A 53,989-nucleotide genomic window follows, 5' to 3' on the forward strand; every position below is an offset into this window, starting at 1 on the left:
CGGCTCGGCGATCGCCGCCGGGGTGATGCTCAAGTACGTGCTGGCGATGTAGGCCAGCCAGTTCCCGCGGCTGGCATACCGGCCGCGGAGATTTCTCATAAGGAGACGGTGATGAATGAAGCCATAGCATGCTATCCGGAAAACCGGACATCAACACGGGAGGCGGTGGTTGACGCCATGCTGGCGTCAGGCGATGAACTTGCACAACTGCAGCCGGCGCTGAACCTGCTTTCGCCCCCGCTGAACGCCACGCCTGGTGAAGCGCTGCTGGCCAGCTGTTATGAGGCCGGCGCTGACCACAACGCTGACAAGGCGACACGGGCGGTGACTGCCTTACCGGCGGCGGTCGTGCGCTCTGCGACGCCCTCGCTGCAGCGCAGCGGTCTGCTGTGCATGGCGGCCGGGGCGCTCAGCGCCCGGCAACTTCCGCTGACGCACAACCGGCTGTGCGACGTGGCGGGGCAGTTCGCCCGCGCAATCCCTGAAGGCGATGAAGAGGCGGGCAGTGGATTTTATACCGTGCGCAGCGTGTCCCTGCCCGTCTACCGGCGGCTGCGGCGGGATAACCATTCTCACAGCGTCTGTCTGCAGCAGGCGCTGCTGCATTTGCTGGCCTGGAAGAGTGAGTCGCCCTGGGCGCGGCAGCAGGCGCAGCGCCTGCTCTGGCAGGGTGGCGTGCTGGGTGAGAAGGGGGAATTTGCGCTACTGACGCTGGATGATGAGCTTCGCGAGCGACAGATAGTCTGGCCCGCGCTGAGATCGCTGCTGGCGGTGACCGGGTTTCTGGTCAGATACCCGGCCGGTCCGGTATTTAGCGATTAACGAGACTCCCCAAACGGGGAGCCGTTTAGTTGGTGGCCGGGTATTCCTGGACGGCGATATGGAGCGTAATTTTCTTATCATCACGCATGATGACTACCGGAATTTCCGATCCCGGGCGGATCTCGGCCACCTGATCCATCGTCTCCAGTGCAGAGACCGCAGGTTTGTCATTCACGGAGATGATCACGTCGTTGGCGCGGATCCCGGCTTGTGCTGCGGGGCCATCAGGCGCCACATCGTTAACCACGATCCCCTGGATCTGATCGATCCCGCCACCCTGCGCGTGCAGCGGGGCGATCTCCCGGCCGCTAATGCCGATATAGCCGCGGATCACCCGGCCATCCCGGATCAGCTTATCCATAATTTTGGTCGCTAACTGGAACGGGATCGCAAAGCCAATGCCTTCCGGTGTTTCGCCGTCATTGCTTTTGTCAAAGGAGAGGGTGTTAATCCCCATCAGCTCGCCGAGAGAGTTCACCAGCGCCCCACCCGAGTTACCGTGGTTAATCGAGGCGTCAGTCTGCAGGAAGTTCTGGCGGCCGGTGGGGTTGAGGCCAATGCGCCCTGTGGCGCTGATGATCCCCTGAGTGATGGTCTGCCCCAGGTTATAGGGGTTGCCAATCGCCAGGACGACATCGCCAATATGCGGCGTGCGTTTCGGGTTGATCGGGATCACCGGCAGCCCGCCGGTGGCGTTGATCTTCAGCACGGCGAGGTCAGTCAGGGTGTCGGAGCCGACCAGCAGCGCTTCGAAGACGCGGCCGTCCTGAAGCGCGACAATGATCTGATCGGCATCGTTGATAACGTGCTTGTTGGTCAGGATATAGCCGCGCTGGTCCATGATCACCCCGGAGCCAAGCGTCAGCTGATTATGGCTGGTGCTGTTCAGAGCGCGGTTATAGACGTTCACCACGGCGGGCGCCGCGCGGCGTACGGCGGCGTTATAGCTCACAGGGGAGTCGTCTGCCGTATCGTTCTGGGTGGTCGGCGTCAGCTGCCACTGGCGCAGCGATGGCATCAGGGCCAGCAGCAGGCCCCCGACAATCAAACCGATGAGTATCGAACGTAATAACTTTCCAGGCATGATGCAAATATCGTTAATGAATGGTCAGACGCAGCATAGCATGAGTTGTCCGGACATCGCACATGGCGGCGATGTCCGGGAAGACAATCAGCGCAGCAGCAGATAAATGCTTTCGTTGCCGCGGATCACGTTCAGGGCGATGACCGGCGGTTTGCCTTCAAGCACTTTGCGCAGTTCGGCAATCGAGTGAATACGTTCCCGGTTAAGGCCAATGATAATGTCGTCCTTATGCAGGCCGACCTGGGCAGCGGCGCTGCCTTTATCGACATTGTCGATTACCACCCCTTTGGTTCCGTCCTTCATCTGACCATCGCTGAGCGAGGCTCCCTGCAGGGCAGGGATAATCAGCTCGGCGCTGGCGGTGGAGGAAGTGCTCTTATCCAGCGTCACTTCGACATCGACCGGTTTTCCGTCGCGCAGCAGGCCAAGTTTGACCTTGGTGCCCGGTTCGGTGGTGGCGATACGCGAGCGCAGTTCGGCAAAACTGTTCAGCGGCTTGCCGTTCAGACTGACGATGACGTCGCCGGATTTGATCCCCGCTTTGGCGGAACCGGAGTTTGGCAGCACTTCACTGACGAAGGCGCCGCGCTGAACGTCGAGATTCATCGCCTTGGCGATATCGGCGCTCATTTCCATGCCTTTAATGCCCAGCAGGCCGCGTTTGATTTCGCCAAACTGAATGAGCTGGTCGGCGAGGGTTTTCGCCATGTTGCTTGGAATGGCAAAGCCGATGCCGATGCTGCCGCCGCCCGGCGCCAGGATCGCGGTGTTGATCCCGATAAGCTCGCCATTGAGGTTCAGCAGCGCGCCGCCGGAGTTGCCGCGGTTAATCGAGGCATCGGTCTGGATGAAATTCTCCAGCCCTTCAAGATTCAGGCCGCTGCGGCCAAGGGCAGAGATAATGCCGGAGGTGGCAGTCTGGCCAAGGCCGAACGGGTTGCCGACGGCGACGGCGAAGTCGCCGACGCGGAGTTTATCGGAGTCAGCAATGGCGATTTGCGTCAGGTTCGCCGGCTTAACCAGCTGCAGCAGCGCAATGTCGCTCTGTTCATCGCTGCCGACCAGTTTGGCATCAAACTCACGGCCATCGTTCAGCTGGACGCTGATCTTCTGCGCCTGATTGATGACGTGGCTATTGGTCAAGACGTAGCCCTTCGCCGCGTCGATGATGACGCCGGAGCCGAGCCCTTCAAACGGCTGCGCCTGCTCTTGCGGGGCGTTATCGCCAAAATATTTTTTCAGCTCTTCCGGCATATTTTGCGTCGGCGAAGCGGTACCTTCCACCTGCACGCTAACCACCGCTGGCAGGACCTTTTCCAGCATCGGCGCCAGGCTTGGTAACGCGCCCTGGCCGGGCACCTGAGTCGGTAAGGATGCTGCTGCCGGAGGCAGGGCCGACAACGATAACCCAATGCTTAACGCTAACGCACTCAACAGCAAAGTCTGTTTCTTCATTAGATGCTGGCTCTCGTAACCTGAGGTGAATGGAAGAACGTCCTGAATAACCTGATGTTATTGAATTTTTGCACAGGTAACAATGTGGGTACTGGTTTAAATTGTAGCCGGGAAGTGGGGGAAGGAGCGGGCGCGGTGGGTGCGCCCGGAGATATTTTATCAGACGCGATCAATTAATCGCGTTTTGCGCCACCGCGCAGTAAACCGGATGCGCCTTCAGAGTAGTCGCGCGGCATCTGGACAGGGGCCTGATCGTTGCTGGCTTCTGACTCTTCCAGGCGGTTGCGGAACGGGTTGGCGTCTGCCATAGAGTCCGGCAGCAGGTTGTTAGAGCTTTTCGCCATATGCTGATACAGCTGACGATAGTCGTGCGCCATGTTATCCAGCAGTTCGGCGCTGCGCGCGAAGTGGCTGACCAGCTCTTCACGGTATTCTTCAAGCTCGGCTTTATTTTTTTCCAGTTCGAACTGCAGCGCCTGCTGCTGGCGCAGTTTGCGGTTGCCGAAACGCATGGCGACGGCACCAATAATGATACCGACGACTAACCCAATTAGCGCGTATTCCCAGGTCATGAACATCTCCCGTTGTTTTGTGGTTCCGTAGGGTGGCTGTTAGGCTCTCCGCCTGCGCCCGATAGTGCCACTATAACCGCTAATTCCACAGAAGTGGAATCCTGGCGTATCATCGCGTAGTGTAGAACGGCCTTTTTTTCGTCAATCGTGAGCTTCGGCATTACGGTTTTCAAGGAATAACAATTAGATCATGCAAAGCCTGTCTCCAACATCGCGTTACCTTTTAGCCCTGAAAGAGGGCAGCCATCAACCCGACGACGTCCAGCAAGAAGCGGTGAGCCGCCTTGATACCATTTACCAGGAACTGCAGACTCAGCCCGCGCCCGTCGTGTCAGGCGGCGGTTTGCGCGCGAAATTCGGCAAACTGCTGGGTAAGCGCGAACCGGCTGCCGAGGCGGCACCTGTCCGCGGCCTGTATATGTGGGGCGGCGTGGGGCGGGGGAAAACCTGGCTGATGGACCTGTTTTACCAGAGTCTGCCGGGCGAGCGTAAGCAGCGCCTGCATTTTCATCGCTTTATGCTGCGCGTGCACGAAGAGCTGACCACCCTGCAGGGACATAGCGACCCGCTGGAGATTGTCGCCGACCGTTTCAAGGCGGAAACGGATGTGCTCTGTTTCGACGAGTTTTTCGTCTCCGATATTACCGATGCCATGCTGTTGGGCGGGTTGATGAAAGCCCTGTTTGCCCGCGGCATCACCCTGGTCGCCACCTCCAATATTCCGCCGGATGAGCTCTATCGCAATGGCCTGCAGCGCGCTCGTTTTCTGCCTGCTATCGACGCCATCAAGCAGCATTGCGATATTATGAACGTCGATGCCGGCATCGATTATCGTCTGCGTACGCTGACGCAGGCGCACCTGTGGCTGTCGCCGCTGAACAGTGAAACTCGCGAACAGATGGATAAACTGTGGCTGGCGCTAGCCGGGGCGCCGCGCGCGGCTGTCGGCCCGACGCTGGAGATTAACCACCGCGAGCTGCCCACGCTTGGCGTCGAAAACCAGACGCTGGCGGCGTCGTTCGCCACGCTGTGTGTGGATGCCCGTAGCCAGCATGACTATATTGCTCTCTCCCGTCTGTTCCACACCGTGATGCTGCTCGACGTGCCGGTGATGACCGCGCAGCTGGAGAGCGAAGCGCGGCGCTTTATCGCTCTGGTGGATGAGTTCTATGAGCGCCACGTGAAGCTGGTGGTCAGCGCCGCGGTGCCGCTGTACGACATTTATCAGGGTGAGCGGCTGAAGTTTGAGTTTCAACGCTGTCTGTCGCGTCTGCAGGAAATGCAGAGCGAAGAGTACCTCAAGCGCCCGCACATGCCCTGACAGGGCACTTTTTCCCGGCAGATTCAGGGCCGGAAGGCTGCCCCGGGACCTGCCTGAAAAATCTCATAAAGGGGTCGATCTTTGACCCCGACTTCTCTATAATCTTGCGACCCCACGTTACGAGAAGGTTTTTTTCCCGAAACTTTCTATGTGCCGGCATAGGCTATTCGAAGGGGTAGGTTTGCTGGACAATGTCGTGTGAACCTCAACTGACTAAACGTTTGGGTGTTCACCAACGTGTAACTTATTATTTGGGTAAGCTTTTAATGAAAACTTTTACAGCTAAACCAGAAACCGTAAAACGCGACTGGTATGTTGTTGACGCGACCGGTAAAACTCTGGGCCGTCTGGCTACTGAACTGGCTCGTCGCCTGCGCGGTAAGCATAAAGCGGAATACACTCCGCACGTTGATACCGGTGATTACATCATCGTTCTGAACGCAGAAAAAGTTGCTGTAACCGGCAACAAGCGCGAAGACAAAATGTACTACCACCACACCGGCCACATCGGTGGTATCAAAGAAGCGACCTTTGAAGAGATGATTGCCCGCCGTCCTGAGCGTGTGATTGAAATCGCGGTTAAAGGCATGCTGCCAAAAGGCCCGCTGGGTCGTGCTATGTACCGTAAACTGAAAGTTTACGCGGGTAACGAGCACAACCACGCGGCACAGCAACCGCAAGTTCTTGACATCTAATCGGGATTATAGGCAATGGCTGAAAATCAATACTACGGCACTGGTCGCCGCAAAAGTTCCGCAGCTCGCGTTTTCATCAAACCGGGCAACGGCAAAATCGTTATCAACCAGCGTTCTCTGGAACAGTACTTCGGTCGCGAAACTGCCCGCATGGTAGTTCGCCAGCCGCTGGAACTGGTCGACATGGTTGAGAAACTGGATCTGTACATCACTGTTAAAGGTGGTGGTATCTCTGGTCAGGCTGGTGCGATCCGTCACGGTATCACCCGCGCTCTGATGGAGTACGATGAGTCTCTGCGTGGCGAACTGCGTAAAGCAGGCTTCGTTACTCGTGATGCTCGTCAGGTTGAACGTAAGAAAGTCGGCCTGCGTAAAGCACGTCGTCGTCCGCAGTTCTCCAAACGTTAATTGTTTTCTGCTCACGCAGAACAATTTGCGAAAAAACCCGCTCCGGCGGGTTTTTTTATGGATAAAACGGCTGTTATCCACAATCATGCCGCCGCTTTTCGCCACTTTTTCAGCATTTCCAGAATCCCCTCACCACAACGTCTTCAAAATCTGGTAAACTATCATCCAATTTTCTGCCCAAATGCTGGTGATTGTTCATTTTTTGTTTTATTCGTGAACGAAGGTGACATCGCGCTACTGGGGTTTTTACATCTGGCCGGTCATGAGTGACTGGCAGCAGTACAAAATTCTGAATATACCTGGAGGTTTTCATGGCTGTCGCTGCCAACAAACGTTCGGTAATGACGCTGTTTTCTGGTCCTACTGACATCTATAGCCATCAGGTCCGCATTGTGCTGGCTGAGAAGGGTGTCAGTTTTGAGATAGAGCACGTGGAGAAGGACAACCCACCTCAGGATCTGATTGACCTCAACCCGAATCAAAGCGTACCGACGCTGGTGGATCGTGAGCTCACTCTGTGGGAATCTCGCATCATTATGGAGTATCTGGATGAGCGTTTCCCGCATCCGCCGTTAATGCCGGTTTATCCGGTGGCGCGTGGAGAAAGCCGCCTGTATATGCAACGTATCGAGAAGGACTGGTATTCGCTGATGAATACCATCCAGAGCGGTACCGCAGCACAAGCCGATGCTGCGCGTAAGCAGCTGCGTGAAGAACTGCTGGCCATCGCGCCGGTCTTCACCCAGAAACCTTACTTCCTGAGCGACGAGTTCAGCCTGGTAGATTGCTACCTGGCGCCGCTGCTGTGGCGTCTGCCGGTTCTCGGTGTGGAACTGGTTGGCGCAGGCGCGAAAGAGCTCAAAGGCTACATGACTCGCGTATTTGAGCGTGATTCCTTCCTCGCTTCTTTAACTGAAGCCGAGCGTGAAATGCGCCTCGGTCGGGGCTAAATAATGGATGTATCACAGCTGACGCCGCGTCGTCCGTATTTATTGCGGGCGTTTTATGAGTGGCTGCTGGATAACCAGCTGACGCCGCACCTGGTAGTGGATGTCACTCTGCCGGGCGTGCTCGTACCGATGGAGTATGCGCGCGACGGTCAAATCGTTCTCAATATTGCCCCGCGTGCGGTCGGCAATCTGGAGCTGGCGAATGACGAGGTGCGTTTTAACGCGCGCTTTGGCGGCGTTCCGCGCAACGTTTCCGTCCCGCTGGCTGCGGTACTCGCCATCTATGCCCGTGAGAACGGCGCTGGCACGATGTTCGAACCTGAGGCGGCCTATGACGAAGATGTCAGCAGCCTCAACGATGATGACGTCGCGCCTGAGAGCGAAAGCGAAACGGTGATGTCGGTGATTGATGGCGATAAGCCGGATAATCACGACGACGATCCTGACGACACGCCGCCGCCGCGCGGTGGTCGCCCGGCGCTCCGCGTTGTGAAGTAACGCCTGACAGGCCCTCCGGGGCCTGTTTTTTTTGCCTGCCTGCTTTGTTAACCCCGCCACACATCACGCGTCCTGCGGCTGATACTGTTATTGCCACACTTATCTTTCAGGGAGCAGTCATGTCTTTATTGGCACAACTAAATTCGCGTATACACCTTCATGGTGGGTTAATCGTTTCCTGCCAGCCGGTACCGGGCAGTCCGCTGGATAACCCCGCTATCGTCGCGGCAATGGCGCTGGCGGCCGAACAGGCCGGAGCGGTGGCGCTACGCATAGAAGGGCTGGCCAACCTGCAGGCCGTTCGTCCGTTAGTGACGGTGCCCGTTATTGGGTTGATCAAACGCGATTTGCCCGATAGCCCGGTGCGAATTACCCCTTGGCTTGCGGATGTGGATGCCCTGGCGCAGGACGGAGCGGATATTATTGCTATTGACGGCACCCAGCGTCAGCGTCCGGCCACCGTTTCGTCACTGTTAGCTGAAATTCACCAGCAGGGGAAAGTGGCGATGGCCGATTGCTCATCTCTCGACGACGCCCTCGAGTGCTGGCAGTTGGGCGCTGAGATTATCGGTACCACCCTCTCGGGCTATACCGCGAATGAGACACCTGTTGAGCCGGACCTGTCGCTGGTGAAAAGCCTGAGCCTGGCAGGCTGCCGGGTGATTGCCGAGGGGCGCTATAACACGCCAGCCCAGGCGGCGGAGGCGATGCGCTGCGGCGCGTGGGCGGTAACCGTCGGATCGGCGATCACCCGCTTAGAGCATATCTGCGGCTGGTATAATTCGGCACTGAAAGCGGCGGTTTGCCCGGCGAATGAGCAATAAAAAAGCCCGATAGCGTTAACCATCGGGCTTTTATGCGCTAAGGCTCAGAGCCTAATCAGACCTCGAGGTAGTTGAGTATCCCGTCCGCCGCTTTCCGGCCTTCGGCAATCGCTGTCACCACCAGGTCGGAACCGCGAACGATATCGCCGCCGGCGAAGATTTTCGGGTTGCTGGTCTGGAAGGCGTTGTCGCTGCCTTCCGGCGCGATGATGCGGCCCTGAGAGTCCAGCTCGACGCTGTGCTTCGCCAGCCACTCCATGCTGTGCGGACGGAAGCCAAACGCCATTACCACCGCATCAGCCGGCACCACGTGTTCAGAACCAGCGACGATCTCCGCGCGACGGCGGCCTTTCGCGTCCGGCTGGCCCATCTCGGTGCGCGCCATCTTCACGCCGCACACTTTGCCATTGGCATTCACTTCCACACCCAGCGGCTGGACGTTGAACTGGAACTCAACGCCTTCTTCACGCGCGTTTTTCACTTCGCGTTTTGAACCCGGCATGTTCTCTTCGTCACGACGATAGGCACAGATCACGTGCGCCGCATTCTGACGAATGGAGGTCCGCACGCAGTCCATCGCGGTGTCGCCACCGCCGAGCACGACCACGCGTTTGCCTTCCATGCTGACGTAGGGCTCATCAGCGGTTTCACCGAAGCCCATGATCTGCTTGGTGTTAGCGATCAGGAACGGCAGCGCGTCGTAGACGCCCGGGGCGTCTTCGTTGTCCAGTCCGCCGCGCATCGACTGATAGGTCCCGACGCCGAGGAACACGGCATCGTACTCCTTCAGCAGGTCGTCGAGCTGCACGTCGCGGCCCACTTCGATATTGAGTTTGAACTCAATACCCATGCCGGTGAAGATTTCACGGCGGCGGGTCATCACCTCTTTTTCCAGCTTGAACGCCGGGATACCGAACGTCAGCAGGCCACCGATTTCCGGATGGCGGTCAAACACCACCGCTTTGACGCCGTTGCGGGTCAGCACGTCGGCACAGGCGAGGCCCGCCGGGCCAGCACCGATGATAGCGACGGTTTTACCGGTCGGCTTCACGCCGGAGAGATCCGGGCGCCAGCCCATTTCAAACGCTTTGTCATTGATATAGCGTTCGATGTTGCCGATGGTCACCGCGCCGAACTCATCGTTCAGCGTACAGGAGCCTTCACACAGGCGGTCCTGTGGGCAAACGCGCCCGCAGACTTCCGGCAGGGTGTTGGTCTGATGCGACAGCTCAGCCGCCTCAAAAATACGCCCCTCGTTGGCCAGCTTCAGCCAGTTCGGGATGTAGTTATGCACCGGGCATTTCCATTCGCAGTACGGGTTGCCGCAGGAGAGGCAGCGATCTGCCTGCGCCTTGGCCTGGCCTTCTGAAAACGGCTCGTAAATTTCCACAAACTCAATTTTACGGATCTTCAGCGGTTTCTTTGGCGGATCAACGCGCTGCAGGTCGATAAATTGATAAACGTTCTGACTCATCTTAACCCCTTACTGCGCCTGCACCCGCAGCTCAGCTGCGGAACGACTACGGTGACCCAACAGTGCTTTAACATCGCTGGACTTCGGTTTAACCAGCGCAAACTTCGCGGAGAAGGCCGGCCAGTTGGCGAGGATCTCTTCGCCACGTTGCGAACCGGTAAGCTGCACGTGTTCGGTGATTAAACCGCGCAGGTGCTCTTCATGAATAGCCAGAGAATCAACGTCCAGCACTTCCACCAGTTCCGGGTTCACGCGTTTACGGAAGTCGCCATCTTCATCCAGGACATAAGCAAAGCCGCCGGTCATCCCTGCGCCAAAGTTGACGCCGGTTTTACCGAGCACGCAGACGATGCCGCCGGTCATATATTCACAGCCGTTGTCACCGATGCCTTCCACCACGGTGATGGCGCCGGAGTTACGCACGGCGAAACGCTCACCTGCGCGGCCTGCGGCGTACAGACGACCACCGGTCGCGCCGTACAGGCAGGTGTTGCCGATAATGCTGGCTTCGTGGCTGCGGAACGCAGAGCCGACCGGAGGACGAATGGCCAGCAGACCGCCCGCCATGCCTTTACCGACATAGTCGTTGGCATCGCCGGTCAGATGCAGCTCTACGCCACCGGCGTTCCACACGCCGAAGCTCTGGCCCGCAGTGCCGCTAAAGTGGGCGACGATCGGATCCCCGGCCAGTCCCTGGTCACCATGGGTCTGGGCAATATACCCGGACAGCGAGGCCCCCACGGAGCGGTCGGTATTGCGGATATCGAACCAGAACGTTTTGCTCTGCTTTTCATCCACATACGGTTTCGCCTGCTGCAGCAGCTGCGCGTTGAGCACGCCGTTATCGAACGGCGGGTTGTTCTCGGTGCAGTACAGCGCTTTGCCCGGATGCGGCTCTGCGGTTTCCAGCAGTTTACCCAGATCCAGTTTCTGCTGCTTGGCAGTAAACCCATCCAGCTCTTTGAGCAGATCGGTGCGGCCAATCAGATCCACCAGACGCTTGACGCCCAGCTGGGCCATCAGCTCGCGGGTCTCACGGGCGATAAATTCAAAGTAGTTGGTCACTTTGAACGGCAGACCGTGATAGTGGTTCTTACGCAGTTTGTCATCCTGAGTCGCCACGCCGGTCGCGCAGTTATTCAGGTGGCAAATACGCAGGTATTTACAGCCCAGCGCGACCATCGGGCCGGTACCGAAACCGAAGCTCTCTGCGCCGAGGATCGCCGCTTTGATGATATCGAGGCCGGTTTTCAGGCCGCCATCCACCTGCAGACGGATCTTATGACGCAGACCGTTAGCGACCAGCGCCTGCTGGGTTTCCACCAGGCCAAGCTCCCACGGACAGCCGGCATATTTCACCGACGAGAGCGGGCTCGCCCCGGTACCGCCGTCGTAGCCGGCGATGGTGATCAGGTCGGCATAGGCTTTGGCCACGCCGGTGGCGATGGTGCCAACACCCGGTTCAGAAACCAGTTTGACCGAAATCATCGCTTTCGGGTTGACCTGCTTGAGGTCGAAAATCAGCTGTGCCAAATCCTCGATAGAGTAGATATCGTGGTGCGGCGGCGGGGAGATCAGCGTCACGCCCGGTACGGAATAGCGCAGTTTGGCGATGTACGGGGTGACTTTATCACCCGGCAGCTGACCGCCTTCACCCGGCTTCGCCCCCTGGGCGACTTTGATCTGGATGACGTCGGCATTGACCAGATAGGCTGGCGTGACGCCGAAGCGGCCGGACGCGACCTGCTTGATGCGCGACACTTTATTGGTGCCGTAGCGCGCCGGGTCTTCACCGCCTTCACCGGAGTTAGAGAAACCGCCGATGCTGTTCATCGCTTCCGCCAGCGATTCGTGCGCTTCCGGGCTCAGGGCGCCGATCGACATCGCCGCGGTATCGAAGCGCTTGAACAGCTCTTTCGCCGGTTCTACGTCGTCGATACTGATAGCGTCTTCGCCTGGATTGAGCGCCAGCAGATCGCGCAGCGTGGCCGCCGGACGTTCGTTAACCAGCTTCGCGTATTGTTGATAGTCGCTGTATTCGCCGCTCTGCACGGCCTTCTGCAGGGTCTGAACCACGTCCGGGTTGTAGGCGTGATATTCGCCGCCGTGCACGAACTTCAGCAGGCCGCCCTGAGCCAGTGGCTTACGTGCCAGCCAGGCGCGTTTCGACAGATTCAGCAGATCCTGCTGGAAATCGTCGAAGCCAGCGCCGCCGATGCGGCTGACCACGCCCTGGAAGCAGAGATCGGAAACCTCGCGATGCAGACCGACGGCTTCGAACAGCTTCGAGCAGCGGTAGGACGCGATGGTGGAGATCCCCATCTTCGACATGATCTTGTACAGACCTTTGTTGATACCGTTGCGATAGTTCAGCATCACCGCACGGTAGGCTTTATCGATAGCTTTGCTGTCGACCAGCTTCGCCAGGGTTTCATAGGCGAGGTACGGATAGATAGCTGTCGCGCCGAAGCCGAGCAGGACCGCAAAGTGATGCGGATCGCGGGCGCTGGCGGTTTCAACGATGATGTTGGCATCGCAGCGCAGACTTTTATCGACCAGACGGGTCTGGATCGCGCCAACGGCCATCGGCGCCGGTACCGGCAGACGGTCTTTGGCGATGTTGCGGTCGGACAGCACCAGCAGCACGGTACCCTCGCGCACCATTTGCTCTGCTTTGTCACACAAGGCTTTCACCGTCTCGCTGAGCGAGGCCTCTGCCGGGTTAAAGGTGATGTCGAGGACGTCGGCACGATAGTGCTCTTCTTCCATCGTCGTCAGCTGTTTGAAATCGGAGTACAGCAGGATCGGCGATTTGAAGCTCAGACGATGGGCCTGGCCTTCCGCTTCGCAGAAGACATTCATTTCGCGACCGATGCTGGTGGCCAGCGACATGACGTGCGCTTCACGCAGCGGATCGATAGGCGGGTTAGTCACCTGGGCGAACTGCTGACGGAAGTAATCGTAGATAATGCGCGGCTGGCTGGAGAGCACGGCGAAAGGCGTGTCATCGCCCATCGAACCGACTGCTTCCTGGCCATTTTCGCCGAGCACGCGCAGGACGGAGTCCAGCTCTTCCGCGCTGTAGTTAAACTGTTTCTGGTAGCTGGCGAGCGTGTCGTCATCCAGCTGGCGGCTGCCGACTTCTTCTTCCGGCAGATCTTCGAACGGCACCAGGCGACGAACGTTTTTCTCCATCCACTCTTTGTACGGGTGGCGGCTCTTCAGATCGTCATCGGTTTCCGCCGAGTGCAGAATGCGACCGGCGCGGGTATCGATAACCATCAGCTCGCCTGGGCCCACGCGGCCTTTTTCGACCACTTCATCCGGCTGGTAGTCCCAGATACCGACTTCAGAGGCGCAGGTGATGAGCTTATCTTTGGTAATGACGTAGCGCGCCGGGCGCAGGCCATTACGATCGAGGTTACAGGCAGCGTAGCGGCCATCGGACATGACGATGCCCGCCGGGCCGTCCCACGGCTCCATATGCATGGAGTTAAAGTCGAAGAACGAACGCAGCTCCGGATCCATATCCGGGTTGTTCTGCCAGGCTGGCGGCACCAGCAGGCGCATGGCGCGCACGATATCCATCCCGCCGGCCAGCAGCAGCTCCAGCATGTTGTCCATTGAACTGGAGTCAGAGCCGGTTTCGTTCACGAACGGCGCGGCGTCGTGCAGATCCGGGATCAGCGGGGTCTGGAACTTATAGGTACGGGCGCGGGCCCACTGGCGGTTGCCGGTGATGGTGTTGATTTCACCGTTGTGCGCCAGGTAACGGAACGGCTGGGCCAGCGGCCAGCGCGGCACGGTGTTGGTGGAGAAGCGCTGGTGGAACAGACAGATGGCCGACTCCAGGCGCAGATCCGCGAGGTCCAGGTAGAAGCGCGGCAAATCTGCCGGCATACACAGACCTTTATAGATGTTGACCAGGTTGGACAGGCTACAAACGTAGAAATCTTTGTCTTCCTGCAGGCGTTTTTCAATGCGACGACGCGCAATGAACAGACGGCGCTCCATATCGCGCGGGCGCCAGCCAGCCGGGGCGTTCACAAAGATTTGCTCAATACGGGGCAGCGAGGAGAGGGCGATTTCACCGAGGACGCCTTCGTTGGTCGGCACATCGCGCCAGCCGACAATCGACAGGGTCTCAAGCTGAAGTTCTTCTTCAACGATGCGGCGCGCCGCTTTAGCCAGCTCAGGATCTTTATTCAGGAACAGCATCCCAACGGCGTAGTTTTTGGCTAAACGCCAGCCGCGCTCTTCAGCAACGATGCGGAAGAAACGATCGGGTTTTTGCAGCAGCAGACCGCAACCATCGCCGGTTTTACCATCGGCAAGGATTGCGCCACGGTGCTGCATGCGGGCCAGTGCGTGTATCGCGGTTCGCACTACCTTGTGGCTAGGTTCGCCTTCTATGTGGGCGATCAGGCCGAAACCACAGTTATCCCTCTCAAGGGATTTGTCGTACAACATATCAGTGAACCTCCCCAGGCTCTACGGACACCCTCCGATACCGATTGCGCACAGGCACAGAAAGAGCATGGCGACGGGGTTTGCACCTCGCATTCGCCCTCTTTAAATCCTTTTCGCATCGGTACACAAGTTTGAGGACTTGCTGTTAAGAGGGAATCTCAATTACTGCATAAATATGATGAGCAGAGTGCTCATCCAGAAAGCTTCCAGCGGATCCCCAACTTATCGGGAATCCACACTTACGTCAAATGGCAATCTTATTAATACAAAAATGTGCTATACAGGCGTTAACTTATTGTTTTAAAAATAAATAGCACCATTTTTTGTGCTCTTGATACGCCTGCTGAGGGTAAGGCTAGTGTGATCTGTCTCACTGTGCGCGCGGCTTTGCGTTACCGTTATGCGCTGAAATATATTCCACTGTTAGCATATTTGACTACAATGTATTTTCATGGTGGATATTAATACTGTTTTTTGCCGTGAAGAAGATTAGGGCTATCCGCAGGTGAAATATAAGGAAAACTCATCACCGCAGAGGTGAATGAAATTGCAGTAATCATGATTGTTTATGCAATGAGGGTGGCCGCCGCGCTGACGATTGATCCAGGTCATCGCCGTCGGTGACAAAAAGTGGCAGGCTTGGCCCCCTTTGTTGAGGCCGGTCTATCAGATTATGCAGTTACAGAAATTAGTCAATATGTTTGGTGGGGATCTTATGCGCCGCTATGGCGAAAAGGTCCATAAGCTGACGCTGCACGGCGGTTTTAGCTGCCCGAACCGCGACGGCACGCTGGGCCGCGGCGGTTGCACTTTCTGTAATGTGGCTTCCTTTGCCGATGAGGCGCAGCAGCATCGCTCCATCGCCGAACAGCTCGCTCATCAGGCGCAGCTCGTCAACCGGGCAAAGCGCTATCTGGCCTATTTCCAGGCCTATACCAGCACCTTCGCTGAAGTGCAGGTGCTCCGCTCGATGTATCGTCAGGCCATCAGCCAGGCGAATATTGTCGGCCTCTGCGTCGGCACCCGCCCGGACTGCGTGCCGGAGGCAGTCCTCGATCTGCTGAGTGAATATCATGAGCAAGGATATGAGGTATGGCTGGAGCTGGGACTGCAAACCGCGCACGATAAAACCCTGCATCGGATTAACCGTGGGCATGATTTCGCTTGCTACCAGCGTACTGCGCGTCTGGCGCGAGCGCGAGGGCTGAAGGTCTGCGCACATCTGATCGTCGGCCTGCCCGGGGAGACCCAGGGGCATTGCCTGGAGACGCTGGAGCGGGTGGTGGCGACCGGCGTGGACGGCATCAAGCTGCACCCACTGCATATTGTTAAAGGCAGTATTATGGCCAAAGCGTGGCAGGCCGGGCGTCTCGATGGCATTGAGCTGGAGGCGTATACCGTTACCGCCGGGGAGATGATCCGCCATACGCCGCCGGAGGTGATCTATCACCGGATATCGGCCAGCGCCCGTCGACCCACACTACTGGCGCCGCTGTGGTGCGAAAATCGCTGGACCGGAATGGTTGAACTGGATCGCTATCTGAATGAGCAGGGCGCTCAGGGATCGGCGCTGGGCCGCAGCTGGGCTGTGCCCCTGGCGGAGAAGTAGAAGCAGACGATGTCCGGGCTAAGGCCGGACATCGCTCTTCAGCCATTTATGCCTGACTGGCTTTCATCGTCATCCGTGGGGTTTTAATCACGAACAGTACCAGAAGGGCGCCAAGCGCGGCGATGGTGCCGGCGAGAATAAAGGCACTGTCGAATTTGCCGGTAGACTGCACGATATAGCCCGTGACAATCGGCCCCACGATGCCGGAGACGCTGCCGATAAGATGGATAAAGCCGCTGGCGCCACCGACGCGGGATTTATGCACCACGTCCTGAATAATCGCCCAGTAGATCGCCCCGGTCACATAGAGGAAAAAGATGGAGACCGACATCAGCAGAACGGCAGGAACGACACTGCTAACGGTACCGGCGAGCCCCACGCAGAGCGCGGCCATTAACAGGCATACCACCAGCACGATTTTGCGCGACAGCAACAGCCGTCCGGTCAGGTTAAATATTTTATCGGATATATAACCCCCCAGCGCCAGACCGACAAAACCGACGATCCACGGGATCATGGTGGTGAGACTCATCTGTTTAATATCCAGATGGTGCTGCTGGACCAGATAGGACGGGAACCAGCTGAGAAAGAAAAACAGGATATAGTTGTAGCAGAAGAACGCAAATGCCGTCACCAGAATAATAGGCTGCTTGAGATAATAACCCAATGAGTGGGCAGTTTGATTTTCTACGGTTTCGAGGGCGTCCTCCTCTTGCTTCATTTTATTAATGAGCATGAGCTCTTCCTGACTGACATGCTTATGTTTGTCAGGTGAGTTAGCCGCAATAAAAAACCACACGACCATCCACACAATACCGATGGCGAAAATAATCATAAACGCGGGACGCCAGCCGAAAGCCAGGGCCAGATAACCGACGATGGGACCGGCGACCGCGCCGCCCAGTGGAGAGCCGGCGCTGAGGAACCCCACTGCGGTTGCCGCTTGCTTTTTAGGAAACCAGCCGTTAATCATCTTGTTCGCTGAGGCGCAAATCGGGCCCTCTGCCATCCCGAAGAGCACCCGCAGCACCAGCATGGAATAAAAGCCGGTGGCAACCGCGGTTAAGCCGCAAAACAGCGACCATAACCCAACCGCCAGGCCCATCACCAATGTGGCGCCAAATTTATCGACGGCGAGGCCGCCAATAAAATTAAAGACCGCGTAGCCGAAGAAAAAACTGCCGAAAATCATACCAAATTGTTCAGCGTTAAGTGCAAGGTCCTTTTCAATCATCGGCACCGTAATGGATAACGCCACCCGGTCCAGATAATTTATCATATATACTAAAAATAATAACAGGACGATAATCCAGCGAATATTTTTTCCCATGATAACACCATGCTCATTATATGATTTATATCAGGCGCGGCGGATCTACATATATCCGTCGGCCGTTATTTAAAAATGATGTCGGCTTAGCCTAGCTGCAGCAGCACTTTGCAGCAGGTCTTCCGATCGTTGGCGAAAATCTCCATGGCCTCTTTCACCTGCTCCAGCGGCATACAGTGGGTGATTAACGCCTCAGGATGAATAAGGCCTTTCTCCATCCAGTCGATGACCAGCGGAAAGCGCCCGCTGTTCAGCCGGGAAGAGAAAATGGAGATCTCTTTACTGGTGATGCTTTGCTGGGTCAGCGTGGACGCCTCGCCGGAGAAACCGAGTATGCCGATGCGGGCTGCAGGGGAGGCGAGGAGGATTGCCTCCTGCAGAATGGCTGGGTGGCAGGCGGCATCAATGACCAGCGTGGGGGCTAGCTGCCGCTGCGCCAGCTGATCCGCCAGCGGCTGATGGGTGTTATCGAGCGTCAGATCGGCGCCGTTGTCCCGTGCCATCTGTAGACGCTCGGCAATGCGATCCACGACGATCACCTGCTTAACGCCATACACCCCCTTCAGCGCCTGGATCACCGTCAGGCCCATCGGGCCAGCGCCGTAGACCAGGGCGATATCCTGCGGCGTGGGCTGCAGCTGGGCGGTAATGTTTGCCGCAATAGTAAAAGGCTCAACCATTGTCGCCTGACGATCGCTGATGGCCTCCGGAATGCGCCAGGCATTCTTGGCTGGCACGCAGGCATAGTCGCTGAATCCCCCATCGCGGTGCACTCCGATGACCTGGAGCTGCGCGCAAACATTCGGCCGACCTACCGAGCAGGGATAACAATGGCCGCAGCTGACCACAGGATCGACCGCGACGCGTTCGCCGATACGCGACGGAGAGATCTGCTCGCCGACGGCATCGATAGTGCCGAAGAATTCATGACCAATAACGCGGGGATATTTCGCGAAGGGGTTGTGGCCCTGATAGATGTGCACATCGGAACCGCAGATCCCGGCAAAGGCGATTTTCACCCGTACTTCATGGCTGCCCGGAACGGGAACCGGACGTGATTCAATGTTCAGCTGGCCTGGCTCTTTGACGACGACGCTTCTCATTTCTGTTCCTTCCATTGTCTGTTTTGCGAACGAATTTCGCCTGTTTTTATTACCATACAAGTATGCATTTGATCATAAATAGCTCTGGATCACATTTGGAAGAGGTCGTCAGAAAAAGCCAGACTATTATTAATCTATTGAAATAAATTGAAAAAAAATATGAATACGCCGGGATGGGCTTGCCCGGTGCAGGAATGTGATCGTTATCACGACAGTGAAGGACAATTCGATTATGATTGCTGGTATGGTAGTAGGGTAAAAATTCAAATTATGAAGCAGGTGATAACGATGCAGATGACAATGCGCTGGTTTGGGCCAGAGGAAGACAAGGTTTCATTAGAGCATATACGACAGGTGCCCGGCGTGGAGGGGGTAGTCGGCGCGCTCTATGACGTCGCGGTGGGTGAGGTATGGCCAGTCGATAAAATTGAGCGTCTGGTCAGCCAGGCCCATGCCGCGGGCCTGAAAATGGAGGTGATAGAGAGCGTCAACATTCATGATGACATTAAAATCGGCCTTCCTTCCCGAGATCGCTATATTGCCAACTATCAGCAGACCATTCGCCACCTTGCCCGCTTCGGCGTCAAAGTTATCTGTTATAACTTCATGCCGGTTTTCGACTGGATGAAAACGGATATGAACTACGTCCTGCCGGATGGCTCGCTGACGATGGCTTTTGAGAAGAAAGATATCGATAAGCGGCTGGAAGACGTGGTGAAAGAGGTACTGGAGAACTCAAACGGCTTCGCCTTGCCGGGCTGGGAGCCTGAACGGCTGGCGGAGGTGCAGACCCTGTTTGCCAAATATAGCGCGGTGGATGACCACAAGCTGCGGGAGAACCTGGTCTATTTTCTGCGGGCGGTGATCCCGGTCTGTGAAGAGGTCGGGGTGAAAATGGCGATCCATCCGGACGATCCGCCGTACTCGATTTTTGGCCTGCCGCGGGTGGTCAAAAACCGCGACGATCTGGACTGGATCTGCCGGGCCGTCGACTCGCCCGCCAACGGCATCACGCTCTGCACCGGCTCGATTGCCGAAGATCCGGATAACGATGTGTACGCTATCCTGGCAGAGTTTACCCGGCGCAAGCGGATCCATTTCGCCCACGTCCGCAATATTAAGCTGATGCAGGATAAAGACTTTTACGAGTGCGCGCATCCATCAGAGTACGGTTCGCTGGATATGTATAAGGTGATGCAAGCGCTGTATGACAACGGGTTCGACGGCTATATTCGCCCGGATCATGGCCGCTTTATCTGGGGAGAGACCGGACGGCCGGGCTATGGCTTGTACGACCGCGCCCTCGGCGTGACCTACCTGAAGGGGCTCTGGGAGGCGTTAAGCAAGCGCTAACCACTCTCCTGACCCTGCCTCTTTTTAGCGGCTGGTTCGCCTTGGCGACCAGCCGTCATATCAGCTCCTTCCCGCATTTTTTGCACAACTTACAGCGCATTGCTCAGAATTGAGTATTATTGTGCGGAGTTGTCGTGAAGGAATCCCCTATGAAGCAAATTCGTATGCTGGCGCAGTATTATGTCGACCTGATGATGAAGCTGGGTCTGGTCCGCTTTTCGATGCTGTTGGCTCTTGCGCTGGTGGTGCTGGCCATTGTGGTACAGATGGCGGTCACCATGGTGCTGCATGGCCAGGTTGAAAGTATCGACGTTATCCGCTCTATCTTCTTTGGTCTGTTGATTACCCCCTGGGCGGTCTACTTTCTCTCGGTGGTGGTGGAGCAACTCGAAGAATCTCGCCAGCGTCTTTCGCGGCTGGTGGACAAGCTGGAGGAGATGCGCGAGCGCGATCTGAAGCTGAACGTGCAGCTGAAAGATAACATCGCGCAGTTGAATCAGGAGATAGGCGAACGTGAAAAAGCAGAAGCCGAGCGCGAGACCACTCTCGAGCAGTTGAAGATCGAGATGAAAGAGCGTGAAGAGACGCAGATCCAACTCGAACAGCAATCCTCCTTTCTGCGCTCTTTCCTTGATGCTTCCCCGGACCTGGTCTTCTATCGCAATGAAGATAAGGAGTTTTCAGGCTGTAACCGGGCGATGGAGCTGTTGACCGGCAAAAGTGAGAAACAGCTGATCCATCTCAAACCGCAGGACGTCTATAGCGAAGAGGCCGCAGAAAAGGTGCTGGAAACCGACGAGAAGGTGTTCCGCCACAATGTATCGCTGACCTATGAGCAGTGGCTGGACTATCCCGATGGCCGCAAAGCGTGCTTCGAAATCCGCAAGGTCCCGTACTACGATCGCGTCGGTAAGCGTCGCGGCCTGATGGGCTTCGGGCGCGATATCACCGAACGAAAACGCTATCAGGATGCCCTCGAGCGCGCCAGCCGGGATAAAACTACCTTTATCTCGACCATCAGCCATGAGCTGCGTACCCCGCTAAACGGGATCGTCGGGCTGAGCCGTATTTTGCTGGATACCGAACTGACCAGCGAGCAGGAGAAATACCTGAAAACCATCCATGTCTCGGCGGTGACGCTGGGGAATATCTTCAATGATATTATCGACATGGATAAAATGGAGCGCCGTAAGGTACAGCTCGATAACCAGCCGGTGGACTTCACCAGCTTCCTTGCCGACCTTGAAAACCTCTCCGGTCTGCAGGCCCAGCAGAAGGGCCTGCGCTTTGTGCTGGAGCCGAGCCTGCCGCTACCGCATAAAGTGATCACCGACGGTACGCGTTTGCGCCAGATCCTGTGGAACCTTATCAGCAACGCCGTGAAGTTTACCCCCCAGGGCGGCGGGGTGAATGTCCGCGTGCGCTATGACGAAGGCGATATCCTGCACTTCGAAGTGGAAGACTCCGGTATCGGTATTCCTGAAGCGGAACAGGACAAAATTTTCGCCATGTATTACCAGGTCAAAGACAGCCACGGCGGCAAACCAGCCACCGGAACCGGCATTGGTCTCGCCGTCTCGCGTCGCCTGGCGCGCAATATGGGCGGCGATATCAGCGTAACCAGCCAGCCGGGTAAAGGGGCGACCTTTACGCTCACCGTCCATGCGCCTGCCATTGCGGAAGAAGTGGAAGATACGTTGGCGGAAGACGACATGCCATTACCCGCGCTTAACGTGCTGCTGGTGGAAGACATTGAGCTCAACGTCATTGTGGCCCGTTCGGTGCTGGAAAAGCTGGGCAACAGCGTGGATGTCGCCATGACCGGGAAAGCCGCGCTGGAGATGTTTGAGCCAGGCGAGTACGACCTGGTGTTGCTGGATATTCAATTGCCGGATATGACGGGGCTGGATATCTCTCGCCAGCTAAAACAGAACTTTGCCGCGGATGAGCTGCCGCCGCTGGTGGCCCTGACCGCCAACGTACTGAAGAATAAGAAAGAGTATCTCGACGCCGGGATGGACGATGTGCTGAGCAAGCCGTTGTCGGTGCCAGCGCTCACGGCCATGATCAAGAAATTCTGGGATGCGCCGGAAGAGGAAGCGCAGGAAGCGCCGGCGGCCGATCTGCATAAAGCCGACGCGGTGCTGGATACCGATATGCTGGAGCAATATATCGAACTGGTGGGACCGAAGCTTATCAACGATGGACTCGCGGTGTTTGAGAAGATGATGCCGGGCTATATGTCTGTCCTCGAGTCCAATCTCACCGCCCGCGATCAAAAAGGGATCGTCGAGGAGGGGCATAAGATCAAAGGGGCGGCCGGTTCTATTGGTCTGCGCCACATCCAGCAGTTGGGACAGCAGATCCAGACCCCGGATCTGCCTGCCTGGTCTGATAATGTCGCTGAATGGGTTGAAGAGATGAAATCTGAGTGGCAAAACGACGTGGCGGTACTGAAGGCGTGGGTGGCGAAGGCCGGGAAAAAATGACCCCGGACAGACCGGGGTGCGCGAATACTGCGCCAACACCAGGGAACTGGTGGTTGAGCCAGTGTTATTTGAGTGATGTTGTTACGTGGCGCAACCTGAGAAGTGGATTGCTCGCTCATTAAGATAGCAAAGCTTAACTAATTTGTTACATGAATCAGTAAAATATGTGAAGCATAGCGAGTAAATCGACATTTTTGACTGGTTTCAGCGAGTTGCATGGAGGAGCGAAAGCGATGAAAAAAATTGGTGTGGTACTGAGCGGCTGCGGCGTGTACGACGGCAGTGAAATTCATGAAGCGGTGATTACCCTGCTGGCGATCGCGCGCAACGGCGCGCAGGCGGTGTGCTTTGCACCCGATAAACCGCAGCGCGACGTCATCAACCATCTGACGGGGGAACCGCTGACGGAGCAACGCAATGTGCTGGTGGAAGCGGCGCGAATTGCCCGCGGCGACATCTTACCGCTGACGCAGGCGCGTGCGGAGACGCTGGACGCGCTGATCGTCCCCGGCGGCTTCGGCGCGGCGAAAAATTTAAGCAGCTTCGCCGCCGAGGGCAGCGAATGTCAGGTGGACCGCGATCTGCAGGCTCTGGCACTGGCGATGCATCAGGCCGGCAAACCGCTGGGTTTCATGTGCATTGCCCCGGCGCTGCTGCCGAAGATTTTTGCGTTTCCGCTGCGCATAACCATCGGGACCGATCTCGATACTGCCGATGTGGTCGAAGAGATGGGGGCGGAGCACGTGCCTTGTCCGGTCGACGACATCGTGGTGGATGAAGAGAACAAAGTGGTCACCACCCCGGCGTATATGCTGGCAGATAATATTGCTCAAGCCGCCACCGGGATCGAAAAGCTGGTCGCCCGCGTGCTGGCGCTGAGCGCATGAGGCTCCGCGTTGCGCCCTTTGCGCTGCTAAAACGACTGGCGCTGCGTCTGCTGTTGATCGCCGCCGTCTTCTGGGGCGGGGGGATCGCGCTGTTTAGCGTGCTGCCGGTGCCGTTTTCGGCGGTGATGCTTGAGCGGCAGGTGAGCGCCTGGCTCTCCGGAGATGTCCACTATCTGGCGCACTCTGATTGGGTCGGCATGGATGAGATCTCTCCGTGGATGGGGCTGGCGGTGATTGCCGCCGAAGATCAGAAGTTCCCGGAACACTGGGGGTTCGACGTATCGGCGATAGAAAAAGCGCTGGCGCACAATGAGCGTCATGATACCCGCATCCGCGGCGCGTCAACGCTGTCGCAGCAGACGGCGAAAAACCTGTTTTTATGGGATGGCCGCAGCTGGTTGCGTAAGGGGCTGGAAGCCGGGCTGACGGTCGGTATAGAAACCGTCTGGAGTAAAAAGCGGATCCTGACCGTCTACCTGAATATTGCCGAGTTTGGTGATGGGATATTTGGTGTGGAAGCGGCCGCGCAGCGCTATTTTCATAAGCCTGCCAGCCAGCTGACGCCGGGGGAAGCGGCTCTGCTGGCCGCGGTGCTGCCAAATCCGATCCGCTATCGCGCCGACGCGCCTTCGGGCTATGTGCGCAGCCGCCAGGCCTGGATCTTACGCCAGATGCGACAGCTGGGTGGAGAAGGGTTTATGCGCGAGCATAAGCTGTATTAGCGCGTTAATCCGGCGCCGGGGCTGGCACTGTCGCCAGTCGGCCGTCGCCGGGAAGCGTGACGCTTAGTCTTCATCAAATCCGGCATTAAACAGGGCTATCACCGCGGCGAGCGCCTCAACTTCCTGTGGACCGCTGGCTTCCACCTCTATCTGCCGCCCTTTCGCCGAGTCCAGCATCAGCAGGGCAATCACGCTGTTTGCTTCTGCCTCCGTGCCTTCATCGTTGCGCAGCAGTACTTCGGCATCGAAATTCTGCATCAGCTCAAACAGCTTCATCGCCGGGCGGGCGTGCATGCCCAGCTTATTGGTGATTTCAACGGTCTGCTTTACGGTCATGATTTACGTTTTTCCAGCGTCCGATGACGAGACTGTACGTTCTTGCCGCGGGAGCGGAAGTAGTCAGCCAGTTGTTCAGCAATATAAACCGAACGATGTTTACCGCCGGTACAGCCAATGGCCACCGTCAGATAGCTGCGATTGTTGGTCTCCAGCATCGGTAACCATAGCTCAAGATAGCTCCGGGTCTGGTAAATAAAGTTGTGCACTTCGGTGTGCCGGTCAAGGAAGGCGGCCACCGGTTTATCCAGACCGGTCATTGGACGCAGCTTCGGATCCCAGTGCGGGTTTGGCAGAAAGCGCACGTCAAAGACGTAATCGGCATCGATCGGAATACCGTGTTTGAAGCCGAAGGATTCGAAGACCATCGTCAGTTCGCGCTCGCGTTTACCTAACAGGCGAGTACGCAGCATCTCGGCCAGTTCATGCACCGACATTTCGGACGTATCGACGATCAGATCCGCACGGGAGCGCAGCGGCTCCAGCAGATCGCTCTCTTCGTCGATGGCGCTTTCGAGCGACAGATTCTTGCTGGAGAGCGGGTGTAAGCGACGCGTATCGCTGTAACGGCGGATCAGGGTATTACGGTCGGCATCAAGGAACAGCAGTTGCGGAGAAAAGCATTCTGGCAGGTTCTGCATCGCCTGTTCAAAGATTTCCGGTGATTCTGGCATGTTACGCACGTCGATGCTGACGGCCGCGGAGATATTGCGGTCAGCCAGCGACCGCGCCAGGTCGGGCAGCAGCACGACCGGCAGGTTATCCACGCAGTAAAAGCCCATATCTTCCAGCGCTCGCAGAGCGACGGATTTCCCCGAGCCCGAGCGGCCGCTGACGATCATCAGTACCATGTACCGTTTCTCCTCAGTACGATAAAGGATAAGGTGCGACTGCCGTTATGCGTCATCGCTGCTTCCTGCTTCGGTGATGATCTCATACAACTCTTCATCGCTCTGCGCCGCGCGCAGGCGACGGCAAATCGCTTTGTCCGCCAGCCGTTTGGCCACCAGGGAGAGCGTATGCAGGTGAGTCTTTGTCTGGTCGGCTGGCACCAGCAGCGCGAACAGCAGGTCGACAGGCTGATTGTCGATCGCGTCGAAGGCGATGGGGGTTTCCAGCTGGACAAAAACGCCGACAGCACGCAGCGTATCCTCTTCCAGTTTACCGTGAGGAATGGCGATACCATTGCCAATCCCGGTACTGCCCATTTTTTCGCGGGTGAGGATCGCTTCGAACACCACCTGCGGCGGCAAACTTAACTGTTTGGCGGCCAGTTCGCTAATGATTTCCAGAGCACGCTTCTTGCTCTGGCAGTGAACCTGGCTACGGGTACATTCCTGGTTCAGGACGTTGCTCAGTTGTAGAGCCGAATCGTTGTTCATCATAATTTCACCTGAGCGCCCCCGCGCCCGCCGCCGATGTTAAACCACGACGGACGCAGAGGGGCCCGGACAATTAGTGTTGTTTTAGTTTATCTTTGTGCTTCGTTAACTGCCTTGCCAGCTTGTCGATAAGACCATCGACAGCTGCATACATATCCTGCCCTTCCGCACTGGCATGGATTTCGCCACCGTTGACATGCAGATTCGCGTCCGCAATTTGCGTCACTTTCTCTACTTTTAACACAATATAGACCTGATTGATCCGGTCGAAAAATTGCTCCAGTTTGCTGAACTTCGCCGTGACGAAGTCGCGCATCGCGGGGGTGATCTCGACGTTGTGTCCTGTAATGTTGAGCTGCATAGTGTCTTCCTTATCGGTTGTGTCAGACCAGTTGTTTACGCTGGTTTGACGGCGGAATGGATAAAGACTCTCTGTACTTCGCGACAGTGCGGCGCGCGACCATGATACCCTGCTCGGACAGCATGGAGGTGAGCTTACTGTCGCTCAACGGCTTCGCGGGGTTTTCCGCGGCGATTAACTTCTTCACCAGCGCACGAATGGCCGTCGACGAGGCTTCGCCGCCGCCTTCGGTATTCACATGGCTGGAGAAGAAATACTTCAGTTCAAAAATACCGCGCGGACTGTGCAGATATTTTTGCGTGGTGACACGGGAAATGGTGGATTCATGCATCTCGACAGCCTGGGCGATATCGGCCAGCACCATCGGCTTCATATACTCTTCACCCTGTTCGAAAAAAGCCTGCTGTTGTTCAACGATGCAGCGGCTGACGCGCAGTAGCGTATCGTTGCGGCTTTCCAGACTTTTAATCAGCCAGCGGGCTTCCTGCAGATTGCTGCGAATGAACTGGCCGTCGGCGTCATTACGGGTGCTGTTACCCATCGCCGCATACTGCTGATTAATTTTCAGCCGGGGAATGCTGTCGGCGTTGAGCTCCACGGTCCAGCGGCCGCTGACCTTGCGGACCAGTACGTCCGGAATGACATATTCTGGTTCACTGGTATGAATGGACTGCCCTGGGCGGGGATCCAGTGACTGGATCAGATTCACCGCCTCTTTCAGCACCTCTTCTTTCAGGCGCGTGACTCGCATCAGGGTACGGAAATCATGATTAGCCAGCAGATCGAGATGATCGCTGATAATCAACCGGGCCTCTTCCAGCCACGGCGTCTCTTTGGCGAATTGCGACAGCTGGATCAGCAGACAGTCGCGCAGATCTTTCGCCGCGACGCCAACCGGATCAAAGCGCTGGATGCGCTTCAGGACGGCTTCCACCTCTTCCAGGCCGATCTCGTCATCGCCGATGCTCTCAACGATGTCTTCAATCTGAATGGTGAGATAGCCCGTATCGTCGACGGCGTCGACGATAGAGGTGGCAATGGCGCGGTCGGTATCGGTGAAGGGCGTCAGCTCGACCTGCCACATCAGGTAATCCTGAAGCGTCTGGGTGGTCTCACCTTGATAGACGGGCAGCTCGTCGTCCTGATAGTCCACGCCGTTGCCTGAAGGCGTACCGGCGGTATAGATTTCATCCCAGCTGGCATCGAGAGGGAGCTCGTCCGGCATCTCTTTTTGCTCAAGCGCATCGACGGTATCGAGGGACTCGCGGTCCTCCACTTCTTTCGCTTCTACCTCTTCGTGAAGATCGGTTTGCTCAAGCAATGGGTTACTTTCCAGCGCTTGCTGGAGCTCTTGCTGGAGTTCTAACGTGGACAACTGCAGCAAACGAATCGCCTGCTGCAGCTGCGGCGTCATGGCAAGCTGTTGGCTAAGCCTTAATTGCAAACCTTGCTTCATGTTCAGGGTAAATATCTCCGGCTAAAACGTCTGTAACCTCTACCCTATCAGAGTCTGAAGTCTTCCCCAAGATACACGCGCTTAACCTGCTCATCTTCGAGGATCTGCTGCGGTGTGCCATGAGCAATAAGGTGTCCCTGACTGACAATATACGCGCGTTCGCAGACGGCGAGGGTCTCTCTGACGTTATGGTCGGTGATCAGTACGCCGAGGCCGCTGTCGCGCAGGTGCTCAATAATGCGTTTGATATCGATAACGGAGATCGGGTCAACACCGGCAAACGGTTCATCCAGAAGGATAAATTTTGGGTTCGCCGCCAGCGCGCGAGCGATTTCGACACGGCGGCGTTCACCACCGGAGAGCGCCTGACCGAGGCTGTCGCGCAGGTGCTCAATATGAAACTCTTCCATCAGCTCTTTGGCGCGATCTTCACGCTGTTCGCTGGTTAAATCGTCACGGATCTGCAGGACCGCCATCAGGTTGTCATAGACGCTCAGACGACGAAAAATAGAGGCTTCCTGCGGCAGATAGCCGATGCCCCGGCGCGCGCGCGCGTGCAGCGGCAGCAGACTGATGTCTTCGTCATCGATAATAATATTGCCCGCGTCGCGCGGCACAATGCCGACCACCATGTAGAAGGTGGTGGTTTTACCGGCGCCGTTAGGGCCGAGCAAGCCGACAATCTCTCCGGAGTTAACGGTGAGACTGACATCTTCCACCACGCGGCGGCCTTTATAAGCTTTGGCGAGATTCTTCGCAGTTAAGGTTGCCATAACGAATTAGTTACTCTTCTTTTGCTGGTTGCCGCTTTTATCCTGCAGCTCGGACGGCACCAGAACGGTGGTGACGCGTCGACCTTTGTCGCTGAAGGCCTGCATTTTTTGCTCTTTCACCAGATAGGTGATCTTATCGCCCTTGATATTGCTGTCGAGCTGCTCAAGGTAAGCGTTGCCGGTCAGCACGACGTAATCATTCTGCAGCTCGTAGCGCATTTTCGACGCCCGGCCTTTTACCGGTTTGCCGTTATCCTGCATCTGGAAGAAGGTGGCCGGGTTACCGAAGCCTTCGATCACCTCTTTGCCTTTCTCATTGCCCGGACGGGTGACCACCACTTTATCCGCGTTAATTTTGATCGTCCCCTGGGTGACGACCACGTTACCGGTGAAGGTGACGACGTTGCCCTGCATATCCAGCGACTGCTGATCGGACTCGATATGGATCGGCTGATCGGTATCGCCCGTCTTGGCCAATGCCGGCAGGCTGGCGGCCAGTAAAGCGCCGGCGAGCGCAATCTTAAGGCTGAGTTTGTTTGTTCTGAATTTCATAAGAGGTTCTCACCTTTTCAATCAGCTCGGCATTTTTGCTGCGAAGGTTTCCACGCATTTTCAGGCCGCTGGAATTAAATGTGGTGCCGTATAACGTCACCATGTCATCGGAGGTAACGTCCTGTGTGACCAGATTTATCTGGGCGTTATCCGTCGTAATTTTGCGCAGTTGAGAGTCAGGCGCGAGCGCATTCACCTCAACGTGCCCGTAAAGATAGAGCATACGGTCATTCGTCAGCTTCGCTTTATCTGCCCTGATTGACCAGGTTGGCACCTTATTGGTATCAAAGGTGGTCATCACCGGCTTGGTAAACCAGGAAACCTCCTGATCGGAAAAGTATTCCACGTGCTCGGCAATCAGCCGATAGCTCAGGGCGCCTTCCGGGCTGTACACGACGGTGTCGGTATGTTCGCTTTTATACGTCGGGTCGTTGGGATTGACCTCCGGCTGGGCCGTGTCGTCCGTATTCGCCAGATTCAGGCCGATGAGGATCAGCGCGAGCAGCGACAGTAAAATGATAACCCAACGTCTGGTTTTACTCATATTGATTGCCCTTTGGCCTCATCAAGCTTGCCCTGCGCCAATAGTAACAAATCGCAGACTTCGCGTACTGCGCCGCGTCCGCCGTTAATTCGCGTGACATAATTCGCCCGCGGCAGCAGCAGCGGATGCGCATCGGCGACGGCGACGCTTAAACCCACTTCCGCCATCACCGGCCAGTCGATCAGATCATCACCGATATAGGCCACTTCATCCGGGCGAACCGCCAGTTTGCTTAATAAATCACGAAACGCCAACAGCTTGTCCGACTGACCTTGATACAGATGCGTAATGCCCAGCGTCTGGCAGCGGTCTTCTACCAGTTTAGCTTTTCGCCCGGTAATAATCGCCACTTCGATGCCGGAGGTCAGCGCGCAGCGGATACCATAGCCATCGCGGACGTTGAACGCTTTCAGCTCCTCGCCGTGATTACCCATATAGATAAGTCCGTCGGATAATACACCGTCGACATCGAGGATCAGTAGACGGATCTTAGCCGCGCGATCGAGAAACGCCTGGCTTACCGGCCCGTAGCATGTCGCTAACTGAGCATCAGCATTATTCATTATTTTTTCCTTACTTACACTACGCCCGCGCGCAGGAGATCGTGCATATGTACCACACCCAGCAGATGGTCGCCATCGGCAACCAGCACGCAGGTGATATGACGGGATTGCATCAGGTTTAGGGCATCTACCGCCAGGGTGCCGGGACGGATACGGATCCCTCCCCGGGTCATGACGTCGGCAATACTGGCGTTGCGCATATCGACGCCGGTATCAAAGACCCGGCGCAGGTCACCATCGGTGAAGATCCCGATAATATTCATCTGGTCATCACAGATGGCAGTCATGCCTAAATTTTTACGCGTAATTTCCAGCAGCGCATCGCGCAGGGTGGCCTGCAGGCCGACGTGCGGGATTTCATCACCGGTATGCATAATATCATTGACGCGCAGCAACAGCTTACGACCAAGTGCGCCGCCCGGATGGGACAGGGCGAAATCTTCAGCAGTAAAGCCGCGGGCTTCCAGCAGGGCGACGGCGAGGGCATCACCCATCACCAGCGCCGCGGTGGTGCTGGAGGTGGGCGCCAGTCCTAACGGGCAGGCCTCTTTGGGCACTTTCACGCACAGATGGATATCCGCCGCGCGCGCCATGCTGCTGTCTGGCCGGCTGGTCATGCAAATAAGCTTCACCTGCTGGCGTTTCAGGACCGGGATCAGCGCCAGGATTTCATTCGATTCGCCGGAGTTCGATAGCGCAATCACCACATCCTGTGGAGTGACCATTCCTAAATCGCCGTGCGCCGCTTCGCCGGGGTGGACAAAAAAAGCCGAGGTGCCGGTACTGGCGAAGGTCGCTGCTATTTTGCGGCCGATGTGGCCCGACTTGCCCATCCCCATCACCACGACTTTCCCGCCGCAGCGGAAAATCGTTTCGCAAGCATGGGTAAAGTCTTCATTTATATATTGATCGAGCTGGGCCAGACCTTCACGTTCAATTTCCAGCACCTGACGGCCTGCCTGTTGAAAGTCAAAATCCGTGGGCAAATCTATTTGCGACATGATGTTATCCCGAGTCATTCAACGAAGAGCGGCGCTGTCCAGAACAGCATCGCCAACCAAACCACAAAGCCGCCGACCAGCAGTGCGCCAACCAGTCGTCCCGGCTGCTGCTGGCGGCGCCAGCACAGCACCGCGAAGATCAGGCTGACCAGCAGCATCACGCCATAATCGCGAGTAAAGGCTTCGCTCGCAAAGCTCCCCGGCGCGATCAGCGCCGGTAAACCCAGCACCAGCGCAATATTGAGGATATTGGCGCCGATGATATTGCCGATAGCAATGTCATCTTCCCCTTTCCGCGCCCCGGCGATAGCGGTGGCCAGCTCTGGCAGGCTGGTGCCTATCGCTACCACCGTCAGACCGACGGTCAGCTCGCTAATGGCAAAAAAGTTTGCCAATACCGTGGTGTTATCCACCACCATACGGGTAGCCATCGGCATGACAATCATCGCCACCCCTAACCAGAGCAGAGCGACCGGCAGCGATCCTTCTCGCGGCAGCTCCGCCAACTGTTCGCGGGTCAGACTATCGCTGCCCTGGCGCTCCGCCAGACGGGCAATTTTGATGGTAAACAGCAGCCACAGAAACGCCAGCGCCAGTAAAAACAGCCCGTCGAGACGGGACAACTGTCCATCGTAGAGCACCAGCCCGGCCAGCACACTGACCAGCAACATTAGCGGTAATTCGCGGCGCAGAATATCAGAATGCACGGTAAATGGCCTGAGTAAGGCGGCGAGACCGAGGATCAGAAGAATATTGGTAATGTTGGAGCCGAGCGCGGTGCCGACCGCCAGATCGATCTGCCCATGCAGCGAGGCCGTGGTGGAAACCATGATCTCGGGCAGGCTGGTGCCGATACTCACCACCGTCATACCGATGATCAGCGGCGGGATCCCCAACATACGACACAGGATGGAAGCGGCATAGACCAGACGATCGGCGCTGTAGACAACCAGCAGTAAACCAATAATTAACAGAGCCGTCGCTAAGAGCATCTAAAGTCCTTTCTTCAGGTATAATCGTCGCCTCGCTGGGTTATCCCTACGCAGCGTAACGAATTCTTAATTTTGACTTTATGTGTGCCAAAAGTAAAACAAATGCCAGCTTTCGCTAACCTGTGCAGGTAAGATTCTGTAAAAATGTTGTGATTGTGGCGCAAGAAAGGGCCATGCTTGCCCGTCAGGTGTTTAGTAAGGATGATTTTATGAGCCAAACTCAGGCGAATTTAGTTGAAGTGCGCGGTATCCGCTTTTCACGCGGCGATCGTGTGATCTTCGACGACATCTCGCTGTCGGTGCCGCGCGGTAAAATTACTGCGATCATGGGACCTTCGGGGATCGGCAAGACTACCCTGTTACGCCTGATCGGCGGCCAGATCCCGCCGGACAGGGGAGAGATCCTGTTTGATGGCGAGAACGTACCACAGATGACGCGATCGCGTCTTTATACGGTGCGTAAGCGGATGAGCATGCTGTTCCAGTCCGGCGCGCTGTTCACCGATCTCAATGTCTTTGATAACGTTGCCTATCCGCTGCGCGAGCATACGCAGCTGCCGCCTGCGCTGCTGCATACGACGGTGATGATGAAGCTGGAAGCGGTGGGGTTGCGTGGGGCGGCGAAGTTAATGCCCTCCGAGCTTTCCGGCGGGATGGCGCGCCGCGCCGCCCTGGCGAGAGCCATTGCGCTGGAGCCGGACCTGATTATGTTCGACGAACCGTTTGTCGGGCAGGATCCCATCACCATGGGCGTGCTGGTGAAGTTGATTTCTGAACTCAACAACACGTTGGGTGTCACTTGCATCGTGGTTTCGCACGATGTGCCTGAGGTGCTTAGCATCGCAGACTACGCGTATATCGTGGCGGATAAAAAGATTATCGCCCACGGTAGCGCCCAGTCGCTGCGGGAAAATGCCGACGCTCGGGTTCGTCAGTTCATTGATGGTATTGCCGACGGCCCGGTGCCGTTCCGTTATCCGGCTGGCGACTATCACCATGATTTATTAGGCATAGGGAGTTGAGCGACTCATGCTGTTTAATGCGCTGGCCGCGCTAGGGCATCGCGGGATTAAAACCACCGCGACGTTTGGACGCGCCGGATTAATGCTTTTCAACGCCGTTGTGGGCAAACCAGAGTTTCGCAAGCACGCGCCGCTGCTGGTTCGTCAGCTCTATAACGTTGGCGTTCTGTCGATGCTGATTATCATTGTATCGGGCTTGTTTATCGGTATGGTGCTCGGCCTGCAGGGGTATCTGGTCTTAACCACCTACAGCGCAGAGACCAGTCTTGGCATGCTGGTGGCGCTGTCGCTGCTGCGCGAGCTGGGACCGGTGGTTGCTGCGCTATTGTTTGCCGGCCGCGCCGGATCGGCGCTGACCGCCGAGATTGGCCTGATGCGGGCCACGGAACAGCTCTCCAGTATGGAGATGATGGCGGTGGACCCGCTGCGCCGCGTGATTTCCCCCCGCTTCTGGGCTGGCGTCATTTCGCTGCCGCTGTTGACGATTATCTTCGTGGCGGTGGGGATCTGGGGCGGTGCGCTGGTAGGCGTGAGCTGGAAGGGTATTGATGGTGGCTTTTTCTGGACCGCGATGCAAAATGCCGTCGACTGGCGAATGGATCTGGTGAACTGCCTGATTAAGAGCCTGGTATTCGCTATTACGGTAACCTGGATTGCGTTATTTAACGGTTATGACGCTATCCCCACTTCCGCCGGGATTAGCCGGGCGACAACGCGCACCGTGGTGCATGCGTCGCTGGCGGTTCTGGGGCTGGATTTTGTGCTGACTGCGCTGATGTTTGGGAATTGAGTTCATGCAAACGAAAAAAAATGAAATCTGGGTAGGGGTGTTCTTACTGGTGGCGCTGCTGGCGGCGCTGTTTGTCTGCCTGAAGGCGGCGAACGTTACCTCGCTACGTACCGAGCCGACTTACCGCCTGTACGCGACCTTCGATAACATCGGCGGCCTGAAGGCGCGTTCGCCGGTACGCATCGGCGGTGTGGTTGTGGGGCGGGTAGCGGACATCACTCTCGACCCGAAAACCTATCTGCCACGCGTGGAGCTCGATATTGATGAGCGCTACAACCATATCCCGGATACCAGTTCGCTGGCGATCCGCACCTCGGGTCTGCTGGGCGAGCAGTATCTGGCGCTGAACGTCGGTTTTGAAGACCCGGACCTCGGGACGGCTATCCTTAAAGACGGCAGCACGATCCAGGACACCAAGTCCGCCATGGTGCTGGAAGATCTGATTGGTCAGTTCCTTTATAACAGCAAGGGCAGCGACAATCAGAATTCTGGTAATGATAAGGCCGCGGCAGAAGGTCATACTGACGCGACGCCGGCAGCCGGCACGACGCATTAATTTCAGGAGAAACACGATATGTTTAAACGCTTACTCATGGTCGCCATGCTGGTGATTGCCCCGCTGACCGCCGCCCAGGCGGCAGACCAGTCCAACCCGTATAAGCTGATGAATGAAGCGGCGCAGAAAACCTTCGATCGCCTGAAGAATGAACAGCCGAAGATTAAAGCCAACCCTAACTATCTGCGCGACATCGTCGACCAGGAGCTGCTGCCGTATGTGCAGGTGAAATATGCCGGCGCGCTGGTGCTGGGCCGCTACTACAAAGAAGCGACCCCGGCGCAGCGTGAAGCCTACTTTGCCGCCTTCCGCGAATATCTGAAGCAGGCCTACGGCCAGGCGCTGGCGATGTACCATGGTCAGACTTACCAGATTGCTCCAGAGCAGCCGCTGGGGGATGCCACCATCGTGCCTATTCGCGTGACCATCGTCGACCCGAATGGCCGTCCGCCAGTGCGTCTGGACTTCCAGTGGCGTAAAAATACGCAGACCGGCCACTGGCAGGCTTACGATATGATCGCCGAAGGGGTCAGCATGATCACCACCAAACAGAATGAGTGGAGCGATCTGCTGCGTACCAAAGGCGTCGACGGGCTGACTGCGCAGTTGAAAGCGATCTCCGCTCAGCCGATCACGCTGGATCAGAAAAAATAATGACCGGGCAGCTGAGCTGGACTCGCGAGGGCGAGACGCTGGCGCTGCACGGGGAGCTGGACCAGGATCTGCTGGTTCCGCTCTGGGAAGCACGCGCCAGGGCGACGGAGGGAGCGACGATCATCGATCTCAGCCAGACTACGCGCGTGGACACGGCGGGCCTGGCGCTGTTAGTGCATTTTGTGGCACTGATTCGCCGTCAGGGGCGGGAAGCGCAACTGATCGCGAAGAGCGAAAATCTGCAAACGCTGATCGGTCTTTACAACCTGCCTGTCGATATGATCCCATAATCTTTTCAGTGTCTTAGCGTTGAAGCTATTCCGAAAGCCCCGGCAATCTTTTCGTCGGGGCTTTTTGCTTGTTTAAGACCGCGCCACTTTCCTCTAAGATGTTGGGCTGTTTTCACTATCAGATAAATTTGAGCCCATGGAAAATCATGAAATTCAGACCGTGCTGATGAACGCACTCCCCCTCCAGGAAGTCCACGTCTCTGGCGATGGCAGCCACTTTCAGGTTATTGCTGTGGGTGAGATGTTCGATGGCATGAGCCGGGTTAAAAAGCAGCAGAGCGTCTACGCGCCGCTGATGGAATATATTGCTGACAACCGTATCCATGCGCTGTCGATCAAGGCCTTCACTCCGCAGGAGTGGGCGCGAGACCGCAAACTAAATGGCTTCTAAGCTGTGGGGGGTCCCCTGCAGCGTATGTGAATTTTTAATAGAGAACAGAATCAATGGATAAATTCCGTGTTCAGGGGCCGACTCGCCTTCAGGGCGAAGTCACCATTTCTGGTGCAAAAAACGCCGCCCTGCCAATCCTCTTTTCCGCGCTGCTTGCCGAAGAGCCGGTAGAGATCCAGAACGTACCCAAGCTGAAAGATATCGATACCACCATGAAGCTGCTGAGCCAGCTGGGCGCGAAGGTTGAGCGCAATGGTTCGGTATGGATTGACGCCGGCCCGGTTGATGTATTCTGTGCTCCATACGACCTGGTGAAAACCATGCGTGCCTCCATCTGGGCACTGGGCCCGCTGGTCGCGCGTTTTGGTCAGGGACAAGTTTCTCTGCCAGGCGGCTGTGCTATCGGCGCACGTCCGGTCGACCTGCACATTACCGGTCTGGAACAGCTGGGCGCCGAAATCAAACTGGAAGAAGGTTATGTGAAGGCGTCAGTCAACGGGCGACTGAAAGGCGCGCACATTGTGATGGATAAGGTCAGCGTAGGCGCGACCGTGACTATCATGAGCGCGGCGACGCTGGCTGAAGGTACCACCGTTATCGAAAACGCCGCGCGCGAGCCGGAAATTGTCGATACCGCCAACTTCCTTAACGCGCTGGGCGCGAAAATCAAAGGTCAGGGCACCGATCGCATTACCATCGAAGGCGTGCAGCGCCTGGGTGGCGGCGTATATCGTGTACTGCCGGACCGTATCGAAACGGGTACCTTCCTGGTGGCCGCGGCGATTTCCGGCGGCAAGATCCTCTGCCGTAACGCGCAGCCAGATACCCTCGATGCCGTTCTGGCGAAACTGCGTGACGCCGGGGCTGACATCGAAACGGGCGAAGACTGGATTAGCCTCGATATGCACGGCAACCGTCCGAAAGCGGTTAACGTGCGTACCGCGCCGCACCCGGGCTTCCCGACCGATATGCAGGCCCAGTTCACGCTGCTCAACCTGGTGGCGGAAGGGACCGGTGTGATCACCGAAACGATCTTTGAAAACCGCTTCATGCACATTCCTGAGCTGATCCGTATGGGTGCGCATGCGGAAATCGAGAGCAATACCGCTATCTGTCACGGCGTGAAGCAGCTTTCAGGCGCACAAGTGATGGCGACCGATTTGCGTGCGTCGGCGAGCCTCGTACTGGCAGGCTGCATCGCTGAAGGGACCACCATCGTCGATCGCATCTACCACATCGATCGTGGCTATGAGCGTATCGAGGATAAACTGCAGGCGCTGGGTGCCAATATTCAGCGCGTGAAAGGCGAGTAATAGCATCATGGCAGTGACCCCATGGGGGTCACTGCCAGTCAATCACATCACTTGTCTGTCTTCTTTTGACGCATCATCTGCGTTCTGTCGATAAACTCATGAGTCACCGGGTCGTGGTAGCGTGACGGCCAGATGACCCACGGCTGCGTTTCCAGCGCCGAGGCGATAATCAACTCGCCTTTCGGCCAGGGGCGAGTCAGGGCGTTCGCCAGCGTTGAAGAACTCAGGCCATGCCGTCGCGACTCTGCCGCCAGCGATGTTCCACGTTTACGTAATCCGGCAACAATATCTGCGGGATGCCAGTCGATGAACTTATCCATAAATTCTCCTGGTGATAAAGATCCAGATCGTCCCACATGGGCGATAAGGACACTATACCCGCGTACTATGTAAGGTTCTAACAAGTTCTGTTAAAGCGCCGGAATATTCAGAATGTATCAAGATAGCTGGAAGTTAGGGTGGAAAATGGACTTTTACTGGAACTTTCCCGCGCATCGCGCGGGAAAGGAGAGGGGATTAATGATCGCGCTGGACCGCGATATGTGCCAGCCCAATCAAGGCTTCGCGCCACGGGGTGTCCGGGAGGATCTGCAGGGCAGCAATCGCTTTGTCGGCTTCTTCTTCAGCACGTTTCTGCGTCCATTCCAGCGAGCCACAGGTGGCCATCGTTTCCAGAACAGCATCCAGCAGATGGCGACCATTGCCTTGCTCGATCGCCCCGCGGATCATCGCCGCCTGATCGGGGGTACCGTGATGCATAGCATGCAACAACGGTAGCGTCGGTTTGCCTTCGTTCAGGTCATCGCCGACGTTTTTACCGAGCCGCTCTCCGTCGGAACTGTAGTCGAGTAAATCGTCGATCAGCTGGAAAGCGGTGCCGAGATAGCGACCATAATCCTGCAACGCGCGCTCTTCTTCCGCAGAGCAGTCGGCCAGCATTCCCGCACACTGCGAGGCGGCCTCAAACAGGCGCGCCGTCTTGCTGTAGATGACGCGCATGTAGTTCTCTTCAGTGATATCCGGATCGTTGACGTTCATCAACTGCAGCACTTCGCCTTCGGCAATGACGTTCACCGCCTCCGACATGACCTCGAGGATCTTCAGTGAGCCTAGCTGGGTCATCATCTGGAAAGCGCGGGTATAGATGAAATCGCCAACCAGCACGCTGGCGGCATTGCCGAACGCCGCATTGGCCGTGGCTTTGCCGCGACGCATATCAGACTCATCGACGACGTCGTCATGCAGCAGCGTGGCGGTATGAATAAATTCAATCAGCGCAGCAATAGTGACATGCGCGCTCCCTTGATAGCCCACCGCGCGCGCGGCAAGCACAGCAATCATCGGGCGAATGCGTTTGCCGCCGCCGCTGACGATGTAATAGCCTAACTGATTGATAAGCTGAACATCGGAGTTGAGTTGCTCAAGAATCGTCGCATTGACACCCGCCATATCTTGCGCGGTTAACTCATTGATTTTTTCTAAATTCATCGCAAAAGCCGGGCCAAATGTCCTGTTACCATGAATCCAGGTGGGATCACAGAAGGATTAAGACAGAATTAAAAGAAGATATGATTGTACTGAAAAATTGCCGTAGATAAACGTTGTCGTGAAAGTTGTGTTTTTTTTCTGCATTGATCGCTGATCGCTCTTGTCAAAGGCTCGCGTTTTGCGTAATATTCGCGCCCTATTGTGAATATTTATAGCGCACTCTGAATCACATAAAGAGGTGCGCGGAAGCGGAGTTTTATATGTACGCGGTTTTCCAAAGTGGTGGTAAACAACACCGAGTAAGCGAAGGTCAGACCGTTCGCCTGGAAAAGCTGGACATCGCAACTGGCGAAGCTGTTGAATTCGCTGAAGTGCTGATGATCGCAAACGGTGAAGAAATCAAGATCGGCGTTCCTTTCGTTGAGGGCGGCGTAATCAAAGCTGAAGTTGTTGCTCACGGTCGTGGCGAGAAAGTTAAAATCGTTAAGTTTCGTCGTCGTAAACACTATCGTAAGCAGCAGGGCCATCGTCAGTGGTTCACTGATGTGAAAATCACTGGCATCAGCGCCTAAGACCTGAGGAGTAGATTTAAATGGCACATAAAAAGGCTGGCGGCTCGACTCGTAACGGTCGCGATTCAGAAGCTAAACGTCTGGGCGTAAAACGTTTCGGCGGTGAAGCAGTTCTGGCAGGTAGCATCATCGTTCGTCAACGTGGTACCAAATTCCACGCTGGCACCAACGTTGGTTGCGGCCGTGACCACACTCTGTTCGCTTTGACTGACGGTAAAGTCAAGTTCGAAGTTAAAGGCCCGAAAAACCGTAAATTCATCAGCATCGTTGCTGAATAAGTTTTTCGCGTCCCGGTAACGGATGAAAGCCCCGCAACACGTTGCGGGGCTTTTTACATTCGTCTACTGGAAAATTTTGCAGGGAAACAGGCATGAAGCAGCAGGCTGGGATTGGCATTATTCTGGCGCTCACCACCGCGATGTGCTGGGGAGCGCTGCCGATTGCAATGAAGCAGGTTCTCGAGGTGATGGCGCCGCCTACGGTGGTGTTTTATCGCTTTCTGATGGCAAGTATTGGGCTTGGCGCGATCCTCGCGATCAAAGGCAAACTGCCGCCGCTGCGAATTTTTCGTAAGCCGCGCTGGCTGGTCTTATTAGCCATTGCCACCGGTGGCCTGTTCGGTAACTTCATTCTGTTCAGTTCTTCCCTGCAATATCTCAGCCCCACAGCTTCTCAGGTCATCGGCCAGCTATCGCCGGTGGGCATGATGGTGGCAAGCGTCGTGATACTGAAAGAGCGCATGCGCGGTACCCAGGTGGTGGGCGCGTTGATGTTGCTCAGCGGGCTGGTGATGTTTTTCAACACCAGCCTGATTGAAATCTTTACCCGCCTGACGGATTACACATGGGGGGTAATTTTCGGCGTTGCTGCTGCAACGGTGTGGGTAAGCTATGGCGTCGCGCAAAAGGTGTTATTGCGCCGTCTGGCATCACAGCAGATACTATTTTTGCTGTACACTTTATGTACGATTGCATTACTGCCGCTCGCTAAGCCCGGGGTGATATCCCAGCTAAGCGACTGGCAACTGGCATGCCTGATTTTTTGCGGGCTAAATACCCTGGTCGGCTACGGGGCGCTGGCGGAAGCCATGGCGCGCTGGCAGGCGGCGCAGGTCAGCGCGTTAATCACCTTGACGCCACTGTTTACGCTACTGTTTTCTGATTTATTATCAATGGCCTGGCCCGATGTTTTCGCCAGACCGATGTTAAACCTGATTGGTTATCTCGGTGCGTTTGTCGTGGTTGCGGGCGCGATGTATTCCGCCATCGGCCATCGTCTTTGGGGGCGTTGGCGTAAGCGAGAGGCGGTAGTACCGCTGCCCCGCTCAGGCGAATGATTTACGGAGAGTAAAATGAAGTTTGTAGATGAAGCAACGATCCTGGTCGTAGCAGGTGACGGCGGCAATGGTTGCGTAAGCTTCCGCCGCGAAAAGTATATTCCGAAAGGCGGTCCGGACGGCGGCGATGGCGGTGACGGCGGCGATGTCTGGCTGGAAGCGGACGAGAACCTGAACACCCTGATCGACTACCGTTTTGAAAAATCGTTCCGCGCCGAACGCGGGCAGAATGGCCAGAGCCGCGACTGTACCGGTAAGCGTGGTAAAGACGTGACGGTGAAAGTGCCGGTCGGGACCCGGGTTATCGACCAGGGCACCGGCGAGACCATGGGCGACATGACCAAACACGGTCAGCGTCTGATGGTGGCGAAAGGTGGCTGGCACGGTCTGGGCAACACCCGTTTCAAATCATCCGTTAACCGTACCCCGCGTCAGAAGACCATGGGTACCCCGGGTGATAAACGCGACCTGCAGCTGGAGCTGATGCTGCTGGCCGATGTCGGGATGCTGGGGATGCCGAACGCCGGCAAATCCACCTTCATCCGCGCGGTCTCCGCCGCCAAGCCGAAAGTGGCTGACTATCCGTTTACCACCCTGGTGCCGAGCCTGGGCGTGGTGCGTATGGACAACGAGAAGAGCTTCGTGGTCGCCGATATCCCGGGGCTGATTGAAGGCGCAGCGGAAGGTGCAGGCCTTGGTATCCGCTTCCTCAAGCACCTTGAGCGCTGCCGTGTGCTGCTGCATCTCATCGACATCGAGCCTATCGATGGTTCCGATCCGGTTGAGAATGCCCGCATTATCATTGGCGAGCTGGAGAAATACAGCGAGAAGCTGGCCTCCAAGCCACGCTGGTTAGTCTTTAACAAGATTGACCTGATGGACAAAGCGGAAGCCGAAGCCAAAGCGAAGGCGATTGCCGAAGCGCTGGGTTGGGAAGATAAATTCTACCTGATCTCAGCGGCCAGCCAGCAGGGCGTGAAAGAGCTGTGCTGGGACGTGATGACCTTTATCATCGAAAACCCGATCGTGCATGTGGAAGAAGAGCAGAAGCCGGAGAAAGTCGAGTTCATGTGGGACGACTATCACCGTCAGCAGCTTGAAGAAGCCGAAGTCGAAGTGGAAGATGACGAAGACTGGGATGACGACTGGGACGAAGACGACGAAGAAGGCGTCGAATTTATCTACAAACGCTAATCCTGACTTCGCTGGATCAAAAAGGGCCGCATCTGATGCGGCCCTTTTGTTTTAGTTGTTCTGGTACAAATCTTTATACAAGCGGCTTTCAAAGCGGACCAGCGGGATGCGGCGATTACGCTGGTCGGCGGGTTCCACGGCGTAACCGGAGAGATATTGCACGAAGGCCACCTTTTGTCCGCTGGCGGTAGTGATAAAGCCTGCAAGGTTATAAACCCCCTGCAACGAACCTGTTTTCGCCGAGACTTTGCCATCCACGCCCGCCTGGTGGAGACCGGCGCGGTATTGCAGCGACCCGTCGTGGCCCGCCAGCGGCAGCATGGAGATGAAGTTGAGCTCGGTATCGTGCTGGGCGATATACTGCAGCACCTGCATCATGGTCGCCGGGGCGATCAGGTTGTGTCGCGACAAGCCAGAGCCGTCGGCGATGATCGTGTTGCCGAGATCGACCCCAGCCTGTTGACGCAGGATCTGGCGTACGGCATCGGATCCTGCCCGCCAGGTGCCTGGTACGCCGAAACGGGCGTGGCCGATGGTGCGAAAGACCGTATCCGCAATCATGTTGTCTGATTTCTTCAGCATGATCCTCAGCAGATCGTGCAGAGGAGCCGACTGGGTGGTGGCTAATACCGTTCCGGGGTCATTGGCCAGCGTCTGGCGCAGCAGCGTGCCGCTATAGGTGATCCCTGCCTGGGTCAGTTCAGCTTTGAGGATCGCCCCGGCGTAGCTGGCGCCATCCTGAATGGCGAAGGCCAGCGGCAGTGGTTCGCTACGCTGCGGCAGGCAGCCGGTGAGGGTATAGCGGTTGAGATCGCCCGGCACCACGTCGAGTTCGCAGTACTGCGCTTCTGCTGAGCCGCGCGCCAGCGTTCGCACCTGGCTGAACATGGTGACCGGATAATAGGACGCAACGCGAATGAAGGCGAGATCGCCCGGTTTCTGCGCGCTATACAGCGAGACAGAGAAGCAGTTACGGTCGACAATCGCCGCCGCCGGCGGAGCGCTGAAGCACTGCGTCAGGTCGTTCCACGGCCAGCCCGGCGCTTTGTCATGGCTGGCGAAGACCGAGGTATCGATAAGCACATTGCCTTCGATACGCTGCACGCCGGCTTTTTTCAGCGTCGCCACCATATTGCGAATATCCTGCCGTTTGAGCGTCGGATCGCCGCCGAAGCGGGCAATCAGGTCGCCTTTCAGCACGCCGCCGTCAAGGGAGCCTTTGGTTTCCAGCGTGGTGGTAAAGCGGAAATCGGGCCCCAGCTGCAGCAGAGCCGCCAGCGCGGTGATAACCTTTTGCGTACTGGCCGGGAGCGCCATTTGCTGGCTGTGATAGTCGATTTCCGGCGTCGATGCGCCGACCTTTTGCGCCATAAAGGCAAGGTTCGCACCGGCGGGAAGCTGGTTGATGTACTCGTCAATATTCGCCGCCTGAGCGCTAAGCGCTATACCGGCAGTCAATCCGATGATAAATCTGGGAAATCGCATAATCTCGCGCTAACAACCTGAAGCCAGGCCGTCATACTACGGTGCAACGCCCAGTAAAGTAAACGATGACCCATAATGAACTTCGGGGTAAAATACCTATCAAATGAAAAATTGCTGCTGACCTGGGGAGTGTTTCCCGGGTCGGTTTCTTTTTGCTCGTGTCCTGCCTGTGGGCAGGACAGGTGGCGGGGCGGGACTATCCGTTCCCTGAAGGAATGATAAAGAGGTATAACTAATGCAAGCGATTCCGATGACCTTACGTGGCGCTGAGAAACTGCGCGAAGAACTGGATTATCTGAAGTCTGTGCGTCGTCCTGAAATCATTGCCGCTATTGCTGACGCTCGTGAGCACGGCGATCTGAAAGAGAATGCTGAGTATCATGCCGCGCGTGAGCAGCAGGGCTTCTGCGAAGGGCGAATCAAAGATATCGAAGCGAAGCTGTCCAATGCCCAGGTGATTGATATCACCAAAATGCCGAACAATGGCCGGGTGATTTTTGGTTCAACCGTCAGCGTGCTGAACCTCGATACCGACGAGGAACAGACCTACCGCATCGTGGGCGATGATGAAGCGGATTTTAAGCAGAATCTGATCTCCGTGAACTCACCGATCGCGCGTGGTCTGATCGGCAAAGAGCAGGATGATGTCGTGACTATCCGTACCCCGGGTGGTGAAGTGGAATACGAAATTACTAAGGTTGAATACCTGTAAGGCGTATTTCCCGCTACGATGTTTATAGATTGTAAAGAAAGGAAAAAGGCCGCATAGCGGCCTTTTATCAACGTCAGGAGCATGGCATTTTGCTCGCCTGGCCGCAGAAATCCCTCGTTTTACACAAAGTTGTGTCGAGATTCAGGATATTCTTAGCGTGGCAGCGAGATCTTACGCTCTGGCGTTGGGCGGTACAGAACCAGCGTTTTACCGATGACCTGTACATTACAGGCGCCGGTTTCACGCACGATGGCTTCCACGATCAAGGCTTTAGTTTCGCGATCTTCTGAGGCGATCTTCACCTTGATGAGCTCATGGTGCCCTAACGCTTGTTCGATCTCGGCCAGTACCCCTTCGGTCAAACCATTATTGCCAAGCATAACTACTGGCTTGAGCGGATGTGCCAGACCTTTCAGGTGCTGTTTTTGTTTAGTACTCAGATTCATCGTATTTTTTTGCTTACGTTGGGATTGAAAACGGGTCATTCTACCGCCATCTCCCATATATCGCCAAACTACCGCGTCGATTTTTACGCAGTAAAGTACGATGAACCCGAACGGGAATGTTAAATGACAGGTAAAAAGCGTTCTGCCAGCTCAAGCCGCTGGCTTCAGGAACACTTTAGCGATAAATATGTTCAACAGGCACAGAAAAAGGGGTTACGTTCCCGTGCCTGGTTTAAACTTGATGAAATACAGCAAAGTGACAAAATTTTTAAGCCGGGGATGACGATAGTTGACCTCGGTGCTGCTCCCGGTGGCTGGTCGCAGTATGCGGTCACGCAGATCGGCAACAGCGGCCGCATCATTGCTTGCGATCTTTTACCAATGGATCCAATCGTTGGTGTGGACTTCCTTCAGGGCGATTTTCGTGATGAATTAGTCCTGAAAGCGTTACTTGAGCGAGTGGGCGACAGTAAAGTCCAAGTTGTCATGTCCGATATGGCGCCGAATATGTGCGGAACACCGGCGGTGGATATTCCCCGGGCTATGTATCTGGTAGAACTGGCGCTTGAAATGTCTCGTGATGTATTAGCGCCAGGTGGTAGTTTTGTAGTGAAGGTGTTCCAGGGCGAAGGCTTCGATGAGTATCTTCGAGAAATTCGCTCCCTGTTTACGAAGGTCAAAGTTCGTAAGCCGGACTCTTCCCGCGCTCGTTCGCGTGAAGTGTATATTGTAGCGACCGGGCGTAAACCATAACCGGCAGATTTCAAACGAAAGTTTGAATGAAACTGGATATAGAGTATCCTGACGCTGTTTTTAACACAGTTGTAATAAGAGGTTAATCCCTTGAGTGACATGGCGAAAAACCTAATACTCTGGCTGGTCATTGCCGTTGTGCTGATGTCAGTATTCCAGAGCTTTGGGCCCAGCGAGTCGAATGGCCGCAAGGTGGATTATTCTACCTTCCTGCAAGAGGTCAATCAGGACCAGGTTCGCGAAGCGCGTATCAACGGACGTGAGATCAACGTTACCAAGAAAGATAGTAACCGTTACACGACTTACATTCCGGTTAACGATCCGAAGCTGCTCGATAACCTGTTGACTAAAAACGTCAAAGTTATTGGCGAACCACCAGAAGAGCCAAGCCTGCTGGCTTCCATCTTCATCTCCTGGTTCCCAATGCTGCTGTTGATCGGCGTCTGGATCTTCTTTATGCGGCAAATGCAGGGCGGCGGCGGGAAGGGCGCGATGTCCTTCGGCAAAAGCAAAGCCCGTATGCTGACGGAAGACCAGATCAAAACGACTTTTGCCGACGTTGCCGGGTGTGACGAAGCGAAAGAGGAAGTCGGTGAGCTGGTGGAATACCTGCGTGAGCCGAGCCGCTTCCAGAAACTGGGCGGTAAGATCCCGAAAGGCGTCCTGATGGTCGGCCCCCCGGGTACCGGTAAAACGCTGCTGGCGAAAGCGATCGCTGGCGAAGCGAAGGTGCCGTTCTTCACAATTTCCGGTTCTGATTTCGTCGAAATGTTCGTCGGTGTCGGTGCATCTCGTGTGCGTGACATGTTCGAACAGGCCAAGAAAGCAGCGCCTTGCATCATCTTCATCGATGAAATCGACGCCGTCGGCCGCCAGCGTGGCGCGGGCCTTGGCGGTGGTCACGATGAACGTGAGCAGACCCTGAACCAGATGCTGGTTGAAATGGACGGCTTCGAAGGTAACGAAGGTATCATTGTTATCGCGGCGACTAACCGTCCGGACGTTCTTGACCCGGCGCTGCTGCGTCCAGGCCGTTTCGACCGCCAGGTTGTTGTTGGTCTGCCGGATGTTCGCGGTCGTGAACAGATCCTGAAAGTGCATATGCGTCGCGTACCGCTGGCGCCGGATATCGACGCGGCGATCATTGCGCGCGGTACCCCGGGCTTCTCCGGTGCGGACCTGGCGAACCTGGTCAACGAAGCGGCGCTGTTTGCTGCTCGCGGCAACAAACGCGTTGTGTCGATGGTTGAGTTCGAAAAAGCGAAAGACAAAATCATGATGGGTGCGGAACGTCGCTCCATGGTGATGACGGAAGCGCAGAAAGAATCGACCGCTTACCACGAAGCGGGCCACGCCATTATCGGCCGTCTGGTACCGGAACACGATCCGGTCCATAAAGTGACGATTATCCCGCGCGGTCGTGCGCTGGGTGTGACCTTCTTCCTGCCGGAAGGCGATGCGATCAGCGCCAGCCGTCAGAAACTGGAAAGCCAGATCTCCACGCTGTACGGCGGTCGTCTTGCGGAAGAGATTATCTACGGTCCGGAACATGTTTCTACCGGTGCGTCCAACGATATTAAAGTGGCGACAAACCTGGCGCGTAACATGGTGACTCAGTGGGGCTTCTCCGACAAACTCGGTCCGCTGCTGTATGCGGAAGAAGAGGGCGAAGTCTTCCTCGGCCGTAGCGTAGCGAAAGCGAAGCATATGTCTGATGAAACCGCGCGTATCATCGACCAGGAAGTGAAATCGCTGATTGAGCGTAACTACGGTCGTGCTCGTCAACTGCTGAACGACAACATGGACATCCTGCACGCGATGAAAGATGCGCTCATGAAATATGAGACCATCGATGCGCCGCAGATTGACGACCTGATGGCTCGTCGCGATGTTCGTCCGCCAGCGGGTTGGGAAGAATCTGGTTCTTCGAACAACTCTGACAACAATGGTACGCCTCGTGCGCCGCGCCCGGTTGATGAACCGCGTACGCCGAACCCGGGCAACACCATGTCAGAGCAGCTGGGCGACAAGTAAGCTACCGCTGTTGATGTCTTGTTTTAACCTTAAAACCCCGGGGCGCCCGCTCCGGGGTTTTTCTTTTTTAACCTCTTCAGTCTCAGGGATTTTGTGATGAAACTTGTAGCCCAGGGCTCAACCCTCGATCTCTCTCATCCCCATGTGATGGGCATTCTTAATGTGACGCCCGACTCTTTCTCCGATGGCGGTGCCCACAACTCGCTGGTTGAGGCGGTGAAGCATGCCAACCTGATGATTAACGCCGGGGCGACCATCATTGATATCGGCGGTGAATCGACGCGGCCAGGGGCGGCTGAAGTGAGCGTAGAAGAGGAACTCGCACGGGTGATCCCGGTCGTCGAAGCGATCGCTCAGCGCTTTGAAGTGTGGATCTCGGTGGATACCTCCAAACCGGAGGTTATCCTCGAATCGGCCCGGGCAGGGGCGCATATCATTAACGATATTCGCTCTCTGACCGAGCCTGGCGCGCTGCAGGCAGCCGCGGAAACCGGGCTGCCGGTGTGTCTGATGCATATGCAGGGTCAGCCGAAAACCATGCAGGAGGCGCCGAAATATGAGGATGTCTTCGCCGATGTCGAGCGCTTTTTTACAGAACATATTGTGCGCTGCGAGCAGGCGGGGATCGCAAAAGAAAAATTGCTGCTCGACCCAGGATTCGGTTTCGGTAAAAATCTCTCCCATAATTATCAACTGCTGGCCAGACTGGGGGAGTTTCACCACTTTGGGCTGCCTCTGCTGGTCGGTATGTCGCGTAAGTCGATGGTAGGTCAGTTGCTGAACGTCGGGCCGTCAGAACGGCTGAACGGCAGCCTGGCGTGTGCCGTCATTGCAGCAATGCAGGGCGCGCAGATAATCCGCGTCCATGATGTCAAAGAAACGGTAGAAGCGCTGCGCGTGGTGGAAGCCACCCTCGCCGCTAAGGGAAAAAAACGTTATGAGTAACCGCAAGTATTTTGGCACCGATGGTATTCGTGGCCGCGTCGGCGATGCGCCGATCACTCCGGAGTTTGTGCTTAAGCTGGGCTGGGCGGCAGGGAAAGTGTTAGCGCGCCACGGCTCGCGTAAAATTATCATCGGCAAGGATACCCGTATTTCGGGCTACATGTTGGAGTCGGCGCTGGAAGCTGGGCTGGCGGCAGCGGGGCTCTCTGCGTCGTTCACCGGACCCATGCCGACACCGGCTATCGCCTACCTGACGCGCGCATTCCGCGCCGAGGCGGGGATCGTTATCTCGGCTTCGCATAACCCTTTCTACGACAACGGTATTAAATTCTTCTCCATTGAGGGCACCAAGCTGCCAGACGATGTGGAAGAGGCGATTGAAGCCGAAATGGAGAAGGAGCTTACCTGCGTGGATTCGGCAGAACTGGGCAAAGCCAGCCGTATCGTCGATGCCGCCGGGCGCTACATTGAATTTTGTAAAGGCACCTTTCCCAACGAACTGAGCCTCTCCACGCTGAAAGTGGTGGTGGATTGCGCGCACGGCGCGACCTATCACATTGCCCCCAATGTCTTCCGCGAGCTGGGAGCCCAGGTTATCGCGATGGGCTGCGAGCCAGACGGCCTCAACATCAACGAAGAGGTCGGCGCCACCGACGTGCGTGCGCTGCAGGCGCGCGTGCTGGCGGAGAAAGCCGATCTGGGCATTGCCTACGATGGCGATGGCGATCGGGTGATCATGGTTGACCATGAAGGTAATAAAGTCGATGGCGACCAGATCCTCTACATCATCGCCCGGGAAGGACTGCGTCAGGGGCAGCTGCGCGGCGGCGCCGTCGGCACGCTGATGAGCAATATGGGACTGGAGCTGGCGCTCAAGCAGTTAGGTATTCCATTTGCCCGCGCGAAGGTCGGTGACCGCTATGTGCTCGAGATGCTGCAGGAAAAAGGCTGGCGCATTGGTGCGGAAAACTCCGGCCACGTGATCCTGCTGGATAAAACCACCACCGGCGATGGCATCGTCGCCAGTCTGCAGGTGGTCGCGGCGATGGTACGCAACCATATGAGCCTGCATGACCTCTGCAGCGGTATGAAGATGTTCCCTCAACTGCTGGTGAATGTGCGGTTTACCGAAGGCAGCGGTAACCCACTGGAGAACGAGCATGTCAAAGCGGTGACCGCAGAAGTGGAAGCGGCGTTAGGGAAACGCGGCCGTGTCCTGCTGCGTAAATCCGGAACGGAGCCGCTGATCCGCGTCATGGTGGAAGGCGAGCATGAAGATCAGGTGCACGAGTTCGCGCATCGCATCGCCGAAGCGGTAAAAAGCGTCTAAGCTTTCCGGCTAAGTGGTTAAAAAGGCGGCGCTTGCCGCCTTTTTTATGATAGAAAACCGACTTTTTGCTGTTTTTTTCTGCAGTTGATACAATGTGTCGAAATTGCCCTTGCGAAGGTCATTCGCTTTGGTTAGTATTCACACCCGCTTCAGTGGGAAACGTTAAAACGTCCCGCTTTATTGGTCGAAGCACTTGGTATGCGGCAAATCCGCAAGGAACAGGTTGATTATGTACGAAGCTCTTTTGGTAGTTTTCCTTATTGTAGCGATTGGCCTTGTTGGTCTGGTTATGCTGCAGCAAGGTAAAGGCGCTGATATGGGAGCCTCCTTCGGTGCAGGCGCTTCCGGCACACTGTTTGGGTCCAGCGGTTCTGGTAACTTCATGACCCGTATGACCGGCATCCTGGCTGCGCTGTTCTTCATCATCAGTCTGGCGCTGGGTAATATCAACAGCAACAAGACCAGTAAAGGAAGTGAGTGGGATAACCTGAGCGCGCCGAAAACGGAGCAAACTCAGCCAACTGCACCGGCTCAGCCGAGCAGCGACATCCCGCACTAAGTATTCTGTACCGAGGTGGTGGAATTGGTAGACACGCTACCTTGAGGTGGTAGTGCCCTAACGGGCTTGTGGGTTCGAGTCCCATCCTCGGTACCAATATTCCAGAAAAAAGACGCTGAAAAGCGTCTTTTTTTGTTTTTGTCCCCACCGGCCATTTATTTATAAACATCTCTTTGCTGGTTCCCTCCTTTTACTGTCGTTAAAGTCGCCTCGTCAAATTAACAGAGGTGAAGTGACATAATGAACAAGATCGGGTTGCTTATCGTCGCCGGCGTGCTCGGTTTAGCAGGGTGCAGTTCAACATCGCCCTCCCAAACGGTGGAGACGATTAATGCGCTAACGGTACCGGTATCGCACAGTGAGCCTGGGGCTACAGCGAATAATGCCCAGGCGGTGACGCGCTATTTCCAGGACAATACGGCACTGATTGGTCGCCTTAACCATTCGTTGAAAAATCATTATTTGCAGGATGTGGAGCGCCGCGATGTGTTTGACAGACATAGTGAGGCGTACCAGGTGTATGGCGCCCTGACCCGTCTGGAGCAGATGGCGTCCATGAATGACGTTTACCGGAAAGAGAATAATGTTGCTGGTCTGCAGGAGATCAACCGCGTGCTGAAAAGCGTGCCGTTGGCCAGCTGAGAGAAGGCAGGGACTGCCGGACGGCAATCCCTGTGTAAGGATTAAAAGCGGAAGTTAACCCCGGCATAGGCCCCGTCGGCCAGGGTGTTGTCACGATGGCCATCTTTCCCGGCGATATCGATATAACGATAGCCTGCTTCGATATTCAGAGACGGGAGCACGTTAATACGTAATCCGGCATTGGCCTCCACATAATCATCGACGCCGCTGGACATTGAGTCGGGTGAGTAATAGCCCTCACCGAAGAGCGTGAAGTACTGGCCGAGGGGGAGTTCTGCTCCGCCACCTGCAGCAATGGCGTAACCTTCATCCCCATCGTTGGGGTTCAGATAGACACCTTTACCGCCCAGCGTCATCAGAAAAGGCCCAAGGTTAAAGTTGTAGCCCATTCCCAGTCCTACGCTATCCCCGTCGTTGTCGCTGTGGACCCACTGGGTATTGAACGTCATACCCGGTTCCCCGGCGCCAAAGCTGGCGGAGAGATTGGTGAACTCGGCACCGGCTTCACCATGCAGGTTAACGGATGCGCAGACGGCGCTGCTGGCCCCCAGGGCGATCATCACGGCAACCAATTTTGGAGTAATAGACTTCATTGTGGAATTCCTTCAGATAAAAAAAAGCCCGATACGGGCGTTCGGGCAAAATTAACGGGTTCTTGGATCTCATCGTTATGGTCGCTGCAGACGACAGGCGAGGGGGTCAACTCCCGCTACCGCTGCTAACGCCTGGCCGATTTCCGGTGGCATATCCTGAGCCGGTGCAGGCCCGGCGGTTAACGCCGTGAGTGGCTGCCTGCTGGTCGAGCCCAGGGACATGTTGTCCGCCGGTAAATTCAGATGCTCAGCATAAAATTTTTCTTTTTTTACCGTTAGCGTTTATTGATTTAAATTTAAACATTTTCAACAGTGAGGTGAATAACAACAAATAAAGGTGACTGGTGCGGTCAAAATTTTTCAGGAAGTGAGGCGATGCTTTGCAAATAACCGCCGCGGGCAAAGGCAATATAACCGCCTTTCTTTAATGCTGACAAGACATTGAGAATACTGCTGCGCGACAGATGGGTCCTGTCCTGAATATATTCAAGAATAGACACGCGCTGCCGGGTCTCTTCGGTTAATAGCATCATTTCCAGTAGATGGTTACGGATAACCGAATAGGTTCGCTGTTGCAGGACCAGATCGTCACGATATACCAGGTACGAAGTATGATAGGCCAGCAGGCTGGTCACCTCCTCCCACAGGTTATGCTGGCGAAAGAGTGCGGAGGCCAGGTCAGAGTCGATCCGTAGCAGCTCGGATGAGACCTCCGCCCGCAGGCTATGGCTACGGCTGGGCTGTAGCATTTCCGCCACGCCGAAAAGGTGCGGCTCATAGACGGTTACCATCAATAGCTTGTCGGAATTACGGATAATCGACAGTTCGCCTTTTTTAAAAATAAAGAGCTGAGTTTTGCCTTTATATTCCCATGTCAGTCTTTTTCTGGCGATCGCGTTAACGGGCGTGGCGTGCGGCTCAAGCACATCGATCAGTCGGTCAATGGCCTTTTGCGGCCTGATCGGTGGTTTAATATTCATGATGTTTATCACCAGATATGAATTAATCAATTGAGGTTATTATAGTCAACAATTTTGCTGGTCGGGCGATAAGGAAAAAATGCGTCCTGGCGATTTTTTTTGATGTTGGTGGGTAACAAAAAATAAAAAGCCGGCGGAAAGCCGCCGGCGGAGAGCAAACATCGTCAGGCGATTATTTGCCTTTGTTTTCCAGATTCTCAACCTGCGGTAAACCGGTTGCTGAGGAGGCGCTCAGCAGGCCAGACTGGGCATAGCCAAACAGCTTCTCGCGGGTATCGGTGATATCCAGATTACGCATGGTCAGCTGACCGATACGGTCTTCGGCGGTAAACATAGAATCGCCTTTTTCCATGGTCAGACGCTCTGCTTTATAGGTCAGGTTGTCTGAAACGGTATTGAGGATCGAGTAGTCGTTACCGCGACGCAGTTCGAGGGTGACTTCACCGGTGATCTGGCTGGCAACCCAGCGTTGCAGTGAATCACGCAGCATCAGCGCCTGGGAATCGAACCAGCGTCCCTGATACAGCAGGCGGCCCAGCTGACGACCGTGGGCGTGGTATTGCTCGATAGTATCTTCGTTATGGATACCGGTCAGCAGACGCTCATAGGCGATATGCAGCAGCGCCATCCCCGGGGCTTCATAAATGCCGCGGCTTTTCGCTTCGATAATGCGGTTTTCAATCTGATCGCTCATGCCCAGACCGTGGCGACCACCGATACGGTTGGCTTCCAGCATCATTTCGACGTCATCGGCGAAGGTTTTGCCATTCAGCGCCACCGGATGGCCTTGCTCAAAGCGTACAGTCACCTCTTCCGCAGGGATCTTCACGGTTTCGTCCCAGAACTTCACGCCCATAATCGGGTTGACGATCTTGACGCTGGAGTTCAGGAATTCGAGGTCTTTCGCTTCGTGGGTCGCGCCGAGCATGTTGGAGTCGGTGGAATAGGCTTTTTCAACTGACATCTTGTAATCAAAGCCGCAGGCGATCATAAATTCGGACATTTCGTGACGGCCGCCGAGTTCATCAATAAAGTCGCTGTCCAGCCACGGCTTGTAAATCTGCAGTTCAGCATTGGTCAGCAGGCCGTAACGATAGAAACGTTCGATATCGTTGCCTTTATAGGTGCTGCCATCGCCCCAGATGTTGACGCCATCTTCTTTCATTGCCGCCACCAGCATGGTGCCGGTGACCGCGCGGCCCAGCGGCGTGGTATTGAAGTAGGTCAACCCACCGGTGGTGTTATGGAATGCGCCACACTGAATCGCCGCGATCCCTTCTGCGACCAGCTGTTTGCGGCAGTCGATCAGACGGGCACCTTCGGCGCCATACTCTTTCGCGCGGCGCGGAATAGCATCGTAGTCGTCTTCGTCCGGTTGACCCAGGTTAGCGGTATATGCATAAGGCACGGCGCCTTTTTTGCGCATCCATAACAGCGCGGCGCTGGTATCCAGTCCACCAGAGAAAGCGATACCAATACGTTGACCAACCGGGAGATGCTTGAGAATCGTCGTCATAAAATAAAACCCTGCTCGATAGACTGTGGTGAGTTCGACTCAACAACCTTAACTGCATTTTTATGCATTAATTGTGAGTATTCATTTAACCATCTTTTACTGGCGACAGGAAGGGCTTCATCATCTTTTTGCTAAAAAAGCCTGAAATACCAGCACAAACGGCAATCGGGGGCGATAAAATGCATGTTGACAAAATATACTAATTGCCGATACAATTCACCCCGATTTTATGTCCCGTCTTCGGTACCAAATCCCAGCAGTATTTGCGTCTTTTACTCAATAAGAGTAAAATATGCCACGTTTCAGGCGCGGGGTGGAGCAGCCTGGTAGCTCGTCGGGCTCATAACCCGAAGGTCGTCGGT

At 56.0% G+C, this 53,989-nt stretch carries 56 protein-coding genes and 1 tRNA gene; 32 read left to right on the forward strand and 25 right to left on the reverse strand.

The genetic code is table 11. The features are described 5' to 3' along the window. The first annotated feature begins 111 nt into the window (after window positions 1-111). Window positions 112-822 carry a hypothetical protein gene (locus CWM61_RS26415; protein WP_100632180.1) on the forward strand — a complete coding sequence of 237 codons (711 nt, stop codon included), beginning with the start codon at window positions 112-114 and terminating at the stop codon, window positions 820-822. A gap of 25 nt (window positions 823-847) precedes the next feature. On the opposite strand, the gene degS is transcribed toward CWM61_RS26415, so the two are convergent. From degS to zapG, 3 genes are all read right to left on the reverse strand, one after another. Beyond that, on the reverse strand, window positions 848-1,906 hold the full coding sequence (gene degS, locus CWM61_RS26420) for an outer membrane-stress sensor serine endopeptidase DegS (RefSeq protein ID WP_008806667.1): 1,059 nt from the start codon (window positions 1,904-1,906) through the stop codon (window positions 848-850). 87 nt (window positions 1,907-1,993) lie between these two features. Further along, window positions 1,994-3,361, reverse strand: a complete 1,368-nt coding sequence (degQ, locus tag CWM61_RS26425) for a serine endoprotease DegQ (protein WP_061153177.1) — start codon at window positions 3,359-3,361, stop codon at window positions 1,994-1,996. Window positions 3,362-3,534: 173 nt separating this feature from the next. Next, a complete protein-coding gene (gene zapG / locus CWM61_RS26430; RefSeq protein WP_012540461.1) occupies window positions 3,535-3,933 on the reverse strand; it encodes a Z-ring associated protein ZapG in 399 nt (132 codons plus the stop codon). Between the two features lie 190 nt (window positions 3,934-4,123). Here zapG and zapE point away from each other — a divergent pair, with 190 nt between their 5' ends. The 7 genes from zapE to CWM61_RS26465 all read left to right on the forward strand — a co-directional run bounded on the left by zapE (window position 4,124) and on the right by CWM61_RS26465 (window position 8,629). After that, the gene (gene zapE / locus CWM61_RS26435) at window positions 4,124-5,254 is read left to right on the forward strand and encodes a cell division protein ZapE (RefSeq protein WP_074387483.1); all 1,131 of its coding nucleotides are present in this window, start codon (window positions 4,124-4,126) and stop codon (window positions 5,252-5,254) included. 266 nt (window positions 5,255-5,520) lie between these two features. Beyond that, a complete protein-coding gene (gene rplM, locus CWM61_RS26440; RefSeq protein WP_002918559.1) occupies window positions 5,521-5,949 on the forward strand; it encodes a 50S ribosomal protein L13 in 429 nt (142 codons plus the stop codon). 15 nt (window positions 5,950-5,964) lie between these two features. Then, window positions 5,965-6,357 (forward strand): 30S ribosomal protein S9, encoded by a 393-nt coding sequence (rpsI, locus tag CWM61_RS26445; RefSeq protein ID WP_000829815.1) that lies wholly within the window; start codon window positions 5,965-5,967, stop codon window positions 6,355-6,357. A gap of 57 nt (window positions 6,358-6,414) precedes the next feature. Continuing rightward, a complete protein-coding gene (locus tag CWM61_RS29595; protein ID WP_136049768.1) occupies window positions 6,415-6,627 on the forward strand; it encodes a hypothetical protein in 213 nt (70 codons plus the stop codon). A 41-nt stretch (window positions 6,628-6,668) separates the two neighbouring features. Further along, entirely contained in the window at window positions 6,669-7,307 is a 639-nt protein-coding gene (gene sspA / locus CWM61_RS26455; RefSeq protein WP_002918467.1) for a stringent starvation protein SspA, read from the forward strand. A gap of 3 nt (window positions 7,308-7,310) precedes the next feature. Next, window positions 7,311-7,805, forward strand: coding sequence for a ClpXP protease specificity-enhancing factor (gene sspB / locus CWM61_RS26460; RefSeq protein ID WP_008806663.1), 495 nt, complete (start codon window positions 7,311-7,313; stop codon window positions 7,803-7,805). A gap of 119 nt (window positions 7,806-7,924) precedes the next feature. Next, entirely contained in the window at window positions 7,925-8,629 is a 705-nt protein-coding gene (locus CWM61_RS26465) for an N-acetylmannosamine-6-phosphate 2-epimerase (RefSeq protein WP_100632181.1), read from the forward strand. Between the two features lie 55 nt (window positions 8,630-8,684). Here the strand turns inward: CWM61_RS26465 and gltD are convergent, their stop codons facing one another. Next, window positions 8,685-10,103: a glutamate synthase subunit GltD gene (gltD, locus tag CWM61_RS26470; RefSeq protein ID WP_074387485.1), complete on the reverse strand. Its 1,419-nt coding sequence runs from the start codon at window positions 10,101-10,103 to the stop codon at window positions 8,685-8,687. A gap of 9 nt (window positions 10,104-10,112) precedes the next feature. Then, window positions 10,113-14,573: a glutamate synthase large subunit gene (gltB, locus tag CWM61_RS26475; RefSeq protein ID WP_008806660.1), complete on the reverse strand. Its 4,461-nt coding sequence runs from the start codon at window positions 14,571-14,573 to the stop codon at window positions 10,113-10,115. 673 nt (window positions 14,574-15,246) lie between these two features. Here gltB and CWM61_RS26485 point away from each other — a divergent pair. After that, entirely contained in the window at window positions 15,247-16,182 is a 936-nt protein-coding gene (locus CWM61_RS26485) for a TIGR01212 family radical SAM protein (RefSeq protein WP_074387486.1), read from the forward strand. A gap of 46 nt (window positions 16,183-16,228) precedes the next feature. On the opposite strand, the gene CWM61_RS26490 is transcribed toward CWM61_RS26485, so the two are convergent. Together CWM61_RS26490 and CWM61_RS26495 are read right to left on the reverse strand one after the other, a co-directional pair. Next, complete coding sequence (locus tag CWM61_RS26490) at window positions 16,229-17,512, reverse strand: MFS transporter (RefSeq protein ID WP_074387487.1); 1,284 nt, start codon at window positions 17,510-17,512, stop codon at window positions 16,229-16,231. 86 nt (window positions 17,513-17,598) lie between these two features. Further along, entirely contained in the window at window positions 17,599-18,615 is a 1,017-nt protein-coding gene (locus CWM61_RS26495) for a Zn-dependent oxidoreductase (RefSeq protein WP_100632182.1), read from the reverse strand. A gap of 288 nt (window positions 18,616-18,903) precedes the next feature. Here CWM61_RS26495 and uxuA point away from each other — a divergent pair, with 288 nt between their 5' ends. From uxuA to mtgA, 4 genes are all read left to right on the forward strand, one after another. Further along, window positions 18,904-19,968 (forward strand): mannonate dehydratase, encoded by a 1,065-nt coding sequence (gene uxuA / locus CWM61_RS26500; RefSeq protein ID WP_047667027.1) that lies wholly within the window; start codon window positions 18,904-18,906, stop codon window positions 19,966-19,968. Between the two features lie 149 nt (window positions 19,969-20,117). After that, window positions 20,118-22,457: an aerobic respiration two-component sensor histidine kinase ArcB gene (arcB, locus tag CWM61_RS26505; RefSeq protein WP_012540466.1), complete on the forward strand. Its 2,340-nt coding sequence runs from the start codon at window positions 20,118-20,120 to the stop codon at window positions 22,455-22,457. 233 nt (window positions 22,458-22,690) lie between these two features. Beyond that, on the forward strand, window positions 22,691-23,344 hold the full coding sequence (gene elbB / locus CWM61_RS26510; protein WP_023298275.1) for an isoprenoid biosynthesis glyoxalase ElbB: 654 nt from the start codon (window positions 22,691-22,693) through the stop codon (window positions 23,342-23,344). Beyond that, the gene (gene mtgA, locus CWM61_RS26515; RefSeq protein ID WP_008806653.1) at window positions 23,341-24,066 is read left to right on the forward strand and encodes a monofunctional biosynthetic peptidoglycan transglycosylase; all 726 of its coding nucleotides are present in this window, start codon (window positions 23,341-23,343) and stop codon (window positions 24,064-24,066) included. The genes elbB and mtgA overlap by 4 nt, the downstream gene beginning before the upstream one ends. Window positions 24,067-24,129: 63 nt before the next feature. Here mtgA and npr read toward each other — a convergent pair whose 3' ends face one another. The 11 genes from npr to CWM61_RS26570 form a co-directional block, all read right to left on the reverse strand. Beyond that, complete coding sequence (gene npr, locus CWM61_RS26520) at window positions 24,130-24,402, reverse strand: PTS phosphocarrier protein NPr (protein ID WP_002918431.1); 273 nt, start codon at window positions 24,400-24,402, stop codon at window positions 24,130-24,132. After that, entirely contained in the window at window positions 24,399-25,253 is an 855-nt protein-coding gene (gene rapZ / locus CWM61_RS26525) for an RNase adapter RapZ (protein WP_002918428.1), read from the reverse strand. The genes npr and rapZ overlap by 4 nt, the downstream gene beginning before the upstream one ends. A gap of 45 nt (window positions 25,254-25,298) precedes the next feature. Then, window positions 25,299-25,787 carry a PTS IIA-like nitrogen regulatory protein PtsN gene (gene ptsN / locus CWM61_RS26530; protein WP_004144926.1) on the reverse strand — a complete coding sequence of 163 codons (489 nt, stop codon included), beginning with the start codon at window positions 25,785-25,787 and terminating at the stop codon, window positions 25,299-25,301. A 70-nt stretch (window positions 25,788-25,857) separates the two neighbouring features. Then, complete coding sequence (hpf, locus tag CWM61_RS26535) at window positions 25,858-26,145, reverse strand: ribosome hibernation promoting factor (protein ID WP_004206206.1); 288 nt, start codon at window positions 26,143-26,145, stop codon at window positions 25,858-25,860. Window positions 26,146-26,167: 22 nt separating this feature from the next. Next, window positions 26,168-27,601, reverse strand: coding sequence for an RNA polymerase factor sigma-54 (rpoN, locus tag CWM61_RS26540; RefSeq protein ID WP_061153187.1), 1,434 nt, complete (start codon window positions 27,599-27,601; stop codon window positions 26,168-26,170). A 47-nt stretch (window positions 27,602-27,648) separates the two neighbouring features. Then, window positions 27,649-28,374, reverse strand: coding sequence for an LPS export ABC transporter ATP-binding protein (gene lptB / locus CWM61_RS26545; protein WP_002918417.1), 726 nt, complete (start codon window positions 28,372-28,374; stop codon window positions 27,649-27,651). A 6-nt stretch (window positions 28,375-28,380) separates the two neighbouring features. Beyond that, entirely contained in the window at window positions 28,381-28,926 is a 546-nt protein-coding gene (gene lptA / locus CWM61_RS26550; RefSeq protein ID WP_061153188.1) for a lipopolysaccharide ABC transporter substrate-binding protein LptA, read from the reverse strand. Then, complete coding sequence (gene lptC, locus CWM61_RS26555) at window positions 28,895-29,470, reverse strand: LPS export ABC transporter periplasmic protein LptC (protein WP_008806651.1); 576 nt, start codon at window positions 29,468-29,470, stop codon at window positions 28,895-28,897. The genes lptA and lptC overlap by 32 nt, the downstream gene beginning before the upstream one ends. Further along, the gene (gene kdsC, locus CWM61_RS26560) at window positions 29,467-30,033 is read right to left on the reverse strand and encodes a 3-deoxy-manno-octulosonate-8-phosphatase KdsC (protein WP_061153189.1); all 567 of its coding nucleotides are present in this window, start codon (window positions 30,031-30,033) and stop codon (window positions 29,467-29,469) included. The genes lptC and kdsC overlap by 4 nt, the downstream gene beginning before the upstream one ends. A gap of 14 nt (window positions 30,034-30,047) precedes the next feature. Then, the gene (kdsD, locus tag CWM61_RS26565) at window positions 30,048-31,052 is read right to left on the reverse strand and encodes an arabinose-5-phosphate isomerase KdsD (protein WP_165784215.1); all 1,005 of its coding nucleotides are present in this window, start codon (window positions 31,050-31,052) and stop codon (window positions 30,048-30,050) included. Next, window positions 31,049-32,026 (reverse strand): calcium/sodium antiporter, encoded by a 978-nt coding sequence (locus tag CWM61_RS26570; RefSeq protein ID WP_074387490.1) that lies wholly within the window; start codon window positions 32,024-32,026, stop codon window positions 31,049-31,051. Before CWM61_RS26570 ends, kdsD begins: the two co-directional genes overlap by 4 nt. 209 nt (window positions 32,027-32,235) lie before the next feature. Between CWM61_RS26570 and mlaF the strand changes: the two genes are divergently transcribed. The 7 genes from mlaF to murA all read left to right on the forward strand — a co-directional run bounded on the left by mlaF (window position 32,236) and on the right by murA (window position 37,042). Continuing rightward, window positions 32,236-33,048 carry a phospholipid ABC transporter ATP-binding protein MlaF gene (gene mlaF / locus CWM61_RS26580; RefSeq protein WP_061156314.1) on the forward strand — a complete coding sequence of 271 codons (813 nt, stop codon included), beginning with the start codon at window positions 32,236-32,238 and terminating at the stop codon, window positions 33,046-33,048. Between the two features lie 7 nt (window positions 33,049-33,055). Further along, window positions 33,056-33,838, forward strand: coding sequence for a lipid asymmetry maintenance ABC transporter permease subunit MlaE (gene mlaE / locus CWM61_RS26585; RefSeq protein ID WP_004150949.1), 783 nt, complete (start codon window positions 33,056-33,058; stop codon window positions 33,836-33,838). 4 nt (window positions 33,839-33,842) lie between these two features. Further along, window positions 33,843-34,394 (forward strand): outer membrane lipid asymmetry maintenance protein MlaD, encoded by a 552-nt coding sequence (gene mlaD / locus CWM61_RS26590; RefSeq protein WP_100632183.1) that lies wholly within the window; start codon window positions 33,843-33,845, stop codon window positions 34,392-34,394. An 18-nt stretch (window positions 34,395-34,412) separates the two neighbouring features. Next, window positions 34,413-35,048: a phospholipid-binding protein MlaC gene (gene mlaC / locus CWM61_RS26595; protein ID WP_061153192.1), complete on the forward strand. Its 636-nt coding sequence runs from the start codon at window positions 34,413-34,415 to the stop codon at window positions 35,046-35,048. Continuing rightward, complete coding sequence (mlaB, locus tag CWM61_RS26600; protein ID WP_008806646.1) at window positions 35,048-35,338, forward strand: lipid asymmetry maintenance protein MlaB; 291 nt, start codon at window positions 35,048-35,050, stop codon at window positions 35,336-35,338. The genes mlaC and mlaB overlap by 1 nt, the downstream gene beginning before the upstream one ends. Before the next feature lie 136 nt (window positions 35,339-35,474). Beyond that, the gene (ibaG, locus tag CWM61_RS26605; protein WP_004144910.1) at window positions 35,475-35,729 is read left to right on the forward strand and encodes a BolA family iron metabolism protein IbaG; all 255 of its coding nucleotides are present in this window, start codon (window positions 35,475-35,477) and stop codon (window positions 35,727-35,729) included. Between the two features lie 53 nt (window positions 35,730-35,782). After that, complete coding sequence (gene murA, locus CWM61_RS26610; RefSeq protein WP_061153193.1) at window positions 35,783-37,042, forward strand: UDP-N-acetylglucosamine 1-carboxyvinyltransferase; 1,260 nt, start codon at window positions 35,783-35,785, stop codon at window positions 37,040-37,042. A 47-nt stretch (window positions 37,043-37,089) separates the two neighbouring features. Here murA and sfsB read toward each other — a convergent pair whose 3' ends face one another. Together sfsB and ispB are read right to left on the reverse strand one after the other, a co-directional pair. Beyond that, entirely contained in the window at window positions 37,090-37,362 is a 273-nt protein-coding gene (gene sfsB / locus CWM61_RS26615) for a DNA-binding transcriptional regulator SfsB (RefSeq protein ID WP_074387491.1), read from the reverse strand. A 196-nt stretch (window positions 37,363-37,558) separates the two neighbouring features. Beyond that, complete coding sequence (ispB, locus tag CWM61_RS26620; RefSeq protein ID WP_008806643.1) at window positions 37,559-38,530, reverse strand: octaprenyl diphosphate synthase; 972 nt, start codon at window positions 38,528-38,530, stop codon at window positions 37,559-37,561. 260 nt (window positions 38,531-38,790) lie between these two features. Here ispB and rplU point away from each other — a divergent pair, with 260 nt between their 5' ends. The 4 genes from rplU to cgtA all read left to right on the forward strand — a co-directional run bounded on the left by rplU (window position 38,791) and on the right by cgtA (window position 41,632). Then, complete coding sequence (gene rplU, locus CWM61_RS26625) at window positions 38,791-39,102, forward strand: 50S ribosomal protein L21 (protein WP_002918379.1); 312 nt, start codon at window positions 38,791-38,793, stop codon at window positions 39,100-39,102. Window positions 39,103-39,122: 20 nt separating this feature from the next. After that, window positions 39,123-39,380, forward strand: a complete 258-nt coding sequence (rpmA, locus tag CWM61_RS26630) for a 50S ribosomal protein L27 (RefSeq protein ID WP_002434222.1) — start codon at window positions 39,123-39,125, stop codon at window positions 39,378-39,380. Window positions 39,381-39,472: 92 nt separating this feature from the next. Beyond that, window positions 39,473-40,438: a DMT family transporter gene (locus CWM61_RS26635; protein WP_074387492.1), complete on the forward strand. Its 966-nt coding sequence runs from the start codon at window positions 39,473-39,475 to the stop codon at window positions 40,436-40,438. A gap of 15 nt (window positions 40,439-40,453) precedes the next feature. Continuing rightward, complete coding sequence (cgtA, locus tag CWM61_RS26640; protein WP_008806641.1) at window positions 40,454-41,632, forward strand: Obg family GTPase CgtA; 1,179 nt, start codon at window positions 40,454-40,456, stop codon at window positions 41,630-41,632. Window positions 41,633-41,683: 51 nt separating this feature from the next. Here cgtA and dacB read toward each other — a convergent pair whose 3' ends face one another. Next, a complete protein-coding gene (gene dacB / locus CWM61_RS26645; RefSeq protein ID WP_008806640.1) occupies window positions 41,684-43,117 on the reverse strand; it encodes a serine-type D-Ala-D-Ala carboxypeptidase in 1,434 nt (477 codons plus the stop codon). 235 nt (window positions 43,118-43,352) lie between these two features. Here dacB and greA point away from each other — a divergent pair, with 235 nt between their 5' ends. After that, window positions 43,353-43,829 (forward strand): transcription elongation factor GreA, encoded by a 477-nt coding sequence (gene greA, locus CWM61_RS26650; RefSeq protein ID WP_008806639.1) that lies wholly within the window; start codon window positions 43,353-43,355, stop codon window positions 43,827-43,829. Between the two features lie 152 nt (window positions 43,830-43,981). Here the strand turns inward: greA and yhbY are convergent, their stop codons facing one another. Beyond that, window positions 43,982-44,275: a ribosome assembly RNA-binding protein YhbY gene (gene yhbY / locus CWM61_RS26655; RefSeq protein WP_002918374.1), complete on the reverse strand. Its 294-nt coding sequence runs from the start codon at window positions 44,273-44,275 to the stop codon at window positions 43,982-43,984. A gap of 123 nt (window positions 44,276-44,398) precedes the next feature. Between yhbY and rlmE the strand changes: the two genes are divergently transcribed. From rlmE to CWM61_RS29605, 7 genes are all read left to right on the forward strand, one after another. Further along, window positions 44,399-45,028, forward strand: coding sequence for a 23S rRNA (uridine(2552)-2'-O)-methyltransferase RlmE (rlmE, locus tag CWM61_RS26660; protein WP_008806638.1), 630 nt, complete (start codon window positions 44,399-44,401; stop codon window positions 45,026-45,028). 99 nt (window positions 45,029-45,127) lie between these two features. Next, the gene (gene ftsH / locus CWM61_RS26665) at window positions 45,128-47,062 is read left to right on the forward strand and encodes an ATP-dependent zinc metalloprotease FtsH (protein WP_061153198.1); all 1,935 of its coding nucleotides are present in this window, start codon (window positions 45,128-45,130) and stop codon (window positions 47,060-47,062) included. 96 nt (window positions 47,063-47,158) lie between these two features. Continuing rightward, a complete protein-coding gene (gene folP, locus CWM61_RS26670; RefSeq protein ID WP_100632184.1) occupies window positions 47,159-48,007 on the forward strand; it encodes a dihydropteroate synthase in 849 nt (282 codons plus the stop codon). Further along, window positions 48,000-49,337: a phosphoglucosamine mutase gene (glmM, locus tag CWM61_RS26675; RefSeq protein WP_004206179.1), complete on the forward strand. Its 1,338-nt coding sequence runs from the start codon at window positions 48,000-48,002 to the stop codon at window positions 49,335-49,337. Before folP ends, glmM begins: the two co-directional genes overlap by 8 nt. 229 nt (window positions 49,338-49,566) lie before the next feature. After that, a complete protein-coding gene (gene secG / locus CWM61_RS26680; protein WP_061153201.1) occupies window positions 49,567-49,896 on the forward strand; it encodes a preprotein translocase subunit SecG in 330 nt (109 codons plus the stop codon). 9 nt (window positions 49,897-49,905) lie between these two features. Then, window positions 49,906-49,992 (forward strand) — tRNA-Leu (locus CWM61_RS26685). Between the two features lie 297 nt (window positions 49,993-50,289). Then, entirely contained in the window at window positions 50,290-50,538 is a 249-nt protein-coding gene (locus CWM61_RS29605) for a hypothetical protein (RefSeq protein WP_162493299.1), read from the forward strand. Between the two features lie 41 nt (window positions 50,539-50,579). Here CWM61_RS29605 and CWM61_RS26695 read toward each other — a convergent pair whose 3' ends face one another. The 3 genes from CWM61_RS26695 to argG all read right to left on the reverse strand — a co-directional run bounded on the left by CWM61_RS26695 (window position 50,580) and on the right by argG (window position 53,627). Next, the gene (locus CWM61_RS26695) at window positions 50,580-51,131 is read right to left on the reverse strand and encodes a YfaZ family outer membrane protein (RefSeq protein ID WP_061153202.1); all 552 of its coding nucleotides are present in this window, start codon (window positions 51,129-51,131) and stop codon (window positions 50,580-50,582) included. Between the two features lie 350 nt (window positions 51,132-51,481). Further along, window positions 51,482-52,111 (reverse strand): winged helix-turn-helix transcriptional regulator, encoded by a 630-nt coding sequence (locus tag CWM61_RS26700; RefSeq protein ID WP_074387699.1) that lies wholly within the window; start codon window positions 52,109-52,111, stop codon window positions 51,482-51,484. Window positions 52,112-52,283: 172 nt separating this feature from the next. Continuing rightward, window positions 52,284-53,627 (reverse strand): argininosuccinate synthase, encoded by a 1,344-nt coding sequence (gene argG, locus CWM61_RS26705; RefSeq protein WP_061153203.1) that lies wholly within the window; start codon window positions 53,625-53,627, stop codon window positions 52,284-52,286. Between the last annotated feature and the right edge of the window lie 362 nt (window positions 53,628-53,989).

Origin of the sequence: Klebsiella sp. K-Nf6, assembly GCF_002806655.1 — a bacterium.
GTDB classification, from domain to species: domain Bacteria; phylum Pseudomonadota; class Gammaproteobacteria; order Enterobacterales; family Enterobacteriaceae; genus Klebsiella; species Klebsiella variicola.

Excerpts from the sequence above, each read along its gene's own strand:
- CWM61_RS26415 (WP_100632180.1), top strand. The coding sequence starts at position 112 with ATGAATGAAGCCATAGCATGCTATCCGGAAAACCGGACATCAACACGG.
- degS (WP_008806667.1), bottom strand. The coding sequence starts at position 1,906 with ATGCCTGGAAAGTTATTACGTTCGATACTCATCGGTTTGATTGTCGGG.
- degQ (WP_061153177.1), bottom strand. The coding sequence starts at position 3,361 with ATGAAGAAACAGACTTTGCTGTTGAGTGCGTTAGCGTTAAGCATTGGG.
- zapG (WP_012540461.1), bottom strand. The coding sequence starts at position 3,933 with ATGACCTGGGAATACGCGCTAATTGGGTTAGTCGTCGGTATCATTATT.
- zapE (WP_074387483.1), top strand. The coding sequence starts at position 4,124 with ATGCAAAGCCTGTCTCCAACATCGCGTTACCTTTTAGCCCTGAAAGAG.
- rplM (WP_002918559.1), top strand. The coding sequence starts at position 5,521 with ATGAAAACTTTTACAGCTAAACCAGAAACCGTAAAACGCGACTGGTAT.
- rpsI (WP_000829815.1), top strand. The coding sequence starts at position 5,965 with ATGGCTGAAAATCAATACTACGGCACTGGTCGCCGCAAAAGTTCCGCA.
- CWM61_RS29595 (WP_136049768.1), top strand. The coding sequence starts at position 6,415 with ATGGATAAAACGGCTGTTATCCACAATCATGCCGCCGCTTTTCGCCAC.
- sspA (WP_002918467.1), top strand. The coding sequence starts at position 6,669 with ATGGCTGTCGCTGCCAACAAACGTTCGGTAATGACGCTGTTTTCTGGT.
- sspB (WP_008806663.1), top strand. The coding sequence starts at position 7,311 with ATGGATGTATCACAGCTGACGCCGCGTCGTCCGTATTTATTGCGGGCG.
- CWM61_RS26465 (WP_100632181.1), top strand. The coding sequence starts at position 7,925 with ATGTCTTTATTGGCACAACTAAATTCGCGTATACACCTTCATGGTGGG.
- gltD (WP_074387485.1), bottom strand. The coding sequence starts at position 10,103 with ATGAGTCAGAACGTTTATCAATTTATCGACCTGCAGCGCGTTGATCCG.
- gltB (WP_008806660.1), bottom strand. The coding sequence starts at position 14,573 with ATGTTGTACGACAAATCCCTTGAGAGGGATAACTGTGGTTTCGGCCTG.
- CWM61_RS26485 (WP_074387486.1), top strand. The coding sequence starts at position 15,247 with ATGCAGTTACAGAAATTAGTCAATATGTTTGGTGGGGATCTTATGCGC.
- CWM61_RS26490 (WP_074387487.1), bottom strand. The coding sequence starts at position 17,512 with ATGGGAAAAAATATTCGCTGGATTATCGTCCTGTTATTATTTTTAGTA.
- CWM61_RS26495 (WP_100632182.1), bottom strand. The coding sequence starts at position 18,615 with ATGAGAAGCGTCGTCGTCAAAGAGCCAGGCCAGCTGAACATTGAATCA.
- uxuA (WP_047667027.1), top strand. The coding sequence starts at position 18,904 with ATGCAGATGACAATGCGCTGGTTTGGGCCAGAGGAAGACAAGGTTTCA.
- arcB (WP_012540466.1), top strand. The coding sequence starts at position 20,118 with ATGAAGCAAATTCGTATGCTGGCGCAGTATTATGTCGACCTGATGATG.
- elbB (WP_023298275.1), top strand. The coding sequence starts at position 22,691 with ATGAAAAAAATTGGTGTGGTACTGAGCGGCTGCGGCGTGTACGACGGC.
- mtgA (WP_008806653.1), top strand. The coding sequence starts at position 23,341 with ATGAGGCTCCGCGTTGCGCCCTTTGCGCTGCTAAAACGACTGGCGCTG.
- npr (WP_002918431.1), bottom strand. The coding sequence starts at position 24,402 with ATGACCGTAAAGCAGACCGTTGAAATCACCAATAAGCTGGGCATGCAC.
- rapZ (WP_002918428.1), bottom strand. The coding sequence starts at position 25,253 with ATGGTACTGATGATCGTCAGCGGCCGCTCGGGCTCGGGGAAATCCGTC.
- ptsN (WP_004144926.1), bottom strand. The coding sequence starts at position 25,787 with ATGATGAACAACGATTCGGCTCTACAACTGAGCAACGTCCTGAACCAG.
- hpf (WP_004206206.1), bottom strand. The coding sequence starts at position 26,145 with ATGCAGCTCAACATTACAGGACACAACGTCGAGATCACCCCCGCGATG.
- rpoN (WP_061153187.1), bottom strand. The coding sequence starts at position 27,601 with ATGAAGCAAGGTTTGCAATTAAGGCTTAGCCAACAGCTTGCCATGACG.
- lptB (WP_002918417.1), bottom strand. The coding sequence starts at position 28,374 with ATGGCAACCTTAACTGCGAAGAATCTCGCCAAAGCTTATAAAGGCCGC.
- lptA (WP_061153188.1), bottom strand. The coding sequence starts at position 28,926 with ATGAAATTCAGAACAAACAAACTCAGCCTTAAGATTGCGCTCGCCGGC.
- lptC (WP_008806651.1), bottom strand. The coding sequence starts at position 29,470 with ATGAGTAAAACCAGACGTTGGGTTATCATTTTACTGTCGCTGCTCGCG.
- kdsC (WP_061153189.1), bottom strand. The coding sequence starts at position 30,033 with ATGAATAATGCTGATGCTCAGTTAGCGACATGCTACGGGCCGGTAAGC.
- kdsD (WP_165784215.1), bottom strand. The coding sequence starts at position 31,052 with ATGACTCGGGATAACATCATGTCGCAAATAGATTTGCCCACGGATTTT.
- CWM61_RS26570 (WP_074387490.1), bottom strand. The coding sequence starts at position 32,026 with ATGCTCTTAGCGACGGCTCTGTTAATTATTGGTTTACTGCTGGTTGTC.
- mlaF (WP_061156314.1), top strand. The coding sequence starts at position 32,236 with ATGAGCCAAACTCAGGCGAATTTAGTTGAAGTGCGCGGTATCCGCTTT.
- mlaE (WP_004150949.1), top strand. The coding sequence starts at position 33,056 with ATGCTGTTTAATGCGCTGGCCGCGCTAGGGCATCGCGGGATTAAAACC.
- mlaD (WP_100632183.1), top strand. The coding sequence starts at position 33,843 with ATGCAAACGAAAAAAAATGAAATCTGGGTAGGGGTGTTCTTACTGGTG.
- mlaC (WP_061153192.1), top strand. The coding sequence starts at position 34,413 with ATGTTTAAACGCTTACTCATGGTCGCCATGCTGGTGATTGCCCCGCTG.
- mlaB (WP_008806646.1), top strand. The coding sequence starts at position 35,048 with ATGACCGGGCAGCTGAGCTGGACTCGCGAGGGCGAGACGCTGGCGCTG.
- ibaG (WP_004144910.1), top strand. The coding sequence starts at position 35,475 with ATGGAAAATCATGAAATTCAGACCGTGCTGATGAACGCACTCCCCCTC.
- murA (WP_061153193.1), top strand. The coding sequence starts at position 35,783 with ATGGATAAATTCCGTGTTCAGGGGCCGACTCGCCTTCAGGGCGAAGTC.
- sfsB (WP_074387491.1), bottom strand. The coding sequence starts at position 37,362 with ATGGATAAGTTCATCGACTGGCATCCCGCAGATATTGTTGCCGGATTA.
- ispB (WP_008806643.1), bottom strand. The coding sequence starts at position 38,530 with ATGAATTTAGAAAAAATCAATGAGTTAACCGCGCAAGATATGGCGGGT.
- rplU (WP_002918379.1), top strand. The coding sequence starts at position 38,791 with ATGTACGCGGTTTTCCAAAGTGGTGGTAAACAACACCGAGTAAGCGAA.
- rpmA (WP_002434222.1), top strand. The coding sequence starts at position 39,123 with ATGGCACATAAAAAGGCTGGCGGCTCGACTCGTAACGGTCGCGATTCA.
- CWM61_RS26635 (WP_074387492.1), top strand. The coding sequence starts at position 39,473 with ATGAAGCAGCAGGCTGGGATTGGCATTATTCTGGCGCTCACCACCGCG.
- cgtA (WP_008806641.1), top strand. The coding sequence starts at position 40,454 with ATGAAGTTTGTAGATGAAGCAACGATCCTGGTCGTAGCAGGTGACGGC.
- dacB (WP_008806640.1), bottom strand. The coding sequence starts at position 43,117 with ATGCGATTTCCCAGATTTATCATCGGATTGACTGCCGGTATAGCGCTT.
- greA (WP_008806639.1), top strand. The coding sequence starts at position 43,353 with ATGCAAGCGATTCCGATGACCTTACGTGGCGCTGAGAAACTGCGCGAA.
- yhbY (WP_002918374.1), bottom strand. The coding sequence starts at position 44,275 with ATGAATCTGAGTACTAAACAAAAACAGCACCTGAAAGGTCTGGCACAT.
- rlmE (WP_008806638.1), top strand. The coding sequence starts at position 44,399 with ATGACAGGTAAAAAGCGTTCTGCCAGCTCAAGCCGCTGGCTTCAGGAA.
- ftsH (WP_061153198.1), top strand. The coding sequence starts at position 45,128 with ATGGCGAAAAACCTAATACTCTGGCTGGTCATTGCCGTTGTGCTGATG.
- folP (WP_100632184.1), top strand. The coding sequence starts at position 47,159 with ATGAAACTTGTAGCCCAGGGCTCAACCCTCGATCTCTCTCATCCCCAT.
- glmM (WP_004206179.1), top strand. The coding sequence starts at position 48,000 with ATGAGTAACCGCAAGTATTTTGGCACCGATGGTATTCGTGGCCGCGTC.
- secG (WP_061153201.1), top strand. The coding sequence starts at position 49,567 with ATGTACGAAGCTCTTTTGGTAGTTTTCCTTATTGTAGCGATTGGCCTT.
- CWM61_RS26695 (WP_061153202.1), bottom strand. The coding sequence starts at position 51,131 with ATGAAGTCTATTACTCCAAAATTGGTTGCCGTGATGATCGCCCTGGGG.
- CWM61_RS26700 (WP_074387699.1), bottom strand. The coding sequence starts at position 52,111 with ATGAATATTAAACCACCGATCAGGCCGCAAAAGGCCATTGACCGACTG.
- argG (WP_061153203.1), bottom strand. The coding sequence starts at position 53,627 with ATGACGACGATTCTCAAGCATCTCCCGGTTGGTCAACGTATTGGTATC.